Here is a 57457-nt window from a genome sequence, read left to right on the forward strand (position 1 = left end):
TGACGAAAGACGAACTGTCCAATCATTCTTTATATGATTTTATGGCAACCAAATATGGCGTAATGGTTACGAAAGCGAAGGAAATTTTTGAACCAGTATTAATCCGGGGATATGAAAGTCAGTATCTAGATGTTGAAGAGGGATCACCTGCGCTATTGCTGGATCGTATTGCCTATAATTCAGAGGACAAGCCTGTGGAATTCTGCCGCTCGATTATTCGTGGCGACCGCTGCCGGTTTTATACGGAGCTTATTTAGCTCTTGATTGTTTTTTAGATTAACTTGACCCAACAACCCCACAATGGTATGATTTAATTGTTAGAAAATTTAAAAACCCTAACGAGGAGGTTGAATATGGGATCAAACTATACCTATTCAGAAATAAATAAACAGCCCGAAACGTGGAAGAAGACCTATCAGCAAGTGCTTGAAAATAGAGAAGAAATCTCTGCGAAAATCGAAGCACTCCAGCCTGATGAAGTTATATTCACCGGTTGTGGAACGTCTTATTACATTTCGATCTCAGCCGCTTATACGTTTGGAGAATTAACAGGCATTTCTTCCAAACCCATCCCTTCATCAGAAATCTTTCTAGCTCCCAAGGCAGTTTTTCCGAAAAACAAAAAAGTACTCGTGATCGCATTTTCCAGATCAGGAAACACATCAGAAGTGGTGAAAGCGGTTGATTACGTACAGGAACATAATCTTGCCGAATGTATCTCCATTACTGCTTATCCTGAAAGCGATTTAGCGAAGCTGTCGAACTACACGATCGTTTTACCTCATGTGCAGGAAAAAAGCGTGGTGATGACCGGGTCGTTTACGAATCTGTTGTTAACCTCTCAAATCATTGCCGGAATTGTTGCGAACAATGAGGCATTTCTCAAAGAATTAAACCAAATCCCTCAGTCGGCGACAGCCATCTGGAAAGAAACAGAAGAACTAGCCAAGAAGGTCGGCGAGAATCCGGCGTATCAGTCGTTTATCTACTTAGGGCTTGGCGGACATTTCGGATTAGCTTCTGAGGGCATGCTAAAAATGAAGGAAATGACCCAGGTATCTTGTGAAGCCTATAACCCGCTTGAATTCAGGCACGGACCCATCTCTGTGGTGACAGAAGAATACATGATTATTCATTTAGCGAACAACACGATCCGCAAATATGAGCAGGATATTGTGAAGGATATCCAGGACGTGAAAGGGAAGGTGCTGACGATCGGTCATGACTTAGACGGTTATCGTTCCGATGAAAAGCTTAATTTAAAGGCATCCCTTTCCGATCACGCAAGCAGTGTACTAATGCTGCCATTCCTTCAACTATGTGCTTACTACCGAAATAAATTACTGAATTTAGATCCTGATAAACCTAGGAATTTAAACCAGGTCGTTGTTCTAGACGGATAGGAGGTTTGTACGTGAACCCAGTAGGAATCATCGGAAATTTTAACTTAGATATTGTTGTTGGAGGATTAGAAGCAAGACCAGCGTGGGATTCAGAAGTGATGGCAGAAGGATACGAGCGGCGTGTTGCAGGGACGGCGGGCTATATGGCAATGGCCCTGCAGGCGCTCGGCCTTCAGCCAGTGATCCTGTCTTCGATTGGACAAGATAGCGAAGGAGCGTATCTGCTGGAAGAGTTACAGCGGATGGATATTCCAGCAGATGGGATTGTAACCTTAGAAAATCATCAGACTCCCACAAGTTTTGTGATCGTTCACAAAGATGGGTCAAGAGCGATTGTTTCTGTCCTCGGTGCTCACCATGAGTTTGGCAATGAGATGTATAAACAGAAACAACATCTGCTGTCTTCTTGTGAGGAAGTGATGATCTGCGGGAACTACTTGCTGCCTAAGTTCACGGTAGTCGATGCGTTAGAAGCCGCTATTGAACAAAAGAAGCAAGGGAAGAAGATTTATTTTGACCCATCGTGGGATCCTCACGGCTGGAAAGAAGCAACGAAGAAAAATACGCTGGAATTGATCAAGCATGTGGACGTCTGCTTATTGAATGAAACAGAAATCTGTCATTTGACGGCAGAGGACGATTGGAAGAAAGCCATTAAGATCCTCGGCAATTATTGTCATGAAGTAGTTGTAAAGCTTGGTGGTAAAGGAGCAGCGGCTTTGGTTGACGGAGAAGTGCATACCGTTGAAGGCTATCAGGTTCCTGTAGTAGATACCACTGGAGCTGGTGATACCTTTGATATGGGATATTTATTCGCTAACCGGAAAGCGTGGCCCGTCGAAAAGAAACTCGATTTCGCCAATAAAATGGCTTCCATCATTATTTCTCAAGAATCCAGAGAAACATACCCAAATTTAATGGTTCATTTATCCGAAAAAATGTAAGGGCTTAAATGAAATAAACTAAAAAATTTAAGGGATGATTATATGAAGATTAATAAAAAACTCACTCTGCTCCTCTCTCTTTTGTTAGTGGTCAGTGTCTTCCTGAGTGCTTGTAACTCTTCTGATTCCAGTGAAAGTGCTGGTAGTAATGGAGATGAAGATATTTCAGGTACCACCATCACTGCACTCTTGCCCCCATGGACAAAAATCCCCGATAGTATGCTGGATCAATTTAAAGAAGAAACTGGCGTAACCGTCGATCTTCAAACAATGGGATGGGACGACATCCACGATAAGATCGTAACGAGCGCCGCGGCAGGTGTTTCTCCTGCTGATGTAACCGAGTTTGACTGGTCATGGGTGGGACAATTTGGTGCTGCTGGCTGGTTTGAACCGCTGGATCAATATTTCGATAGTGAAACGATTGATGATACTTCGACTATGCCCATCTTTAAATATAAAGATAACTATATCGCGATGCCATATAGTAACGACTTCCGCGTTACGTACTTGAATGAAAGCGTATTCAAGGATGCAGGGGTAACTGAAACCCCGTCCACGCCTGAAGAACTTATGAAAGCTGCAGAGAAAATCAAGAATAACGGCGGTATGGATTACCCTATGGGAATTCCGTTGTCCGCTACAGAAGGATCGGCAACTCCGTGGTATTTAATGACGAAAGCCTTTGGCGGAGAACTGTTTGACGAAGACGGCAATCCTCAATTTACCGACAAAAGCTCTGCAGGTTACCAGGCCATGGAGTATCTTATCAGCGGTATGAAAGAGAATAAAGTCATTGATCCATCAGCCGTAGGCATTAAAGATACCGATGTTATTTCAAATTTCCAGAACGGCAAGATTGCCATTGATTTAGCCGGCTGGGTCGGAAACATGTCGCTGTATGAAGATGACTCGAAATCAAGTGTAGCAGGAAACGTAAAAATGAAACCGACGCCAGGTAAGGATGGAGACTCCCGTACTTTTGGACTTGTGGAAGGGTATGGAATTCCGAAAGCGTCCAAACATAAGAAGGCAGCAGCTGAATTTATTAAATTCCTCGTGCAGCCCGAACAAATGGAAAAAATGTACACCGATTTAGGACTTATGCCGAATCGTCAGAGTGTATTAGAAGACTTGAACGACCAAGGTAAATTAGTCGGTGGGGATACCATTCTAGACGTGCTGCCCACTGTTGAACCGCTATTTAAGCAAGGCACACCGTCCTGGTACCCTAAATTCAGTACAGATGTAGCCACAACGATTAACCAGATTGCAAAAGGCTCTATGACTGTCGATGAAGGAATCAGCCATATTGCCGATAACGTAAAAAGTATCCAGGGAGAATAACAAGTCATATCACTATTGAATCAGGGATTTCTGAATAGTTGAGGGGGTTTATTCCTTAGGAGTAGCCCCTTTTTCTAAGAAAGGGGGAACCCAAATGTCCATGAAGAAAGTCATCTTTCCTTATTTACTCGTCCTTCCGCTCATTGTCATCATGTTCGGGCTGGTATTCTATCCAGCGGTATTAACGCTAGTGGATAGTTTTAAACAGTTAAGCCTGATGGAGCCGGATAATATTAAGTTTGCAGGATTTTCGAACTATATCAATTTATTGACGGATTCCACGGTGTTAAGAACATTGAAGAATACGTCTGCCTACTACTTATTAGCGATCGCCGGAGAAGTCGTCGGCGGGATGTATATCGCGATGGTACTAAAGAAAAAATTTCGAGGCAGAGGATTATTGCTCGCGGCCGTTGTGATCCCCTGGGCCCTTCCGCCCGTAGTAAATGCGGTCATTTGGAAATGGATTTATGATCCCAATACCGGCGTGTTGAACGACCTGCTTCTGAAACTTCATATTATTCATGAAAGCCAGGTTTGGCTGGGGAATCCTCACTTTGCATTATTCTGCGTCACGTTAGTTCATGTGTGGAAGATGATTCCGTTGACCGCTGTGATTCTGCTTGCTTCGCTGCAAACGATTCCGGGTGAGTTATATGAAGCAGCAAAGATAGATGGGGCGTCTCCAATGAGAAGCTTCTGGCATATTACGCTGCCGCTTCTCAAACCGGCACTCGCCATTGCGCTTACACAAGCGACATTTGCCGCGATTAACATCTTTGATGAAATTTTCGTGCTGACTGGATCAGCGCTCGATACCCGTTCCGTGCTCATTCAGAACTATTTAATCGCCTTTAGACAATTGAACTTAGGCATGGGAATGGCACTGTCACTCATTATCACCCTCATTACGTTGGGTATCAGTTTGATCTACATTTTATGGCTGAACGAAAGAAAGGAGAAATAAAGGTGATGAAGAAAATAGGATTCCGATTATCAATCGTTCTGATCTTGATTTGGTCCTTAGCACCTGTTTATTGGGCATTACGTACAAGTCTGCTGCCTGCCGGGGAGCTCACCAGTACGCCAATAAAATATTTTCCGTTTTCGTTGAGCGGTGAAAATTATAGTCAGTTATTAGGGTTCAGCGCTCAGCAGAACATTTGGGCACAGTTTAAAGATGCGATGGTGAACAGCTTAATTTCTGCGCTTGGAGCCACGATTATTGTCATTATCATTTCAATCTTTGCCGGCTATGCCTTTGGAAGGTTGGATTTTAAAGGGAAGAACATTATTTTCGGCATGGTATTAGTGACGATGGCTTTACCTGCTTATGCGGTAATGATCCCGTTATACAAGATTCTCATCAGCATGCATTTAATTGATACGCAGGTTGGAATTACGCTCATTTATACCTCTGCGTTTGCTCCGCTGGCTATTTGGTTAATGCGCAGCTTTTTCATGGCGATACCGAAAGAGCTTGAGGAAGCGGCACTTGTGGACGGAGCGTCAAGGTTACGATCACTCTGGACGATTCTTCCGATGGCATTACCCGGATTAATTGCTGTAGCGATCTTAACGTTTCTCAATTCCTGGAGCCAGTTCGTCATTCCGCTCGTCTTTGCGCCGGAACAGTCCAAGCCTTTGCCGGTGCTGATTACCGAGTTCGTAGGGAAGAATGCTGTGAATTATGGACTTATGACCGCAGCCGGCGTCCTCACGATTATTCCGCCGATATTAATTGTTTTATTTTTAAACAAATATTTAATTTCTGGATTGACGGCAGGATCGGTAAAAGGATAGGAATGAGAAACGGCCAATTTATCAGTGTTAGGAGAATGCAGGATGATTCATGTGGTAGCTCTTAATCCAGCTCTTGATCGGACAGTTATACTCAAAGAATTCAATCATGACGGGGTAAGCCGTGCGAAAGAATCGATGGATTTATTAGGCGGCAAAGGATTTAATGTCGTCCGTTCCCTGATGACAGGAGAGGAACGTCCTCCATTTCAAATTCATTCCTTCTTAGGCGGCTATATCGGGGATATTCTGCGAACGTTCATTGATGAAAAAGGCATGGATGCCAGGATTACGAACATTACCGGAACCACCAGAATTTGTTCGGTTATCGTGGACGAGCAAAGAAATGAAGTCCATTTAATTAATGAATCAGGGCCAGCGATTACCCAGGCAGAGAAAGACGAGTTGTATAGCAGCTTACTCGCTCAAACAAAGCCAGGAGATTATGTCATCTTCTCTGGTTCGCTGCCTAAAGGCGTGGAGCCAGAGTTCTACCAGACCGTCATCCGAACGCTTGAAGAAAAAGGGGCTCACTGCGTCCTCGATAGCAGTGGTCTGCCTTTAGAACATGGAGTACAAGCTAATCCCTGGCTGCTTAAAGTAAATGAACATGAATTCAAAGAGTTAGTCAGTCCAGGGGAGAAGCAGATTCAATCGCTTGAGACGATGGTTGCCGAGTTTGACCAGGCTCAGAACGTGATGATCACTCTCGGGAAGAACGGGGCGCTAGCTAAATTTAATCACCAGCTGTATCAAGTGGAACTGCCCGCCATCGAGGCGCGGAATGCCACTGCTTCAGGAGATATTTTTCTCGGAGCTTTCATAAAAACCATGGACCAAGGAGCAGCCGTGGAAGAGGCATTGCAAACCGCCAATGCTTACTCTCTGTCCAACTGTCTCTCCTGGTACCCTCATATCAACATGGAGGAAGTCGAAACATTCAAACCAAACATAAAGGTCACAAGACTAAGGAGTTCATAAAACTATGGAATTAACAGCAGGAAAAAAACGAGGATTACAGCAAATTTCGGATGAAAATAATATCATTATCGCAACCGCCATGGATCAACGAGGTTCGCTCGGCAAAATGATCCGCAGTTATAATGAAAGCATTTCTTACGCAGAAGGACTGCAGCAGTTCAAGGCCGGAGTCAGTGAAGTACTGGGGAATTCATCTTCTTCACTCTTACTGGATCCCGAATATGGGTGGGAAGCGACTGAAAAGCTCAGTAAAGACATCGGGCTCATTATGGCATATGAGAAGACCGGCTATGATGCTAATGAGAAAGGCCGCCTGCCTAATCTGGTGGATGAATGGTCTGTGCAAGACTTAGTCAACGAAGGGGTCAGCGCCCTGAAACTATTAATCTATTATGATCATAACGAGGAAGAAAAGTTTAATCGAATTAAGAAAACGTTGATCAAACGAGTCGGAGATGAATGCAAGCAGAATGATCTCTTATTTATATTAGAGCCTGTCTCCTACAGCGCTAAAGGACTGGATGCGAAGAGTCCTGAATTTGCGAAAGATAAGCCAGCCATTATTGAGTATTTTATGGAAGAGTTTTCGAAAGAAGCCTACAGCATTGATCTGTTGAAAGTGGAGGTGCCTGTCGCAATTTACCATATCGAAGGCTACGATCACCATGAGAAATATTCCCCTGTCTTTACTAAAGAACAGGCAGCAGAACTGTATTTAAAATGTTCAGAGTTAAGCAAGGTGCCGTTTATTTATTTAAGCGGCGGGGTGACAAACGAGCAGTTCATCGAAACCTTGTATTTTGCAAGAGATTCAAATGCCAAGTTTAGCGGCGTACTCTGCGGCAGAGCGACGTGGAAAGACGGCATTCGCATTTTTGCAGAAGAGGGAGCAGAGTCCTTCCATGATTGGCTGAAGTCAGACGGGATGGACAACTTAAAGAAAGTAACAGAGGCTACGAAAGCGGCAGCTACTTCATGGACGTATTTCACGGACAAAGCATAGGATTTCGCTGAGGCTAAGACAAGCGACAGATAACCCGAACCTTTCATATAGTGGTTCGGGTTATCTGTGGTTTCTTTAAATGAAGGGAACGCTGTCTCCAACTTGATCAGTAGGAAATTGCCAAAAGAGATGTTCCGTCTATTCTTTTCCTATGTCCTTGAACATAAGAAGGTAGAAATTATCTGGAAAAAAATATAAAAAAATGAAACTTTTAGCGTGGTCAATCGTCTCAACAGGTAGCAGGAAAGGATGATGAATATGAAGAATCTAGCTACTATTGGAGGAGTCCTCGGAATTCTAATTTCCATTACCGCGCAGTTATTTGCGGTTATAGACGATTCCTATACCTTTGGAAACATCTGGTTCTTAGGGGTGTTGGCGGGAATTCTCAGTATTATTGGAGCGGCCATGCTCAACAAAAATAAACAAATGGGAAGTATCTTATTAATCGTTTCCAGCTTCATCGGCTACTACGGAATTGGTTTTCTTTACTTACTGCCAGGGTTAATAACGTTATTTATCGGGATGTATGTGCAATTTAGAAGAGAATACAGCCACTAGTCATGCGAAGGTATGCCTGTGATATTGGAAAGAGCACTGACCTTAATGGTTTGTGCTTTTTTTGTGTGGGAAGTTGTAAATAAATTCACTAAGGTGTTAAATTACACTATATTAAAAAGGGAAGGTGAAATCTTGTTTAAGTCCAAACAAGTGATTCTATTTATTACGATGATCCCGGTATGGATTCGAAAGGCGATTCGTCAAATGAAATTTGGAAAAGTACCTTGAATCTTGTTAAGTGAAAATAAAGCAGGAGTTTAGTACAATTTATCGAATATACATACTTGAATACATGTAAGCGTTTTATTAAATTCATAATTATGAGGAGGCCGTTATGGGAAGAGTCGTTCATTTTGAAATTCATGTAGAAGATATGGATCGCGCGATGAAGTTTTATGGTGAGGTGTTTGGTTGGAAGTTTGAGGACTGGAGTGAATTTGCAGGCATGCCTTATCAAGGAGCGGTTACCGGCGATGAAGGTGAAATGGGGATTAACGGAGCCTTGATGCAGCGCCAGGGTCCCCCGCCAGAAGTCAACCAGGCTGTGAATGGCTTTGCTTGTACTTTGGGCGTGGAAGACTTCGATGAGACTGCTTCGATGATTGCGGAGCATGGCGGCAGAGTGGCCATGGAGAAATATGCGCTGCCCGGAATGGCCTGGCAGGGATACTTTATTGATACCGAAGGAAATATTTTCGGTATTCACCAGCCGGATGAAAACGCCAAATAACCGTATTATTTAAGAGAAAGACCGTCGAGAAGCGGGACAACCAAACAGAAATGGAAAAACACCTCCGAGTGATGCGATCATTCGGAGGTGTTTAGTATGGAGTCTAAAGCTATTTGGTTTCTTCTAAGAAGTGATCTGACGCAACTGATTTATATTTCATTAGATAAGGGAGTGGTAAAGAAGTCAAAACAAAATAAATAATAGCGAAGGTTACAATAAAAAGCTGTGAAAGTTCTAACTTTGAATTAGCGAAAGGAATAAAGAGAGCAATTGGAATGATAAAAAGACTATTTATTAGTCGAGAATAGAAATATAGTCTGTGTTTTTGTCCGCATTCTTTGCAAAGGATAGGCTTATAGTTCATCCACAAGGATAAATAAATATGAGTCCAACTAAATGATTGGCCGCAGTTTTGGCATTTCTGAATCAAGTTAACTACACCTCCCGCATAATACATGATGCTTTTATTTGGAAATATTTACATTTAAAGTTTAACATAAGCCGTTTCTTCTGAGAATGTCGGGCTGCTCTTGGTTGATCGTCTTCTAATTCTGTCTTTCCAAAAAAATAAAAACCAACAGAACCCTTTTGAATAAGGAAGTTCTGTTGGTTATTTTCACTCTTGAAGGGGAGAACCTTGTAATCTAAGATCTCTATTCCTGCCACTCCGTATGGAATGTGCCTTCTTTGTCTAAGCGCTGATACGTATGCGCTCCAAAGTAGTCACGCTGCGCCTGCAAGAGATTGGCTGGGAGCTTCTCGGTGCGATAGCTGTCGTAATAAGCGAGCGCACTGGATAACGCTGGAACAGGGATGCCGTGCAGAGCCGCAAGAGAGACAACCTTTCTCAAGGATGTATGATAGTGATTGGCAATGTCTTTAAAGTAGGGATCAAGCAAGAGGTTGTTTAAGTCTTGCTTTTTGTCATACGCTTCTTTGATTTTTTGCAGGAACTGGGCACGGATGATGCAGCCGCCGCGGAAGATCATCGCAATATTGCCATAGTCCAGATTCCATTCGTATTCTTTAGAAGCTGCACCCATTTGAGCAAATCCTTGGGCATAAGAACAGATCTTACTGAAGTACAGTGCCTGGCGAAGCTCTTCCACGACCTCATCTTTCGCAAGCTCACTGCCGGCAGCTTCTGGTCCTTCAAGCACCTGGCTTGCTTCGACACGCTCGTTTTTCAATGCGGAGATAAAGCGGGCATATACCGACTCGGTGATGATTGACTGAGGAACACCAAGGTCAAGCGCACTTTGGCTCGCCCATTTACCGGTTCCTTTTTGACCAGCTGTATCCAGGATATTATCTAACAGCAGGGTACCTTGATTCACATCGTCTTCCTTCTTGAAAATCTCCGCTGTGATTTCAATCAGGTAGCTGTCCAATTCCCCTTGATTCCAAGTAGAGAACACGTCATGGAGTTCTGCACCGTCCATCTTCAGGACATTTTTCAAAATGAAATAAATTTCTGAAATAAGCTGCATGTCACCGTATTCGATGCCGTTGTGTACCATTTTCACGTAGTGGCCGGAACCGTCTGGACCTGTATAAGCAGCACATGGCTCACCATCCACCTGAGCCGCAATAGATTTCAGTAAAGGTTCGATATGATCGTAAGCCGTCTTGGAACCTCCTGCCATAATCGATGGACCATTCAAAGCACCTTCTTCACCGCCGGAAACACCAGTACCAATAAAGTTGATCCCGGAATCCTTCATACGCTCATAGCGCTCGATGGAATCTTTGTAGAACGTATTCCCGCCGTCAATGATGATATCCCCTTTGTCTAAGTGAGGAAGAAGAGCATCAATGGTCGCATCCGTTGGCTTACCGGCTTTCACCATTAATAGAATCGTTCTAGGCTTTTCAAGAGATGCTACGAAGTCTTCAATCTTCTCGCTGCCTTTAAAATTCTTTCCCTTAGCTTCATTTTCCAAAAAGCGTTCGGTTCTTTCATAGGTCCGGTTGAAAACGGATACAAAATAGCCTCTGCTTTCGATGTTCAGGGCAAGGTTCTTACCCATTACGGTTAATCCGACAACGCCAACATTCTTTAAATAAGACATTTCGATTCGACTCCTTTGGTATGTATAAATTTTTGAAAAATTATTTCTTCTTAGTTTGTATTATACATAAAAAAATTTTCTTGTAAATGTAAAGTGAAGGGAATTTTTTTTCAGTGATGAGGGAGAAAGACGCCAAACACACTGAGGCATCAGGGTTTTGCAGAGATCAACCTCTAAAATAGGACAAATTTACTTATTTTTGAAACCTGATCGCGTACTTGTTAGTCCTAAGAGAAGAAAGGGAGGGAAGCGCATGGAAAACATATCCGATACTAATCCTGATGATTTTACTAAGGAAGAGCTGAACTCCTGGTTAGATCAAATCATGGACGCCTACTCTAGGAATGTTTATTTGTTAGCTTATTCCTACATAAAAGATAAAAGCATGGCTGAGGATATCTCACAGGATGTATTTATCAAAGTGTATCATCAGTTAAATCAATTTCGCGGTGAGGCAGCTCTTTCCTCTTGGATATACAGAATTACCGTGAATCGATCCAAGGATGTTCTGCGCCGGATAAAACTTGCCCAATTGAAATATCCATTAAAATATTTCGAAAAGGAGCAAGAGACCGAAAGTACGGAAGCCACCTATGAAAAGCAAAATCAGAAGGAGCAGGTATTGGCTGCGGTTCTTTCTCTGCCGGTGAAATATCGGGAAGTTCTAGTTCTGTTCTATTTTCATGATCAATCCATCGAAACGATTAGTACAGCACTGAAAGAAAATGAGAATACAGTCAAAACTAGGCTTTCACGCGGGAGAGAGAAATTAAAGTCCAATCCAATTCTACGAGAGGGGCTGATGTAGATGGGAGATTTATTCAAAAACACTAAACAATACTATCAAGATGAGTATTTCGATAACGAAACTCATGAGAGAATTAAGCGGAAGGTCAAATCTTCCATCCATCAACACCCAAAGAAGAGCAAAAGAATGCCTTATTTCATCGCCGCTGCTGGGCTGTTTCTTACGCTCGTGATGGGGTCCGCCCTTCTCTCTCCATCCGTATCCAAAGTGATGGCGGAGTTCCCTCTGATTGGATATCTATTCGATTCTAAAGACCCTGCACCGCTTGTTTCCGAAATGGAGAACTATCTGAAGTCTGAGGGTTATCCTATTTATTATATTGATGATAACTTCCAGAAAAAGGAATATGAAATTGCAGTCAAAGGGAGCGATCCCTACTTTCTAGGAATGAAAGACAAGATTCATGAAAAAGCGCTGGATTTTTTGGAAGATAAGGGGCTGGATGCTTATTCAGTCAAAGTAGTTCAAGATGTAAAAAAAGAAGGATCTGTACCGGAGAAAAAAAGTGAAACGCTTATAAAGGAAGAAAAGGCGATTAAGGAAGATCTGGAGAAAAGGGGATATTCCATAGGGTTAGCTTTCTATATTCCTCGTTCTAAGACTTTTACCATAGGATTGAAAGAAGACAAACAGGCTTTTTCAAACAATCATTCTGTAGTCAAAGAAGAAGCTTCTAAGCTGCTTGAAAAGTATCATAGAGATGAATATAAAGTAGAGATTTTCAGGTATGTGGAAGGGTCTTTTATCGAAAATGTGACATCCAGTGGCTGGGCCCGAACAGATCCAGGATTTAGAACTGCAGATGTTTTAAGCAGTTATGTCGAAGAAGCTCTCTCAGAGAGAAACCTACCTTACCAAGGCATCCAAGTACAGTTTCCAGACCATTCTATAACCGGGAGTGCCTGGGGATTTCAAACGAATGCAGAGACGTTAAAATCTGCGCTTCCCAAAAAATTTGATACCGTTGATTTCGGGTCTTATCATGTCAAAGTAAAAATATTAAGTAGAGAAAAAATGGCAAGAGGAGAAAAAGCCCGTCAGCTTAGCCGCACATTGGCGATTGCACTGGCTGGTCAGAAGAAATTGCATGTAAAAACAGTAGGATCGTCGCTTGCACATCACACTTTTTCCATTGGTGTCAGCACGACCTTGAGCCCGAATAGTAAGGATAAAGAGCAGGTGATGGAAGATGTGAAAGCCCAGATTAAGGACTTTTTCTCTTCACGGGAAGGAAAAGATTTTCTGCAAGGTAATGATTATGAAATAGAATTCCATGATAAGAACGGGGATCTTATCTCAAATTAGTTAGTACGAACAATAAGGAGAAGGGGATCCAATTCAATCGATCTGTTGAGTTAAGGGTCCCCTGCCATTCTCTTAGATTTGAGCTATTATTAAAGAGTGGGTTTATAGTGTTTGAATTTGTAAACTTTATAAATAATATTGCTGACAAAAACTAACTCAACCACCATATAAAAGAGGGGCATGATCTTCCCGTCGCTGGATTCAGGAAAATAAAAGATGCTGAACAAGCCAAAGAGGGTGAAGATTAAGGTAATGTCTATTATTCTATTTAACTTTTCATTTTTAAACATACGATCTCCTCCAATGTAAACCGGAATTAAGTGCTGACTTGAGGAGGTTGATTAGTTCCGGTTATTTATTGTATTTCTCTTTATTGATTTCTTCTTTTAAACGGAAGCATTGCTCTACATCGATGTCATACCCATTTGCTATCCCTAAAATATAATAAAGGACATCATATAATTCTTCTTCAATGGTTCCTTTGATTGTTCCTTCCTGTTCCAGTCGTTTATCTTTCCTCAGCACTTCTAAAAGCTCTCCAACTTCTTCAATAAGTTTTTGGAAATAGGCGGTTTTTAGTTCGGGTTGGAAATCTTGAGATTTAATATAATGCTGTAATTCTTTAATCGTTATATTGTTATCCATCTTTATCTCCTTTTACATTCAGCCTAAAGTTAACCTATCACTAGAGAAGTTATCTTAATAGAGGTGTTTTGTTCCTTAAATAGTAATACATCAAGTTATAGATTGTAAAATATTACCTTTTAAAGGCTTTGCAGTAGCAAGCGGGCTCATGCAGAAAGATTCAGGATAAAGAAGTCAGCCAGGATCCTGAAGCTATTCGGCAGCAGGACCCTGGCTGGATATTATACAAATATAAACCATAAAATCGATGTGACAATAATAGCGGCAATACCTTGCAGCAGTGTTCCCATAGTCTGAGCTTTATACGCTTGGGTAATGGACATGCCGCTGAATTCTTTCACCACCCAGAAATAACTGTCATTCACGTGAGAAACGACCATCGCTCCTGCACCAACTGACATGACCACAAGTGAAAGCGGTACGGCTCCGTCTATACCGATTTGCGTAAGCAGTGGAGCAATGAGGGTGGAGGTTATGACAATCGCAGCGGTGGAAGAACCTTGAGCACTTTTCAACGCTGCGGCAATGACGAAGGGGATGAAGATAAACAGCGCCCCTGAAGCTAGGTCATTATTGCCGATGCCTTTGATAATTTCTGCCACACTGGTTGCTTTAATGACGGATCCGAACGCTCCGCCAGCTCCGGTAATTAATAGAATCGGAGCAGCTTCTTTTATACCATGTCCTACCCATTGGGTTAACGTTTCCTCGTCGTATTTAGGAAGGAGCGTAAAGGCGAACAGCACACCGACAAGTAAGGCGACAACTGGCGCACCGAGGAATAAGAAGAAGCTGAAAATGCCGCCTTCCCAACCGGCAAAAGTAATCACCGAGCTGAAGGCGATGAGCAGGATTGGAATGAAAATCGGGGCAAAGGCCTTCGGAGTCGAGGGCATATCACCAAATCCGCTCACGACCTCATTGTAATCATACATCGAGGAATCTTCATCGCTTTCAATATGAATCTTTGGACCGGCTTTGATGGCCCAAATGTATCCAACGATAACGGTGGGGATAGCGACGATAAAACCAAAGAGAATCACTGTACCTAAGTAGTTTTCTGCTCCAATGTTACCTGCAGCCGCAATCGGTCCTGGAGTCGGCGGTACCAGGGTATGAGTAGCAAAGAGACCGGTCGATAAGGCAATCGCCATCGACGCCACCGTTACTTTAGCTTTATTTGCAAGCGCTTTCTTTAATGACGATAAAATGACATAGCCAGAATCACAGAAGACAGGAATGCTGACCAGCGATCCGATCACACTCATCGCCAGCTGCGGCCGTTTCTCTCCAACAATCCGCAGCACGACTTCTGCCATTCTTAAGGCGGCGCCTGACTTTTCCAAAATGACTCCGATAATCGTTCCGAAGACTATGACTAGGCCGATACCTCCCATCAAACCGCCAAAACCACCGTTAATCGCTTCAACGACATCACTTAAAGGCAGACCGGCCACTATGCCAATCCCAAAGGCGCCGATTAATAAGGAAAGAAAGGGATGAAGATTAAATTTCGCTGTTGCCACAATTACAAATAATACTCCTACTACAATAACGAGAATAAGTCCGAATCCGTCCATGCTTTCACTCCTTTACTTATTTTGAACGAGAACACGTGCGAGCTGATGAGACGCCTGATACAAATAGTCTTCTGCGTTTGCGAGGCACTCGGCCAAAGACTTCGGTCCGGGCACGATCGAGAAGCAGCCTGTGAAAAAGCGGTTGAGAGGTGCCATATTGCCGTCTAAACTGCCGGACAATAAATAGACAGGCTTATCGTAACGACTGGCCGTCTCAGCTACATAACCGGGCGCTTTGCCATAGAGCGTTTGTTCATCGCTCTGCCCTTCTCCTGTTACCACAATATCCGCTTCCTGGATGGCCGCGTCTAAATGAATGGCTTCAGCGACGAGCTCTGCCCCAGATCTTAATTCTGCTCCTATAGCGAGAAAGGCAAAGCCGAGTCCACCTGCGGCTCCGGCTCCTGGTGTGTGCATGAGATCTTTTCCACAAGCCGCTTCTACCAAATGACCATAAACGGCTAACTGCTGATCGTAGGCTGCAAGCTGCTCTGGATCTGCCCCTTTTTGCGGACCATATACATAGCTCGCGCCACGTGTTCCGGTCAATGGGTTGTCTACATCGGACGCCACCTGAATCGTGCATTCCTGCAGGCGTGAATCGAGAGTAGTGAAATCAATTCGGCTGATTTGAAACAAATCCTTACCGAACATGCCGACTTCTTCATTCTGTTCATTGAACGCTTTCATCCCGAGTGCCTGCAGCATGCCGAACCCTCCGTCGTTAGTCGAGCTGCCGCCAATCGCCATGATAAAATCACGATGCCCTTGATCGAGGGCATGACGAATAGCTTCCCCGATCCCATAAGTGGTCGTCAAATCCGGGTTGCGTTGGTCCTCAGGAACAAGCGGAAGTCCTGAGATCGCAGCTATCTCAATTACGGTGCAGTCAGCTTCCAAGTGAATGTACTCGCTTTCCCTTCTTTCACCTAGCGGGCCTGTACAAGTAATGGATACTTTCGTATGTGGAGCGGCTTTGGATAGAGCCTCGAGGGTATTTTCTCCGCCGTCGGCCATGGGCATTAACAGCGCTTCAACCTGTGGATCTGCCGATTGAAAGGCGCGTGCCATTGTTTCTGCTACTTGGCCGGAGGATAAACTCCCTTTATAGGAATCCGGTGCGAATAAAACTTTCATATAAGGTCCCCCCTAGAAAAAATAGCTTACCTTTATTGAAACGAATCTTGCAGTAAGAAACAATTGATGAAATGAACAAAAATTCAGAAAATAAAAAGTGGATTCTTGTGCACTTGCACAAGTCACTGGTTGATTAAAATACTTTGCAGCAGGATTGCTTCTCGAAAGGTCCTGGGATCCAAGCCCACCTTCTTCGTAATTTGATCCAGCCGGTAAATCAGCGTATTTCGGTGGATGTGTAAGTGGTCGGCCGTTTGGTTCATTTTCAGGTTGCAAGTGAAATAACTTTCCAGCGTCAGCAAATATGAACGCTCCAGCTGAAACAAGCGGTCGCGGTAAACTTCAGTGATCTCCTTATAAACCTGACAGTTTTTACGATAAAGCATCCTCTCCATTTTCAATGAAGCACTGTCTACAATCTTTCCCTGTGTGCCGGCGATTTCCAGCGCCGCTTGCGCCTGATGAAAGGAACGGCGGATGCCTTCAACTGAATAGCCCGGTTCCCCTGCACCGATTTTTACGTTAAATCGTTCAGGCAGCTCCAGATGAGGAAGATGATGCTGAGGAATGGAAACGACTACTCTATCCTCTTGGTAAGGAAGCACAAATAGGGGGTGAAGGAATTCCAGGTCGTGACGCAGCTTTTCTGCGAGGTGAAAGGGCTCATGAGATTGAAATATTACCACTTGGAAGCTTTGATGAATATCCACCCTCAGCGTATAGGTGGCTTCTCTTTCAAGTTCATCCGCATCCAAATTCTCCTGATTCAACAGCCGCTGCAGCCAATGGCTCCACTGCCGCTCTTGGTAAAAGGCCTGCCTCTGAAGGTAGATTTGTTCTAAAGCAATTTCTACTGACCCTTGCGTCATGAGCGCTGCCTGCATCACTTGCTCAGGATCTCCGGTTAGGCCGACGACCCCTGCCAGTTTTCCCTGATGAAAAACAGGCAGGTTCGCTCCTGGCTTGGCGTTTGAGTAACTGTCAAGATCCTCTGAGGATATGTACTGCGGTTCTTCCGTTGCAATAACATTCTTCGCTCCACCGTGAGGCTGATATATTCGGGATGAATCTGTACTGGCCACAATGGTGCCCTTGGCGTTCATCAAATTAATAGGCACGGTGATGTAGGCGGATAAGCGATGGATAATTTCCTGTCCGAGCTGTTCGGTTAGTTCCATGCAGGTGCTCCTTTCTGGTTATGAGAATCCGGTAACTGGTTGAGGTAGATTATGAGATTCCCTCTCTTATTTTAACCTAAGAGAGGGGGTGATTGTGTAAACTAAATGAGAGACTGCCGTATTCCGCCTTCAGGGTGTGATAACGTTTATGCAAGAGCAAAGTCTGGGTATTCATTATAACCAGTAGAAGATTTAATTTTCGCAGAATGATAGAAAGGAGAGTTTAAATGAAACCTAAAGTATTTATAACGAAGCAGATACCAGAAGAGGTGGAGAGATATATCGCTGAGCATTGTGAGTATTCGATCTGGGAGGAGGAAACTCCGATCCCAGAGGCGCAGTTAAAGGAGAAAATAAAAGACGTGGATGGCCTTATCTGCCCTAAAGCAAATGTTACAGAATCCCTATTAAGTCACGCGCCGAATTTAAAGGTAATCAGTAACATTGCGGTGGGGTACGATTCTTTTGATACAGAGCTCATGGAATCTCACGGCGTCCTTGGAACTCATACACCGTATGTGTTGGATGAGACCGTTGCTGATCTTATCTTCGGGCTGATCCTTTCCGCTGCTAGAAGAATACCGGAAATGGACAAGTTTGTCAGAAGCGGTCAATGGTCTTCGATGGAGGACACCTCGTTATTTGGGAAAGATGTTCACGGAGCCACATTGGGAATCGTTGGTCTTGGCAGAATCGGTGAAAAGGTTGCCAGGCGAGCGAAATTTGGATTCAATATGAATGTCCAGTATTATAATCGCAGTCGTCGTGAAGAGTTAGAGGAGAAATATGGTCTGGAAAAGAAATCAATGGAAGAACTTATGCAATCCTCTGACTTTATTTTAACGATGGTCCCTTTATCGCCGGAAACCACCAAACTTATAGGTGAAAAAGAATTTAGTTTAATGAAACAAGAGGCGGTCTTTATCAATGCTTCCCGTGGGAAAGTAGTAGATGAAAGTGCCTTAATTGAAGCCCTGAAAAGTAATAAAATCAGGGGAGCAGCTTTGGATGTATTCGAGCAGGAACCCGTGGACGCTGCGAATCCGCTCCTCTCCTTGGACAATGTCGTTCTTACTCCTCATCTGGGGTCGGCAACTCAACAAGCGAGAGATGCCATGGCGATGAAAGCTGCCGAAAATTTGGTGGCAGGAGTGACAGGGCAGGCTCCTCCTAATGTGGTAAAAGAATTGCAGCATCTTGTCCCTTAATTTCTTTTGCTGGCCCATATATTTTGTTAGTAAGAGAGAGCGCGCGACCTTTGTGCCGCGCGCTCTTTTGATTTTGTTAAGGGAGTACTCTATTGAGGAACGATCACATTGTCTACTAAGTCGAAGGCGGTAAGTGACATGCCGACCATCGCTCCTGTCGTCGTGAATCCTACTGGGGCATCAGGAGAAACGGTATCGAAATCTCTTCCCCAGGGGGTTGCAACATCAAGTGTGTTACGGATGACTTGGATCTGACCGGTTTCAGGTGCTGTTGTGCCTCCGTCCCGGTAGTCCACGTATACAGCCAAGCGCATGGTGTTGGGATTCGTGATATTATTTTCTTCGATAAGAATCGTGTCTATCCCAGGGAAGTTAAACGGTTCAAATATAATCGAGCTTCCAGCGCGTGTCATATGATTAATGGTATTGCGGCGGACGTATATATTCACATTATTGAAAGAAGCGGTACTGAAAAATACAAATTGGGTGTGACTTTCCATCGTATTGTCATCGATTAGGAACGTTCCGCTGAAGTAAAGATCATTTGGTGTGGCTCCTTGGACGTAAATGGCACCCAAGCTCGTAGCACTGCCTAAAAATGAATTTTCCGTAATCGTAGTTGTCCCAAGGGCGCCGCGAATCTCTAATGCCTTTTCGGTTCCATTATGGTGAATCGTGTTATTAGTTAACGTGAAATCCTCGACATTTACGATTAACGTTCTTTTCCCACCGGTTAAAGTTGAGTTCTGAATGGTGATACCGCTGTAATAGTCACCCACACCTCGAGGAGGAATTCTTACAAGCGTTTCATCTGCAACTCCAAATGTTGTACGAGTGAAACTCAGACCTTCCAACGTAATGTCGTCTGCCTGAAGAGATATCGCAGTTTCAGCAGTGAAAGTGTTAGGGAAAACCACTTCTGTTAGTGCTGCAGAAAATCCGCGGATGGTTAACGTCTTATCTATGATAAGCTCTGCATCCTGTGTATATTGACCTGGAGTGAGGATTAAAGTATCTCCTGAGTTCGCTTCTTCGATAGCTAAGCTGAGTACATCATAGAAGGTTAGCTGGTTTACGTTGAAGATCCTTCCTCCGATAAGGCTGCAAGTGAGACCCGCCGGGAATGGAACGGCATCCGGCGGACAAGCGATACATTCTGCTGAAGTGCTTTGCAGGATGAGACTGCATCCCTCACTTACACAGATCAATGTTTCCCCGCATGGTCCATCTCCACAAGGCAAACAGACGATATCTTCAACTTCAAGGCCTCCACATTCGCCTTCCACGGCAGTCACCGTATACACACACATTGGAACAAAGCAAGAAAAACCATCCGGAAGTGGGACGGCATCCTGCGGACAAACCACACACGAATCCTCCGATAAGCTTAAAGTCAGCGTGCAAACGTCATTTGAACATTCCAGGGTTTCGCTGCACGGTGTCTCACAAGGCAGGCAGATGAGGTCCCCGACAACAATATCCGTACATTCTCCCTCTACTGCTGTTACTTCATATAAACAGGAAAGAACTAATACTTCACAAGCGAATCCTTGAGGAAGAGAAACGGCATCTGGGGGGCAGAATACGCAGGCATCATCTGTTAAAGTTAAAATCACTGTACAAACTCCGTTGGAACATTCCAAAGCTTCGTCGCATGTTTCCTCACAAGGAAGACAGATAAGGTCCCCTACCGCAAGATCACTGCACTCTCCATCGACTGAAGTCACTTCATATAAGCAGGAAAGGACGGGTACTTCACAAGCAAATCCTTGAGGAAGAGTAACAGCATCGGGCGGACAATCCACACAGGCATTGTCCGTTAAGCTTAAGACCAGCGTACAAACGCCGTTTGAGCATTGCAGGATCTCATCACATGGTAACTCACAAGGAAAACAAACCACATCACCTAATGCAAGCCCTGTGCACTCTCCATCCAACTCAGTAATTTCATAAACACAGAAAAGGGGCAGGGGAGGAGGCAGTGTCAGGGTAACGGTGGTATCTATACGAGTTTGGACCCAGTCATAGACGTTATGTGTACGGATGCAAAGGTTTTCTTCCTGCTGGGGAGAAAGATGAGATGGGATTGAACACAGAACAGGGCATTCTTCGTTGAGAAAATCATTTTCCTGATTGAATCGAACTGGACATTGTGGGGGCCGAGTCGGTGTTGGACAAGAACGCTCCACTTGATCCCTTGGATTGCAGAAAGACGCTTCAATGTCTAAAACCACGGATGCTGTGGATTGGACATCTTGACAAAAGTCAATATCCACACTGACTTCGGTCCCTTCTTCACTTGATACAGAGCTGCAAATATGGCAAGAAGCCTGAGTGATCTGTACCAAGATCTCTGTTCCCAAAGGTGCACAAAGGTAATAACTTTCACAAACGGAGAAATCAGCTGACCCTGTAGAGTCATCTTCGAGTGTGATCGTAATGGTTCCGGTAGTGCGGATATTCACACGCTGAAGTATGACCTGTGCTCCATTTGGAAGCATAAACACCCTTTCTTCACGGCCGCCCTGCTGCGGGACTTCCTCGCTGATTAAGTTTGAAATTTCACAGGAGGGATCATCTTCAGTCTGGGCGAGGGCTGGCCGGATTTGGTTTCCATCAAATATCATATCGAACCTCCTTTTTATTCGAATTATTTTATAAGGTTATCGATGTAGTATTTATATGCGGAAGCCAAATAATGGGAGAGGGCAAAATGGGGAATTAGGCAGGCTGGTGGAGGAAGAGAATGAATGCGAAAGATCTAAAGCGAAGAAGAATCACTTAATGAGGAATGGTCAAGGGATTGGGTTTGAGAAGAAGGCTGGAGTGTGGAGGGGGAAAGGGCAGGGATTAATACAGACCAATATTATTTTAGTACGGCCTCCTTTCACTATGAGGGTGTCCAAAATGAAAAGGAAGTTTCAGACACTAACTATTACGTCCTGTAAAAGAGTTTTTCACAGAAAAATAGTAAGAACTGAAACTTTCCTATGATTCCGGCATATGAAGTATAATTTCTTTTCGATCTTTCTTTTGTTGGTCAATGATCCAGTATTCTCGGTCAGGCTCTCGTCCGCCGAAGTTCTTATCCAGTGTGATAATTAACCGGGCACTATTATGGAAGAATACAGGAGAGCTTACATACTTCTGAAAGTTTGTGAGCTGCTCGATGTTTTGTCCATCGCTGTCCATCATAAACAGGTCGTATTGATAGGTTCCATTCTTGGTGGTAGAGGCAACATCAGAAAAAACGATCTTCTCGCCGTTTGGTGAAGGAGTCGCGCCTGCCAATGAAGGTCCGTGATCAGTTTCCGATTCATAGGAGGAGTCGAGATTCACAGGCGTTTGTTCGTCTGTTTCTAGGTTTACGAACTTCAATTGATCGTCATATTTAAAAGGTTCAGATGAGGCATGGTAGAAGATTTTATGTTTATTCACCACATGGAGAGAAGTAAAGCCGAATTCTTCCCGAGGGTCCAGAGTGGTTGTTTTTCCCGTTTTCAGGTTAATACGGTAGAAACCGAATTGGTTTCGGTTTTTATCAGAGATGTAATACATGCTTTCTCCATCAGGTGCAAATGCTGCATCAAGAACGACCTCTTTTTTATCTGTTAAGGAACGGACTTTTCCTTCGCCTTTATACATGAGCTGCTGATAGGTTGTATCCTCTTCTTCCCATTTTTTGAAAAAAGCAAGGGAGTGGCTGTGAGGAGCAAAAATAGGGCGGATATAGGAAAATCCTTCTTCCGGTTTAACGAATAGCTTTGCCTCACCGTCGTCCAGGTTTGCTGTGTAAAGGGAAGCGTCTCCGTTCTGATAGTAAGGAAATACGATGGTTTGATCATCACTGGATAAATCCGTGGAATCACCAAGCCCTGTGTAGCCGCTTGGTCCGGCCGCCATTTTCCCCGTGGCGAACAGAACTAAATACAGGCAGGTCACCCCGAGAATCAACCAGAGATTTTTTCGTTTTTTGAGTTTCATAGATTCACCTGCTTTGAATGAGATCTTTTGTAGTCAAATGGAGGACGACTCCCAGCAATAGAATAATTACTCCAAATATCCCTAGGGAGAAATAGAATAGCAGACCCATAATTAAAGCACATGTACCATATCCTATCATTAGATTTGAAGTAAGGAACGCTGCTTTTTCTTTTTTGCAAAGAAGCAGACCAACCTGCAACGTCAATAAAGCCAAGAGTAAAAACCAGTGGATAAGCGAAATAGGCGCAGACATTTCTTTTCCTCCTCACGTCATAGAGATAGAACAAATGGGACAGCAACAACGAGTGTAACAAATAGCAAACCAGTAAAAATGGCAGTTACGGGCTTATCACGGATTAAATTCATTTGATATTTATAAAAAACCAGCCAGATGAAAACGACGAAGATGGGTATTGCCATAATCCAGCTTGTTCCTGCGAAAATAAGAAATCCATAGAGGAAAAAAAGCGCTGCTCCGCTGATGAGCACACCGTACAGAATGTTAATCACCTGACTAACGATTTTCCACGTTCGATCTTTTTTCCTGTTATTGAAGTCAATTGAATAGTAGTAGGAATGTCGAATTACAAAAATGAGACACAGTAAAATAAGAATGGTGATATAGACAAGGAATAACCACAGCTGAACCGGCTCAAATTGGACAATGATAAAATAATCAAAGCCGTTCAATGCAGCTGTGAGGAATAGAAGGACGTTTACAGACCAATAAAATTTTCCTAAGTAAGAAATATTCATAGCGACTAGGGTGACCATCGTACCAAATGTTAACTGAATGAACAGCCATATGGGGGAAGGTTCATGGAAGAAATCCAATAAGGCAAAGTGCAGGAGAATACCAAGGATAATGGTCGCGATTCCAATCACGTATAAGAGACTTCGCTGGTAAGGATATAAGCTCTCCTGGAGTCCATTTCCAATCATTCCTGCGCCTCCGAACTCGCTGAGTGCCATCTTTTCTGCCTGTTTCCTGGATTCTCCCTTATCTTCATACTCCATTCGCATTTCGTACAAATGGGCAAGCATCTCCTCCTTGATCTCCGCACGTTCTTCCTTGCTGCTTTGCATCTCATTAAGGATTCTTTCAACATGTTTCTCCAGCCGGTTCATGATAAGTCCTCCGCAGTTCTCAGGATGAGATCATTGACGTTTTTCCACTCCTTAAGTTTTTCGTTGAGAATGCCTCTACCTGCATCGGTTATTTGGTAATATTTGCGGCGGCCGCTTAGACTTTCTGACCAATATGAAGTCAGCCAGCCTTTCTTTTCCAACCGCTTAAGTGCAGGGTACAAGGTGCCTTCGCTCATATTGTATAAATTATTACTTTGGGATTTTAAACGTTTAACCATTTCATAGCCGTACATCTCTCGTTTGGAAAGCAATCCAAGCATCAGAATGTCGATACTGCCCTTCATTATTTCACGATCCATTTGAAGCATCCTCTCTATAAATGGATGTTAAGGAATCTTTTTCCAGTAATATTGTATAACGAGGTACATCGTATTGCAAGGATAATATGGAAGGAATTCCCTTCAGGAGTATGGAGAAAAGCAGGTCAGTTGGCTAAAAGAATTCTAAGCCATGCTCTGGATAATCCTCTATGAAGTTTGCCTCTCTTTTTTAAGAAAGATGCTTTAACAAACTCTTCCCGTCGCTGTCCGTCCCGTCAGGAAGAGAATAGGGCAATAGCACACTGATTATCAGGGTTGCAGTAAAACCTATGTAATATCCTTTTATAAAATTGCCGGGGGCATAATGGTTGAATAAAGAAATAACGAGAATTAGTATGACGATATTCGCGAGAATTCCTCCAGCATCAATCAGCAGTCTCACCGCACGGTTGTTTATGGCAAGCGAGTCTTCTTTAAAAGTCATCGATCCATACATGAAAAAATATTGCCTGACTTTCCATTTCCGAAACCGAAGCCAAACGTTTCCATAGCCAATGTCTATGGAGGTGATTTTTCCTCCAAAGAGTTTTACAAAGAATATGTGACCAAGTTCATGTACAATCGAGTTGAAAGGGCAGAAAAACAGCAGTCCTATGGCGTATCCGGCGATTTCGTTCAGCATCGTTCCCCTCCTAATTATAGAAAAGTGAGCGTCCAGTGATCTTTTTGTAGAAGTATGACGAGTTGGGTTAGTCATACCGTTCGTATTATCTCATAGTTTATGGGAAATTTTAACTTTAATAATATTCGCGAACGAAGTGAAACTTAGAGGGAAAATCTCCAAATATCTTACATATCGACTCCACAAAACAGGAGATCGTAGTGATTTTGAAAATTTCAAAGAAAGAATTTGATATTTTTAATAAGACCCGTACTCTGAGCCGCTTAAGAAGAGATATTGACCCTATCATGATATAATTAAATTTCGATAATAAAAATGATAATCAATACAAATAAGGAAGTGCTAATCAAGTGAATGACAGTTTAGACCCCTCTGCTCTCCAGAAACTTGCCCACAGGAAACTAAGCTTCACAGAAATAATCAGAAGAACCATCTTCATAGCGATCGGTATTGCTCTCGAAGCCGTCGCATTAGAAATGTTTCTCGTACCGAACGGCATTATCGATGGCGGGATCGTCGGGATCTCCATTATGCTTCATCACATCACAGGCTTTGCCCTTGGTGCATTCCTCTTCCTATTAAATCTGCCTTTCTGTTATTTAGGCTATAAACAAATGGGGAAGACCTTCTCCGTGACTTCGATTCTTGCGATTACAGGATTAGCGATCTTTACAACCCTGCTTATCCCCGTGCCGAAGTTCACTGAAGATCCATTGCTTGCGGCCGTCTTTGGCGGTATTTTCTTAGGTATTGGCGTGGGACTGGTCGTAAGAAATGGCGGTTCTTCAGATGGCAGTGAAATCCTCGCGATCTTTATTAACAAAATTTCTCCCTTCTCTGTCGGAGAAATCGTTATGTTCGTGAACATCTTTATTCTCGGCAGTGCAGGCTTTGTGTTCGGCTGGAACAACGCGATGTATTCGCTGATTGCGTACTTTATCGCTTTTAAAATGATTGATGTGACCACAGAAGGGCTGGAGTCTTCGAAATTCGCCTGGGTAATTACCGATAAACACCAGGTTGTCGGCGACGCTCTCAACGACCGACTGGGACGAGGCGTGACCTACTTAACCGGAGAAGGTGCCTACTCTGGTGACGATAAGAAAGTGATCCTGATTATTATCACCCGTCTGGAAGAAGCCAAACTGAAAAGCATCATTAATGAAATCGATCCCTCGTCGTTTTTAGCGATTGGAGATATCCACGACGTCAAAGGCGGCGGTTTTAAAAAGAAGAATATTCATTAAAGAAGTACCGTTCTGGTGCTTCTTTTTTTGTTCTGCAAATCTTGCTGATGAAAAGTATGAATAGCTCAAAGGTTTGTGCAGATAGAATTATGATAAGATAGGGGTACGCTTCATACTGTTCGTAGGAGATTTAGGGGGAGTGAACACGATGACCATTGTCAGCTTTCTAATTATTGGCTGGATTTTAACCTGGTTTAAATTTGACCAGACCTTTATTCAGGCTTTTCAGGAGCTTTTTAATAAAACGATTACGAGAGCGAGTTATTATTTCATCTTTTTTTGTTTCGGAGCGGTTGGAGACATTGTCTTATTGGTAACGGGCAGATTTACCGAGTATTTGTTTTAACCATGAGCGGACGAGAAAATCTCACAGGAGCCATATTTCTATTAGACTAAACCAACAGGATATCCTGTTGGTTATTTTTTTGAAGAAACCATTCATTTATAGTAAAGATTTCCTCTGATTCTTTGAACCACTTAATAATAGGCATCCTTTGCCAAGCATATACTACCTTGATCGCTTTTACTTTGTACATAAGGAAGGATGAACCTCTGAAATGCTGACGAAGGACAAGGTATATGCCCTGTTATTTGTGTTCGCTTCTTTGTTTTGTATGGAAATGGTTTTAAAGATTTTAACGGCAGCTAAGGATATTACCCCTGGGAACGTGATGATCTCATTATTGTTTTCCTTTTCCATCGCCTTGGTTATTTACTTGCTGTGCAGTTTATTTGAAAGCAGAACCAATTCTATTTTAATGAGAGTCATCCTTGGATCCACAGCCCTGTTCTTTGCTAGCCAGTTGGTTTATTTCAAGATCTTTAAAACCTATTACAGCCTCTATTCAGCTGGGAATGCGGGACAGGTCCTCGAATTTTGGAAGGATGCTGCGCTTATTACACTTCGCAGTCTGCCGTGGCTGCTAGTATTTTTCATCCCGGTTCTGTTTCTAATAACCTATGGGAAAAAATATCTCTCCTTTGAAAGGCTGCATGCCCAGCAGAGAATTATCTTAGGATGCTGTATTGCACTCGCGCATGCGGCGGCACTTTCGGTCGTCTCTATCAATGGCAAACAAACGTTTTCCGCTTATGATTTGTACTTTAACAGCAATGAACCCGTGCATTCGGCTGTCCAGTTAGGACTGCTCACTACGATGAGAATCGATTTCCAACGCCTGGTTTTTCATTGGTCGCCTGAATTGAACACCCATCTGCCTTCCGCCCATTCCCAAGAAGCAGAAGGGCACAATCAGCCGGCAGCCAAGGCCTACCAGACAATGGACATTGACTTCACAAAGCTCGCTCAGACAGAGAAAGATCCGAACATCAAGCAAATGGATCAATACTTCGCAAATGTGGAGCCGACTTCAAAAAATGCTTATACAGGAAAATATAAAGGTTACAATTTAATTTTTATTACGGCGGAATCGTTTTCGCCTTATGCCGTTCGTGAGGATCTGACGCCGACCTTGTATAAACTTGTCCATGAAGGATATAACTTCAAGAATTTCTACAATCCTTTATGGGGAGTCAGTACCTCTGACGGTGAATATGTGGCAACCACCAGTTTAATTCCGAAAAGCGGGGTATGGAGTTATTATCAGTCAGGGAAGAACGCGATGCCATTTGCGATGGGGAATCAGTTGAAGCAGCTTGGCTATAAAACGGCTGCCTATCACGACCATACCTACACTTACTATCACAGAGAAGTGTCTCATCCGAATATGGGATATGAATACAAAGGTATAGGAAATGGGCTGAATATGAAGAAAACCTGGCCATCATCGGATTTGGAAATGATGCAAGTGACGGTACCAGAGTATATTCAAAAGCAGCCGTTCCACACTTACTACATGACGGTCAGCGGACATATGCAATATAACTTTATGGGCAACCAAATGGCCATGAAAAACAAAAAATATGTCGACCATCTCCCGTACTCAGAACAAGCCAAGGCGTATATCGCTACTCAAATTGAACTGGATCACGCCTTAGAATATTTGCTTGCCAAATTGGAAGATGCGGGAGTAGCGGATAAAACGCTGATTGCTTTAAGTGCTGATCATTATCCTTACGGGTTGGATAAGAAAACGATTGATGAACTCGCCGGCCATAAAGTCGAAGAGAATTTCGAGCTGTACAAAAGCCCGTTTATTCTTTATACCAAAGGCATGAAACCCGTCACTATTGACAAGCCAGCTTCGAGTCTGGACATCATACCGACGCTTTCCAACCTGATGGGTCTTCCCTACGATTCCAGGCTGTTAATGGGCCGAGACATTTTCTCTGAAGAAGATCCGCTGGTAGTATTTCTGAACAAAAGCTTTATCACGAATAAAGGCCGTTACAATTCGGTAACCAACGAGTTCACACCGGCCCCAGGCGTCACTGTGGACCCAGGCTACGCAGACGAAGTATCCGCTGAGGTATCGAACAAATTTAATATCTCAAGAAAAATTTTGGAAACCGATTATTACCGGAAAGTGATTAAATAATACTGCTTCCTGATTCATGAAGATTGTATATCTAACTAAGAAAACCTCTTCCATCTATTTTAGACGGAAGAGGTTTTCGTTATCTAAAGCTATCAAAATATTGATCGGACCAATTCATAATTTTGAGTACTTTTTCTTTTTCTTTCGGAAACGCATCATTTGGATCGTCAAAGCTGGACTCTACCCGTTTGTTCTTCTCAATATCTACGATTCGAGCGTCAAAGCGGCTGTTTTTCGCGACATAGAAGAGGTTGTCATTGAAAAACGAACTGGTCGCAACGTAATACCGCATGCCGAGCAAGTTCGACTTATAATGCATAAGGTCGTGACCGAAATAGATGGTGTCCGGTTCCACACCAAGCAGGTTAAGAAGTGTTGGCATCATATCGATTTGGCCGCCAAGAGTATCGACCTGTTTCGGAAGTTTTTGCTCAAGGCCTGGAGCTCCAACGATGAAAGGAATATTAAATCGGGACAAAAAGCTGTAGCGCTGACCCGTAAATTCTTTCAGAAGCTTCTTATCTACATCCTCTAAAAGTTTGCCGTGAACTCCCGAGTGGTCGCCGTAAAGGGCAATAACGGATTTATCCCACAGACCATCTTCTTTTAATTGTTCAAAGAATTTACCAATGGCCATATCTGTATAGTGGGCAGCCTGCATGTAATTTCCTGTCAGTGTGCCCTGATACTTATCAGGCAGCGTTAATCCTCGTTTATCCTCCGGCATTTTAAACGGAGTATGGCTGGTCAGAGTGATGACATGAGAATAAAACTTTCCATGCTTCTGATTCAGATCTTCTAAAGCTTCCAGCGAATGGTTGAGGAATAGTTCATCTGATTGACCGAAGCCAACGGTATCTTTTTCTCCGTAGTAGTCTTTCGAATAGTGATCATTGAACCCTAAAGCAGGATAGAGAGCATCCCGGTTCCAGTATTCAATATCATCCGCATGCATCGTAACCGTATAATATCCTTTGTCCTTCAGCATCCTCGGCAGAGAAGGAACCTTCATTCCTTCTATTTCTTCCGAAATCGCTTTGTTCCCAAGCGGGTAAATGGATGTATTCATTAGAAATTCCGCATCGGACGTATTTCCAGAACCAATTTGCTGGTACACATTGCCGAAATAAGTGCTGTCTTTAAGCCACTTATTTATATTCGGAGTAATCTCCTGGCCGTTAATCGATTTGCCAATAACGAAATCCTGCAGCGATTCCACCTGAAGAATAATTAAATTCCGATCCTTCGCAGCTCCGAAGAATTGATGATCCTTCATGGGGACAAATTCGTTCCCTTTTAGGTCTTCAATTTTTTCCTGCGTTACATTTTGATTTTTCCCTTCGAAGGCATAAATCGTATTCTTCTCTTCTTCGTCATGGAAATATTGAACGAATTGCGCATTAAAAAAGCCATTTTCTTTGGCGAATAAAGCATTGTCATAAATCATATCATTCTTGCTCATTTGAAAATTAATGAACGAGATGACAAGACCTACACCAAGTAAAGCGAACATAAAAGGCTTGAAATTGAATCGCGCCGGATACGACCATTTTTTCCGGGCGAAAAGCCAGATCACTATAAATAGAAGCAAATCAGCAAAAAGAAGGACATCCATCGGCTTCAGTAACATCATAGCGCTTTCGTTGACGCTTCCCACCTGATTAAGCTGAGAAAGGTCATAATAAGTAGGGATCGTGCCAAAATATCTTTCATATACGAGCATGCTCATAAATAGCAGGGACAGAATGAGATCCAATGCTATGTAAAAGATGATTTTCCCCTTTTTAATAATAAGCTCGGCAGCTGCTATAAAGATGATCAGGAAACTCATCTCAAACCACAGGCTGTGGAGCGGGTTATGATCCGTTAGTAAAATCGAGCGAACAAGGATGATTTTTAGTGTAATCATCAATGTAAAGTATAAAAAGGAACTTCTTAATAGTTTTTTTCCGAATTCTTTCATATTTATCACACCTCATTCACAATTATACTAGTTTGTAAATTTAATGTAAACATAGCGTAATAGTTTGTTAACGAATATCAGTTTGCGCAAGATTCTCCTCATGCAGAAAAAGATAGACTACATCATCTAACAAGATTCCTCATACATTTCAATGGCTTTGCGGTAAGGGAGTTCGCAAGGCATTTTTTCATGGAAGAAATCACAGGAAGGATGCCTTATTTCAACATAATTGGTAGAATTTAATAATCTGCGAAAAAATTAGAAACGTAGGTTGGATTAAAATGTAAATCAAAATGATGTACAACAACTGTTCGTACATTTGTGATGAAAGCGGATTCAGAACGTGAACACCCGGTGCTACAATGAATTTGTGAAGGGGGGCGAACCCGTGTCTCTTGATGATAGAAGTAAGAATATCCTGGATGAGCTAGTCAGTCATCCCAGTGTAACGAGTACAACTTTAGAAAATAAATATGAATTAACCCGCAGACAGCTGGGTTACAGTTTTAACAAAATTAATGACTGGCTGCAGGCGAAAAATCTCCCGGTCATTGAGCGGACTAGAAAAGGTCACTTTATTATTGATCAGGCCGTGTTTACTACGCTGAATGGTGAAGAGGAGAGTGAGCTTGTCGATCCGGCCATCCTGAATGAAGACCAGCGAGTGTATTTAATTACGATGATGCTGTTGAGCAGTCAGGAAGAACTGTCATTAAATCACTTTACGGCAGAATTAGAGGTTAGTAAGAATACGATTCTTAGCGATTTAAAGCAGGTTCAGGCATTCCTCAATGATTATGAGCTGACGATTCGCTATTCGCGAAGAGCCGGTTATGTATTAGAAGGGAAAGAATTTCAAATTCGGAAGCTGCTCATTAACGTGACCTACCAATTAGTGCAAATGAATATTGGTAAAGACAGAGTCAGAAAGCTTGCGAATATCGAACCAGCCGAGATTGAGGAATTTAAGCGTCGGATTGAAAAGGTGGAGAATAAGCTGAGCTTAAAATTTACCGATGAGAAATTAGCTACTATGCCGCTGATTTTAATTTTAATTTTCCGGCGGATTGAACAGGGGCACAAGATTCAATACTTTTCCATTAAATATGAAGAGTTGTCCGGGACGAAAGAGTACCAGGCGGCACAGGCTATTTTCCACAATTATGAAGAGGTTCCGGTTCAGGAGCGGTTGTTCTTTACTCTCCACCTGCTGACGACGAATGTTTATTGGTCCGACTATATTACGGATAATGATTCATCGCCGGAGCTGCTTCCTGTCATTGACAACATGCTGCGCTTGTTTGAAAAGAGTGCCTGTATTTATCTGCAGGATCGTGAGCAGCTGATGGAAAAGCTGCAGCAGCACATTAAGCCTGCCTACTACCGGATTAAGTATCAGTTGACCGATACGATTGATTCGCAGAGTGTGATGAATAAAGAGATGAATGAATTGCATCATCTCGTGAAACGGTCAACCGGTCCGCTTGCCGATTTTATTGGCAAAGAGATTCCGGAAAGTGAAACGACTTATATTACGATGCTGATCGGTGGCTGGATGCGCAGGCAGGGCGAGAGCATTGAACGAAAAGTGAAAGCGATTGTGGTTTGCCCACAAGGCGTCTCGGTCTCAAAGCTGATGTTCAATGAGTTAAGAGAATTGTTTCCCGGCTTCGTGTTTCTCGATTCTTTATCAGTCCGGGAGTTTATGGACTATCGGTTAGATTACGATCTTGTCTTTTCACCGATGTCGCTGGAAACCGAGAAGAAGTTGTTTATCTCGAAGCCCTTCTTGAGTGAAGAGGAGAAATACCGGCTTCGGAAGCAGGTCATGCTTGAACTTCACGGCTATATTCCCAATGACATTAACGTTCATCACTTGATCGACATCATAAAGAATCATGCCGTTATTGAAGATGAGCAGGCATTAACGAACGATCTGCAAAGCTACTTTGAACGGGATGAAGAAGCATCGGTCAAGCAGACGTTGAAAAGTCGTGATCTTCACTTGAATGAATTAATCACACCGGATCATATTAAGATCCGCCAGTCGGTCTCCTCCTGGGAGGAAGCCATCCGCATCAGCGCCATGCCGCTGGTGAAGAACGGGGAGGTGGATCCTGAGTATGTGGATGCCATGATTCACCGCACCGGGGAAGATCCTTACATTATTATCGGACCGAACATTGCCATACCTCATGCCGCCCCGGATGAAGGGGTGAATGAAGTCGGCATGAGTCTGCTTCGGCTGAAGCAGGGGGTCCATTTCACCGACGATTACAAGATCAATCTTGTCTTTGTCATTGCGGCTGTTGATAAACAGCAGCACATCCATGCGCTAATGCAGCTGATGCAGCTAGCCGGTTCAGAAGCCGACCGTAAGCGGATGATTGAGGCAGACACCGTAGAAGAGATCCATAAGATTTTAGATCAATATTCTATTGAAAAAGAAACAGAGATTACTAAGTAGATCGTGAGGTTTTGCAGATGACAGATATTTATTTTGATGAATCCATCATCCTCCTTGATGTGGAGGGCACAACGAAAGAAGAAATATTAACGAGGATGGGACAAAACCTCGTCGAGAAAGAACTCGTGAAAGAAAGCTTCATTCCGGCGATTATTGACCGGGAAACAGAGTTTGCCACAGGTCTTCCAACGGCCGGCTTGTCCGTGGCTATTCCCCACACAGACGTGGAGCATGTAAAACGGAAAACGATTAGTATTGCCGTGCTCAAGAATGAAGTTGATTTCGGCATTATGGGGGATGAGAGTGAAACCACTCCGGTCAAGCTTGTGTTCATGCTTGCAATGGATGAAGCCCATTCCCAGTTATCACTTCTGCAGAAGCTGATGGAAGTCTTCCAAAATGAAGAAACACTCCATTACTTAGTGAAGCAGACCGATAAATCAGCCATCAAACAGCTGCTAGAAGAAAAATTAAACTTTACTCAATTTGAAGGAGGACAATCATCATGAAGAAAAAACAAGTATTAGTCGCATGTGGAGCAGGAATTGCAACGTCAACCGTAGTAAATGGAGCCATTGAAGATATGGCAAAAGAAAACAATCTGCAGGTCGATCTAGTTCAGATTAAGATCGCCGAAGTTGGTGGTTATGTGGATACCGCAGATCTTCTCGTTACAACAGCAATGACGAAGAAAGAATACCCATTCCCGGTCATCAACGCACGATCCTTTTTAACAGGTATCGGCAAAGAAGATACGAAGCAGGAAATTCTGGAAGAACTGAAAAAATAAACCCTAGATAAGGAGAGGATTCATGATGAAAAAGAAACAAGTATTAGTCGCTTGCGGTGCTGGAATTGCAACGTCAACCGTAGTAAATGGAGCCATTGAAGATATGGCAAAAGAAAACAATCTGCAGGTCGATCTGGTTCAGATCAAAATTGCCGAAGTCGGTGGCTATGTGGATACAGCTGACCTGCTTGTGACAACAGCGATGACAAAGAAAGAATATCCATTCCCAGTCATCAATGCTCGTTCCTTCTTAACAGGCATTGGCAAGGAAGACACGAAGCAAGAAATATTAGAAGAATTGAAGAAGTAAGCAGATGAAATCTCGGTTTCTCTGAATCAGGGAAACCGGGAGGATCCTGTACATTACGTAGGGAGGACGAATAGAATGCAAGGTTTTGTTGATGCTATACAAGCTTTCTTAGACTTAGGAGCAACCGTAATTCTGCCTGTTGCTATCTTCTTATTAGGTTTATTATTCGGACAGAAACCGGGCAAAGCGTTTCGTTCAGGTTTAACGATCGGGGTTGCCTTTGTCGGGATCTTCTTAGTCGTAGATTTACTAGTTAATAACTTAGGACCTGCCGCTCAGGGTATGGTGGACCGGTTAGGCGTTGAGCTTAACGTCATTGATGTAGGCTGGCCAGCTTCTTCCTCGATTGCCTGGGCTTCGGTTGTTGCCGCATTTATCATTCCACTTGGTTTAATCGTGAACATCATTATGCTTGTTACGAAAACAACGAAAACGATGAACGTTGATATTTGGAACTTCTGGCACTACACCTTCATGGCAGCGATGATTTATGCCATTTCTGGAAGTATCGTTCAAGCCTTAATTGGAGCTGTTATCTTCCAGGTGATCTGCTTGAAAGTAGCCGACTGGACGGCACCGATGGTCAGCGAATTCTATGAACTGCCGGGTGTTTCGATCGCAACCGGAAGTACCATTTCGTACGCACCAGGAATCTTCCTCGTGCGATTGCTGCAGAAAATTCCTGGCGTCAGAAACTGGAATGCCGACCCGGATACGATTCAGAAACGTTTCGGGGTGTTCGGTGAATCGATCTTTATCGGTTTGTTCTTAGGAGCTGCGATCGGAATTCTTGCCGGATACAGCGTTGGTGACGTCATTGATATCGGGATGTCTATGGCGGCCGTTATGGTTTTAATGCCGCGCATGGTAAAGATTTTGATGGAAGGTCTTATGCCTGTATCAGAATCTGCTCGTGAATGGTTATCCAAACGCTTTGGCGAACGCGAAATCCATATTGGTCTTGATGCCGCTGTTCTGCTTGGTCATCCATCCGTAATTTCTACGGCGCTGATCCTTGTACCTGTAACGGTCGTACTAGCAGTTATTCTTCCAGGTAACTCGTTGCTGCCGTTTGGTGACTTGGCAACGATTCCATTTGTGGTTGCCTTTATTGTTGGAGCGGCACGCGGGAATATTGTGCACTCGGTGATAGTGGGAACCGTCATGATTGCGATCTCCTTATACGTCGCCACCGATGTTGCCCCAATGTTTACACAAATGGCAACCAACGCGAACTTCGATATGCCTGAAGGATCTGCGCAAATCTCAAGTATTGACCAGGGCGGGAACATTATTAACTGGATCATTTATCGTATCTTCAGCTTGTTTAACTAATAGAGGAGGATTTTAAATGAAAGCACTTGTGAAAACGGAACTCGGATTCGGAAATCTGGAAATTCAAGATAAAGAAATACCGCAGCCTGGAGCAGGCGAAGTGAAAATTGAAGTCAAGTATGCGGGCATCTGTGGTTCTGATATTCACACGTATGAAGGCCACTATAAAGTCGGTGTTCCGGTTACGCTCGGTCATGAGTTCTCCGGCGAGGTTGTCGAAGTTGGAGAAGATGTGACTGAATTTAAACCAGGCGACCGTGTCACTTCAGAAACGACGTTCTACATTTGCGGCGAATGCGAATATTGCCAGAATGGCGACTACAATCTCTGTAACTATCGCAAAGGATTAGGCACCCAGCAGGACGGTGGCTTTGCCAAGTATTTAGTGGCGAGAAAAGACAGTGTCCATCATCTTCCGGATAATGTGGACTTCAAATCTGCGGCGATGACTGAACCGCTCGCCTGTACACACCATGCCGTAGCAAAAACGGAAATAAATGAAGGCGATGTCGTCGTCGTGATTGGTCCAGGACCCATCGGATTATTTACCGCTCAGGTCGCTAAAAGCCGAGGAGCAACCGTGATTATAACCGGCCTGACCAATGACCGTGTCCGCTTAAATAAAGCGGAAGAAATCGGCATCGATTATGCGGTTGATACGCAGAAACAGGATTTGAAAGAGCTGGTGAATGGACTTACGGACGGCTATGGCGCGGACATTGTATTTGAATGCTCCGGTGCTGCACCGGCAGCGAAGCAGGGTCTTGATCTATTGCGGAAAAAAGGCCAGTACGGCCAGGTGGGAATTTTTGCCCGGCCGGAAATTGAATTTGATCTGGAAAAGGTGATTCAAAAGGAAATCCGTCTAGTAGGAAGCCGCAGTCAAAAACCGGCTGATTGGGAACCGTCACTGGAATTAATGAATAATGGCCGAGTAAACGCGAAAGCGATGGTGACCCACGAATTTGATATTACCGAATGGGATAAAGCGTATGAGGCGATTAAAAGCGGCGAAGCGATTAAAGTGCTGCTCACACCGATCGATTAATCAGTCATCACGACTGAAAAGTGAACAGATGGATCTCGAGACTTTAATCGTGGAGCGCGTTAATTTTCTATAGAAATGAGGGTGAACGATGGTAGAGACATTGCTAGATTTCATGCTGGGACCGATGAGAGGCATTGGAGATTTCTACTTTGAGCACCAGACGATCTTTAATTCAGTTGTGGTGGGTCTTGCTGCTGTGAAGCTTGTCTTCAGCAGAAAGAAACCGCAACGGGCAGAATCCAGCTAGAAAGGAAGGAGCACGATGAAAGCTCTGAATTTATATAATGAACAGGATATCCGATTTGAGCAGTCACCGGCACCCGTTATTGAAAATGAAGATGATGTGATTATCAAAGTGAAAGCGGTGGGAATCTGCGGATCAGATATTTCCCGTTACAAGAAGCTTGGACCTTACGTCGAAGGCATGACATTCGGTCATGAGTTTGCAGGCGAGGTTACAGAAGTAGGTGCCGCGGTTACGAACATGGCTGTTGGTGACCGGGTGGCCGGCTGTCCAACTTTTTACTGCGGCAAGTGTGTTCCCTGTCAAAAAGGGGAACTCTCCCGCTGTGAGCGCCTGACTGTGATCGGCGCGCGTCATCCAGGAGCTTACGCCGAATACGTCCGGCTGCCTGCGACTCACCTCCTGCCGCTTCCGGACAATGTTGATTATGATACAGCTGCTTTAGTTGAACCTTCTTCCGTTGTAGCGCATGGATTTTACCGGACGAGCATTCGTCCAGGGGCAGAAGTTGCTGTCATGGGCTGCGGCAGCATCGGACTGTTAGCTGTCCAATGGGCGAAGATCTTTGGAGCGAAAAAAGTGTACGCCATCGATATTGATGATTCCAAACTTGAGGTTGCGAAGCAGGTGGGAGCGGACATTTGCATCAATTCACTTCATACACCTGCGCACGTGCAAATCGCAGAACTCACGGACGGTCTCGGGGTTGATCTAGCGGTCGAGTCCGCTGGTTCGCCCGTCACCTCGGCCCAAGTCTTCGCGCTCCCTAGAAAAGGCGGGGAAGTCGTATTCATGGGTATTCCCTATGCTGATATTTCTATTGAACGGTTTTATTTTGAAAAGATAGTTCGCAATGAACTGAGGGTGCTAGGGTCGTGGAATGCGATTTCTCCGCCGTTTCCTGGTGAGGAATGGCATTCTTCGCTCCACTACATGAGCACCGGACAGATTAATGTACAGCCGATGATTTCCCATCACTTGAGTCTGGAAGCCGGTCCGCAGACATTTGATGATTTAATTCATCGGCGCGGGGATTACGTGAAAGTATTGTTTTATCCGGAACAGGAATGGGCCTGAAGAACAAAGAGTTCAGCTACTGCTGAGCTCTTTGTTTGTTCCTATAACTCGGGTACGATGGACGATCTCTAGTTCTTCCCGCTTATTCTCCTCGATTTGTGTTTATTACAAGCAGGCTTGGGAAATTGGTAAAAAATAGCTTGTTAAAGAGGAGGTATACGATGGGAGAGCGTTCAGAGGCGTTGAACTATGCATCTAGAAATATATGGGCGGGCATTTTGTTTGGCATTGGAGTGGCTGCTTTTTTAGATGAAACCATTTTTCACCAGCTGCTGGCTTGGCACCACTTCTATGATCAGTCCACAAAAAGTGTGGGTTTGATTTCAGATGGACTCTTCCATGCGTTCAGTTGGTTTGCCACGATCGGTGGCTTGTTTATTGTGGCCGATTTACGCAGAAGGCATGCCTTTCATTTCAAACGCTGGTGGGGAGGGGAGCTGTTAGGTTCTGGATGCTTCCAGCTTTATGATGGAACCATTCAGCATAAGCTCATGAAGATCCACCAGATTCGCTATGTGGATCATATTCTTCCCTATGATTTAATTTGGAATGGTATAGCGATTATTCTCATCATTGCAGGGATTCTATTAACCTACCAGACTCGTGACAGCAGGAAACACATGGGGGGAACGGCCTAAATGGAGCATGGACTTCAGAGAATAATGGACAACGGTATTTATCAAGGATTGATGGCTCTGCCATTCGTTCTTCTGCTAGCTTTATATTTCACTGCCGGGCTTTGGTCGAATAGAAAATCCCATCTGAGAGAATGGCCGGTTTATCGGTATGTCCTGTTCAGTCTGGGAATCGTGATTTCTGCATCAGCGGTTACCGGTCCGTTAGCAAGCAGGGCGATGGTGGATTTCCAAGCCCATATGACCGGCCATCTCTTTCTAGGGATGCTTGGACCGCTTCTGTTAGCTCTCTCTGCCCCGATGACTCTATTGCTGAGAGCTTTACCTCAACCCTTAGCTATAAAGGTAACCGGCGTGTTGAAAAGTCCTCCTGTACGGACGATCAGTCATCCGGTAACAGCATCAATACTTAATGTCGGCGGACTCTGGGTCCTGTACACAACAGAAATCTATTCCGCCATGCATCATTACCTATGGCTTCACCTTCTCGTTCACTTTCACGTCTTTGCTGCCGGATACCTGTTTACCGTTGCCTTTGTTTATATGGATCCCGTTCCGCACCGTTACAGCTATGTGTACCGGACGGTGGTCTTCATTATTGCGCTAGCGGGTCACGGTGTTCTTTCCAAGTACATTTACTTTCAGCCCCCTCCTGGCGTAATAAAAGGGGAGGCTGAAGCGGGAGGAATGCTTATGTATTACGGGGGAGATGTGATTGATGCCATCATTATTTTCCTGCTTTGCTATCAATGGTATAAAGCGGCACGGCCCCGAAGCAGTATGGCTCTGGACCCTGTTAAATAAGTCTATTTCGAATAAGAGGTTGGGACAAAATCTTTTAGCTATTGTTTAATCCGAACGATGATGAAATCTTCCATCGTTCGGATTTTTTGGCTGTATGGCGGAGGACTTCGAAATTTTTCACAGGTCGTGGATCTTCTTTCCCCCCTTTTATTCCTAAGTCTTGCTGTAAAGTATAAACAAGGAAAATGGAAGTGAAAATATGAACCATTTCCGGAGCGGCCAGTCAGGGTCAACCTCTTCCACTTTTCCCTTCTTTTCATTGTTCTTCTATCGAGTAGAGGTGTCCCTCGCCTCTTTTTTTGCGTAAGGTCCTTTTCATAGATACAATGAGAGAGTGGGAACCTATCCGTGCTTCTTGCTTGTCGATTTAAGATAAGAAGATTTGTTCGAGCACGGCAACGGATTAATTGTATGACAGACGGTGTCTAATCTACAGGAGGGACTGCGAGTGAACAGACCCATTCTTTTCATCCTTTGCTTACTAAGTGTATTATCTCTTATGGCATGTCAGAGCAATAATTTTAAGTTAGATAAAGAGAATGTAACGAGTATTGAAGTCCGGGGCTGGGATACGAGTGAAGAGTTCCAGACCATCAAAGATCAACAAGTGATCGCAGATGTTGTCAATGGACTTAACAAATCGGGAACCGTAGACACTTCCAATAAGGATTTCATGATGCCAGAATATAGACTGCAATTTAAACACGATGAAGAAACGCTTTATGAGATGGGCTATTATACAGATCCTATGAAAATGGGGAGTAAGCCCGGGAATTTTTGGGACAAGAAGAACGGGGAATTCTATGAGTTCGAATATAAGTTGACGGTGAAAGAGCAGCAGGACCAATAGTCAAGTTCTGTTGTTTTTTTGTTTCCTTAGAAGAAGCTTTCCTAATCTATGGATTTCCTTCGTAAGCAAGAGTTCAAACAGCGATCCTTAGTGTTTCAGGGGAATTTCTAATCCCTTGAAAGCACAAGTAAAACAAGAAAGAAGGTGCCTTACAGTGGAGAAAATCGGAAGAAATGAACCATGTCCTTGCGGCAGTGGAAAAAAATATAAAAAGTGCTGCGGAAAGTCGAATGTTATACAGTTCCCTGCTAAGCAGATTGACGATGAACTGATCAATTTGCTGCATCAATTTCAAGAGGTGATGATGGACCAGTATTCCTATCTGCTTCCTTATCAAGCTCCTGAAACGGATGAAGAACAAATGATTTATTTGGTTGGCCTGATTTACAAGGGAGTCTTTGACGTTCAGGAAAATGGCGAATCTCCGTTCGAATACTTTTTAAAGAAAAAACGGAAAACCATCGTTCGTCCTGCGACGAAGCAGGCGTTCGAAGACTGGGTCAATGCGGTCCCAAGTTTTTTCAAATTGGAAAAGATGGAATCGGAAACTACACTGCTCGTAAAGGACCAATTAGACGGACAACTTTATCAAGTGAAAAGAGAAAGCATTCCTTTAGACACGGACGAGCTGGAAGATACTCCGTACTATATGGGCTTTCTAATGAACTGGGGAAATATGCATAATTTCTTCCCATTGGCCCTTCCTGGCGGGAAGAAATGGGGGGAGTCCTACTTGAAGAAGCTGAAGGAACGAGCGGCTGAAAGTGATGAATCTTCCATCACTGCGTATTTCCATAACCAATTTCTAACGGAAGTGAATACCTGGTTCTTTGATGTACCGGACCGAGCAGAAGAAATGTATTCAGCAGAACCAGCAGAGTTAGAAGTACTTGCACTTTTGGATCAGCACGTCGAGCCTTCTGTTAAGTCTGCAGAAGGTTATCAAAGCGCGAGAAATTTTTGGCTGAGGTTCTGTGAGGAGACGAATCCACAAATCCGCAAGCCAGAGGTTCTATCCGCTTCTCTTGAATATTTTATCCGGTTCACCCCTTTCTTTGAATTGCTCGATGAAGGAGTCACTCAAAAAGAGATCGCTCAAAAGTATGGGGTAAGTCCAGCAAGCATTGCCAGGAGATTTGATGAATTTGAAGGGTTTTTATTCGATTTATTTGATGAAGAAAAGGTAGAAATGCCTGTACCACAATAAACTGCGGATAGTTAAACAAAAAGTAAATCTTGAATCTATGTAAGCAAAGACCGGTTAACGAATCTGGTCTTTGCTTATTTATCATTGCTGAGCATTATAATGATAGTAAGGATAGTAGGCATAAGGAGAGTAAGCTCGGGTTTGTGAGTCAGCAGGCTGGTTTTTTGAGCAGTTATTAGGAGGTCCGATATAGGTGGAAGGCTGGACAGGAGCTGTGGTCTTCTTCCACTGATTTTCATCCATACAGTACGTGTGGGCCATCACGTTGTCAGGCGTAAAAGCAAGAATATCTGACCCCAATATTACTTCCGGTGTAGGGGCATCAAATATGGCCAGCAAGTGGGTTTGATCTTGGGTGGCGGTTTCATAGTGCCACCAGCCTTGTGGGATATTGGCAACTTGGCCAGGCTTAATCGCATAGTTAAGTATTTCCTTATTGAAGGGGTTGAATATGGACACGATAGCGGCTCCGGATATGCAGTACACCAATTCGGAAGCATTTTGATGATAATGAGGCTCTACGACATTACCTTTGCTCATGAAAATGTCTAACAACGAGGAGTTTTCCAGCGTATTCATCTGCTGGACGCCTAAAATGTTGATGAAGTTCTGGTTATCTTTTTTAAACAAGGGACTCGTATTCATATCAAACGCAAATTGAGCTTTAGGTGAGCTGTAATCCATATATTTGGTCAACTTGATTCTCATCTCTTTTCCGTGTTATCTATTTTTTTAATAGTCGATGGTGCGATGATTAATTTTAACCGAAATCCCTTTCTGTGCCTCTTCATCCTCAAACGAGGACTCCACCCTTGGTTCTGCACCTGCCCTCATTGCATGCTGAGATTGCGGGGGGCCGATGACCACGGATTCTTTAATGGGTGCCAGTGCCTCGGCAATCAATTCCGGATTGGCTCCATAAGCCATTTTAAAGACTTCCGGAGGGGTTAACCTTAGAGTGTCTGAGCCTTCAGCCGTTTCAAATTGATCATTATTGAAGAAGAGATGGAGATGTAATTTATCTGAAGCAGGTCTGATCCAGTGCCACCAGGCCATGGGTATGAAAACCACTTGACCAGCTTTGGCACTATAGTTATGAAGTTGTTTCGTATCTGGATCTACGATAGAAACAATGGCTTCACCGGAAACCACGACATCCAGCTCCCATGCATTAGGGTGCCAGTGCGGTTCCCGAATATGTCCCTTAGTTAGAAACAAGTCGACAAAAGCCCCGCCGATCATGGCAGGAAGCTGGGTAGAAGTAACTTCATACGCAATATTTTCAGGGTTGCGTTGAAAGAAAATGTTCTCTCTCGTATTAAAAAATAAATTTGGCGTGCCGCTGGTTTTTTTAATATTGGTGTTATTCGGGACGAATCCAGATTGAGACATAGGCATTCCTCCTGCGGATATCGCTTGCAGACATGGGCGATGGCGTTGGTATTGTATATGGAAGTGGAGGGATTTTTGTGAATGACTGATTGGCGGGAATGAATGTCCAGACTCTATTTTTGACCTGTAGTCAAAGCAAAAGGGTGAACCAAAGTATTTTTTATTTGCCAGAAAACCCGAACCATTGATTTTACCTTGGTTCGGGTTTTCTATGGTTTTACAGATTTTGCTGATTCCATCTGTTTTTCTTAAGAGCTCTACTGTTCAACGGTTCGGCTGTGACTTTCCTTTTGAATGCCAAAAGAAAAAGAAACCTTGCGGGAGTCCGATAATGTCGCTGTTACTCTAACGACTTGTGCCTTTAAAGAATTAGGAAGAGTAACATGCCCTCCGTCTACCTTCATTTCCTGTACCGTTCCTTTGTTTAAGAAAAAAACTTGCATATCGAAGGGTTCTTCCACAGGTGATAGGTCGACTTGAATCTGAGGAGCAGCCTTCACAGGGAATACATGAGCGCTGACAGGATCCTGATGGATTAAGTATGGAGTATCTGGAATCGCACATCCATTGCTGTCATCGTTATCCCAGCATGTGGTCGGATGTTTAATCGTTGTGTTATGTTCCCCGACTGTCAGATGTACCACTGGCTGCTCTTTTTTCTTAATGGATTCAAATTCCATGTAATTGAGGACATTTGGAATGAACAATCCAATAGCCACAGTAAGAGGAAGTAAAATAAGTAGGATTTTCACCGGCTTTCCGATCGGCCGCTTCTGAAGCCAGATATCTGCTGCAAAGACAAATATGCCGACCAACGAAGTATTAAACCCCATGGAAACGGATTGAAAGAACAATAATCCTGCGGAAAAAGCAGTGACCGTGTGAATGAGAAAGTGAATCAATGAAGAAGATTTTGTAATTCTATAAGTAATGTAGTGACTAAGAAGGTTAACTGGGACTGCAATGATCAGGATAAAAGGAAGAACATACATACCATATACGGAGACCATGCCTATGTATTCAATGAAAAATTATCGTTTATTTTCATTCCCAGAACAAAAGGGAAGAGTAAAATCGTCATGAAATATGAAATCAAATAGACGAAAAATTTATGTTTTGCGTTTATTTTGGTATTCAAATTTTCCCTCCTTTGTTAATTGCCCTATTCAGATTATCATAGATGAAAATTCCAGTAAATTTCGGTATCGTAATGTCGAACTCTAATATTCGTAGTAAAATTTTAAGGGAGAACTATACTTAATGAATAGTCGATTGCATTACTTTTGCAAAAAAATGGGAGGGACAACGATGGTCGTCTTTCTATACATGGGGATTAGTATAGGCATTGCCTTTTGCCTTGGGATTATTCCAGAAGGACTTGGAGATACTCTGCTGTTAGGTGCCATTTTAGGTGTATTACTAGCTATATTTCATCAATTAACTAAAATCAATCATCGTTTATCGAAGGAAAATACAGGTACACGACCTTCTTCATTACGAAGAAAAATTCCCATACGCAAGTGACCGGCATCTATATTTAGAAAGAACTTTGATTCAATAATCATAAGCATCATACACCAGAGACATAAGATTCAACTTGTAAATTTATTGCACAAAGTGTTACGATGTTAGTTACTTACAGACGAAAGGAATGATGGGTGGCCGATGAAGTACTAATCCGTTTTTTTATATTTGAAATTCTATATTTCAGATAGCAAAAAATTTAGGATTAGTCTGCCCATTTTTCTATATACTGTTTAGCCGTATGGCTGAAGAGCTTATTAGAATACAGAAAAAATGTGATTTGACTAATCCTTCCAAAACTATTTGGGAGGATTTTTTTATTCTCCCTGAAATTGAAGGGATGATGGTTTATGTTAGAACTTATACAGCTGCAAAAGATAAAGATTGAGATTCACCAGCAGACTATCTTGGAAGATATCGATGCGAATGTGCACCAGGGAGATATTATTGGCATTATAGGCAAGAATGGAGCAGGTAAATCAACCCTGCTGCAAGTATTAAACGAGGATCTTCACCCGTCAGAAGGACAAATCAAACATCTGCAGGATCACTTAAGAATCACGATGGTGGAACAGGAAACAGAGTCTTACCATTTTGACGAGGTCAGTTCATTAGAGGCGTCGTTACTAAAGAATTGGCAAGTACCCAGCCGGAAGTACTCCGAGTTAAGCGGCGGGGAAAAGCTGAAAGCACGACTGGCAAGAGGGCTTGCTCAGGATACCGATCTGCTGTTGCTGGATGAGCCGACTAACCATCTGGATGAATCGAGTCTGCGCTTTCTAATTAAACAGCTCCAAAGCTTTAAAGGCACGATTATATTAGTCTCTCACGACCGTTATTTCCTGGATGAAGTGGTCACTAAGATCTGGTCGCTGGAAAACAAAACGCTTCTGAGTCATAGTGGCAGCTATACGAGCTACATTGAATTTCGTGAAGCTAAGCGGCTTGCCCAGCAGCGTGAATACGAAAAGCAGCAGAAGATGAAAGAGCGGGTGGAGGATCAAATGAATCAGTTAACCTCCTGGTCAAAGTCTGCCCATGCCCAATCGACTAAACAGGATGGGGCAAAGGAATATTACCGAAAAAAAGCTAAACGAATGGATACCCAGGTAAAGTCCAAGCAAAAACGTTTGGAAAAAGAACTGGAAAAAATAAACGCGGATGCCCCTGCACCTGAACACGAGGTGAATTTTTCCTTAAAAGCGAACGCTAAAAAAGGAAAACGATTCCTTGAAGTAAAGGATGTAGAAAAGTCCTTTCAAGGCGGGACATTATTTAAAAGCACTGGTTTCACGATTCAGCATGGGGAAAATGTTGCGATTACAGGGGCGAACGGCAGTGGCAAGACGACCTTTTTGAAAATGATTAAAGGGATAGAACCCGTTTCAAAAGGAGAGATATGGGTCTCACCTTCTGCAAATATCGGTTATTTAACGCAGGAAGTCTTTGACCTGCCTCTTGGCCAGACACCAGAACAGTTATTTGATAAGGACTCTTTTCAGGAAAGAGGGCACGTGCGTAATCTGCTGAAGCATCTAGGTTTCACAAGTGAACAGTGGACAGAGCCTATCGCAAGCATGAGCATGGGGGAACGAGTCAAATGTAAGCTGATGAAATATATTTTAGAAGAAAAAGACGTGCTCCTCTTAGATGAACCGACGAACCATCTGGATTTGCCGTCAAGAGAACAGCTGGAAACAACGTTAACCCAATACCAGGGCACGCTTTTAATCGTTTCCCATGACCGTTATTTGTTGGATAAGATAGCCACTACAAAGCTGATGATTTCCAACCAGACATTGAAAAAGCAATGGAAGGAGGAAGAATCATTTAAGAAGCCGGATGAACAGGAGGAATTGCGGCTCACCCTGGAAACCGAACGGCAGGAAGTATTAGGCAGGCTGAGCTTAATCACTCCCGGCAGTAAAGGGTATGAAGAGCTTGATCATAAATTTAAAGAGCTTACTCAATCAATAAATGAGATTAAAAATGGGTGATGACAGAGAATGGAAGAGTTTATGGGGATTACAGTTAACGAAGGTAGATGAAGCCTTGATACACAGAAAGAGCCTGAGACAATAGAAAATACCTGCCTTTAAAGACGATCAAACAAGGGAAGTGCAGGGGTAAGAAAGACCGCTCCGGAAATACACTCCGCTTTTCGCGGGCGGCAGGTTTGCCTCCTCGTGCTGCGCACTCCGGGGTCAAACCTATGCCTTCCTCCCGCAGAAGTCTCCATGTATTTCCTACGCTAGAATGGTTTTTATTTTTTATTTCCTTTTTCCTGTTCATCAGAGAAACCTGACCAAAGAAACGGAAACAAACCATACGTTCTGTGTAACCGTCAATAAATCCCGCGTCATGCTGGGCAGAACAAAACCCGTAAGATGAAGGCGTGTTAGCCTCTTTATCTTACGGGTTTAATAATGGCTAACAGACTATATCATCAAGTAATTATATGTTATTGGAAATTTTAAAAAGTGTCAGAATCCCAATTTTCTAATGAAAAAATTATTCTGTCTTAGATCTTTGTCATTGGAAAGAGCGGAAATAAGAAAGGGAACAAGGAGATGAAGTGAAGAAATCGAATAAGTAAATAGAACACCTGATTCAAATGAAGACTTCAGGACATTCTTGATTTCAGACGAAATCTCATCAAATCTTAAGGAGTTGTTTTAAATGGAAGTGAAAATAGAACCGTTAAAAGGGTTCACAACGCAAATCGGGCATCTCGTATCGCAAATGAATTATGCGAGAAGAACCGCCTTAAAAGCTGTAGAAGGACTAACTGCTACAGAATTAGATTACCTGCCAAGTAAGGATGGAAATAGCATAGGAGCACTCTTATTACATATGGCTGCTGTAGAAAAAGGATTTCAAATCGAAACTTTTGAAGGACGCAGCCCAAATGAAGAGGAGATGAAGGAATGGGGAGCGGCTTACAGCCTGGGAGAACAGGGAAGAAAGAAGATAAATGGTCAGCCGTTAGATTATTATTTAACTAAACTTGAAGAAATCAGGCACAGAACACTTAAAGAATTCGAAAGAAAGACAGATGATTGGTTATACGAAAATACACCATGGGCCCATCATTCGTCCAATCATTATTTCATTTGGTTTCACGTATTTGAAGATGAAATCAATCACCGAGGACAGATAAGGGTGATTAGAAAAATGCTCACAAATGAATAGACCAGTACCGCTTATGTTACTGGGGTAACATGGTGGAAGAACTAGGGAGTGGAGCGGAAGGGGGGAATTTGAAAGGTGAAAATGAAGACAATCAACCATTCAATGATGCCATGGACCACATGCAGAAGCATGAAGGTACGCCAGCACCCGGCGAAGGGAAATTGCCCTTGGGAATAAGGATCTATGGGTACGTGATAGTTGGAGGCATAGTATTGATGATCCTTCTGGGTTTAATCGGAAACTTTATGTTTAACTAAAAAAGGAGGTGGAGATGTGGATAAAGAGGAATGGTTAACAGGGGGAAACGTCAATAACGTCTTTCGTTCCGGGCATACCGTCCGGCGAGAACAACACCCCAATAGTCACCGAATTCATCGCTTGCTGAAGCACTTGGAAAACAAAAAGTTTTCCTATGCGCCTAAATATTATGGCATCGATGAAAAAGGGAGGGAGATCTTATCCTACATTGAAGGTGAAGCCGGAAATTATCCATTGCAACCGTATATGTGGTCAGATGATGCGTTGACTGGTATAGCAAAAATGCTGCGTCACTACCATAATGCTGTAAGTGACTTTACCTTTGATGAGGACTGGCAGCCTTTAGATCTCACCCCTGAACCTAAAGAAGTAATCTGCCACAATGATTTTGCGATCTACAACATCATATTTAAAGATAATAAACCCGCAGGAATTATAGATTTTGATGTGGCTGCCCCAGGACCCAGGGGGTGGGACGCCGCTTATACGCTGTATACCAGCTGTCCTTTAAGCAGGTTTTATGTAACTCCAACAGGTGATAAAGTTTATTATCGATCCAATCATCACGCAGACAGAATCAAACGCAGGGTTCAACTTTTTAAAAGTGCTTACGGTGAACCGTTTGATGATTCCTTAGAAATTGTCGTCCTTCGATTAGAAGGACTGTGTAAAACGATGAGAAGGAAAGCAGATGAAGGAGTTCCCGCTTTTCAGAAGATGATCAAAGAAGGACACCTGGAACACTATCAACAAGATATTCAGTTTGTTAGGGAGCATAAAGATGAATGGATTTGAGGGACAAGGAGCCGAATTGACAAGATCAGTTCCTTCGTCCATACTATTGTTAAAATAATTTTACCGAGTAAATGGAGTTGACAGCAATGAAAGATATAAAGCTATTGACGACTCACAAACAGTTAAAGGCTTTAGCCGATCCTTTTCGCTCAGAATTACTGCTTCGCTTAATGGAGAAACCAAAGACCGGGCAGCAATTATCAGAGTTGTTCAACCTTTCCAGAGCGCGAATTCACTACCACTTAAAAGAATTAGAAAAAAATGAACTGATCGCCATCGTCCACAAGGAAGAAAAGAATGGGATCATGCAAAAGTTTTATCAAGCAGTTGCTGGTGGATTCGTACCTGATCAATCTTTACTTCCTTATTCGGATATGACAGAAACAGTCAGAGTGATGATGATCAGTATGCTGGACCAGTCGAAACGAAGAATCCTAGCCGCTCCGGAAGATTCTTTAAAGGAGGAGTCTGGCTCTAAGGACCCTGCCGAGTGGAAATATCGATCCAGCGCTTATGAAATTCACGCGAAAGAAGAAGACTTCTTAGTCTGGCAGCAGAAGTTTTCCGATTTAATGGAAGAGCTTGCTGCCCTGCAAAGACCCGATCCATCACCAGACGCTAAGCTATATTATTTTCACATGCTTGGATTACAAGTGGAGGAACCGCTGATTCAAAAGAAAAAAGGAGAATCTTAAGTCATTCTCTTTTTTTTGGTTTAACAGTAAATTTTTTTTAACCGTGTAGAAAAATTTATTTAAGGAGAGGTTGTATGAACAATACCAAACGCTTGGAAAGTGAAGTTGTCCTGCCTTTAACAAAATCCAGATCGTTTATTTTATTATTGATGACTACAGTGGTTTCCAGCTTAAGTCTCTCTATGTTTATGTTTATCCAGTCCTGGTATGTGGTGGAAAGTCTTGATAAGGAAGCGTTACTTGGGATTGTCTTAGTTTGTCTAACGTCTATGCGGATGATTTCCATGGTCATTGGCGGGGTGGTTGCGGACAGGGGCAGGCAAACGAGGATTATGGGCTTTGCAGATTTATCGTTAGCCTTTTTGATGTTGCTGCTTTCCGTCCTTTTTCATTACTTATCTGAAGTTCCTATCTGGATACTGGCCGTAAATGCAGGGTTGTTTGGAGCTAGCGGAGGAATGTTCGAACCTTCCAGAGACGCTCTTCTACCGAAAGTGGTATCAGTCGCTCAGCTTACGAGGGCAAATTCTCTTCTTCAAGGGGCCATCAAAATTGCTATGTTCTCTGGACCTTTCCTTGCAGGAATTTTAATTCACATAGCGAGTTACAGCTTGGTTCTCGTTCTGATAGGTCTTTGCTTATGTATTTCTGGGTGCAGTGTTTTCCTTATAAAAGTGAGGGAAGATAACCTGAACAACGAGGGGAAAGGCCGGGACACTTTTAAAGTTCAATTGGCAGAAGGATTCTCTTACACTTGGAAATCTCCGTTATTAAGGGCATTGTTTATCATTACAATTATAGTGAACTTCTTCATATCGGGACCTTTAATGATGGGACTGCCGATATTTGTTGAGGGGGTGCTCCAAGGAACTTCGGTAGACTTTAGTTATGTGCAGGGGAGTTTTACATTGGGAATGATCCTGGGTTCTGTACTTCTGGGACTTTTGAACATACAGCGAAAGCGAGGGTCTTATGCCTTATATTTCATAGCTCTGCAGGGAGCAGGCATGTTTATTTTTAGTCAAGTTCATTCGATCTTAACAGCAGTGGTGATCATCGTTTTTATCGGCATGCTGACTACGGGAGTCAACATCCCGCTGATCTCCCTCGTCCAATCCTCTGCAAATCAAGCGAAGGTCGGTAGGGTGATGAGTTTGATTCGTACAGGTTCCCTAGGATTAATTCCCCTTTCGTACGCTGTGACTTCTATGCTTTTAGGTATGGGGATTAAGATTCAGCATTTGATGGCGTGGAGTTCTCTGCCTCTTTTGGTCAGCGTAGGGGTGCTGTACTTTTTATATCCAATCTTGAGGACAGCGGACTAAAGGGAATGTTAAGAGCAGGGTACGATCATTTATTTGCGCTTTTTTAGATATAATTGCATAAAATCCGATTTATTTGCGGTTTCTTCATTATATTTGCTGAAAAGCTGATATATTTGCGACTTATCCATTTTATTTGCGTACCGTTATATTATTCAAATGAACCCGCAGTCTTAATTAGCTCTTCCTTTGAAATGCTTTTGCCAGAGTCTTTATGAGCTGCAGTTAGTTTATAAACGATGCCATCCTGCTTCCAAGTTAAATACTTTATCGTTTCTCCAGATTGTTCGGTTTTCTTTTCAGCATATTTTCCTTCAAGATTTCCTATATCCACTTTTTTCATTTCCATGTTCATATGAATAGCCTTGCCATTAAAGGTCATTAATTCTATAGATTTTCCTTCTCCAGAGAATATAAAGTTATAAACGGCCTCGGTATCTCCAGTTGTAGGAGTAGGTTCAAAGTTGGTATTTTCAGCTTGAAATGGTAATTGAGCAGGCAGGTTTGGCTGATAAGCTTCATTCTTTAATTCATTTTGAAGACTTGTACTATCGTAAGCGTTTAAATCGCTAGCTTTTCCTAAAGAACATCCACTTAATAACAGGAAGGTTACAAGAATAAATGATAATATTGACTTCATATACTGTCTCCCTTTTTACTATTTACCAACGAAATGGTATCCAATAGTTATAAGCTTAGCAATTAGTAACAATTTCGTCTAATAAGTCGGCATTTTGTTACGATGGTGATATCTAGTTCGTAACCTTTCCGTGGGAGAAGGTCAGGAGGGATCATAAAAGTGAAAAGAGTGATCAAGTTGTTTGGAGAAGGTGTCTTGATTGTAAGCATGATCTTGTTGGCCATTGATTTGATAAGCGGCCAGTGGAGCGCTCATACAAATTACTGGGTTCTGGGTACAGTGATATATTGGTTCACCGTCGGATATATTTATTTCTTTGAAGAGAATAAACGAGTTTGGGGTGCCATCTTCATGGTGATAACTGGAGGCGGGATAGTGGCTGCGCTGTTTGCAGCATGGACATGAAAAGTTGGGAAACGTATTAAATCATAGCGTCTGTAGAATCATCAACAAATTTCATACATAGAGAGGACGAATACCATGAACATTCATTTCACAAGATTGCTCACTCCAACCCCGAGCATTGTTAAGGCAATGAACCGGTGGGAGAATGACTCAACTTTAATTCCGCTCGTGCGCCCAAATCAAGATCAAACAGGACTAGATCGACGGACCGAACTCAATCAGCAGGATCTGATTAAACGCCTTCAAGACCATCACATCTATTTAATTTATCTGGATAAACAGTTAGTCGGTGAAATGAATTTCATGGTGGACCCGCCTCATTTGTACAAATATGAACCTGGAACGGCATGGATTGGGATCACCATTGGAGAGCAGGAAGGAAGAGGAAAGGGCATTGGCTACAAAGCCATTTCCTATTTGGAGGAGCAGATCAAGAACGAAGGACTGAAACGCATTGAGCTCGGAGTATTTGAATTTAATAAACAGGCCATCAGTCTTTATAAAAGGATGGGTTATTCAGAGATTGTTTCCATAAGAGATTTCACATTTTGGCAGGGGCGAATGTGGTCGGATATCCGTATGGAGAAATATGTGAACGGTTAATTAAATGGCATGAATAGAAGCTTTGTTCATACAATATTTCTGAGGTGAAAAAATGCCAAGAGTACCCTATCGAAATTCAGACGTAGCCTTGATGGCTAGGATGATGCGGGCAGAAGCTGAAGGTGAAGGAAAACAAGGCATGCTGTATGTAGGAAATGTAATCGTTAACCGTGCCAAAGCAGCCTGCCTGGATTTTGCAGATGTAAGAACCATTAGACAGGTCATTTACCAGGTTCAGGGCGGAAATTATTCTTTTGAGGCTGTACAAAAAGGAAATCTATTTTATAACCCGGCGCGATCTGTAGAAAAGCGATTGGCAAGAAAGAACTTAAATTATTGGAGCCAGCTGCCGGCTAAGTATTCGCTTTGGTATTTTAATCCGTATGGTCCATGTCCCGACACCTGGTATGGCCAGCCCTTTGCCGGCCAGTTTAAGAATCATTGTTACTATGAGCCAGCGGCAGGAACATGTGCGAGTGTCTACACCGGTGCTTAACCTTGCTTCGTTTATCTTCCGCAGTTGGATATGCCATTTTCTCTCTTAATAAAAAGGGGGACGTTGAAAGTTGAGGTTCCCTTTTTATTAAGGAAGTTAAGGAGTCATCCACCTCCCTGCATTTGCAACAGCCCCTCAATCATTCATCAATAAATCAGACAGGCGGACTTCCGTCTTTTTTTAATGGAAAAATTTATTGCGAGGAAGTGGAAAATCAGATTCCAAGCAATTAAGAAGCGAGGGAGTTCTTTTCAAGGATCGCTTGAAAGACCGAACTGCGAATGTTATGTTATATATGATCACTTATTCATATAAAAAATCCAATGTGTTTGCTTAAAATAAATAAGGGTATAAATTAAATATGAACACATGATCATATAGGAGGATTTGGAAATGGCACACCAACATGAACATGACCATGATCATCATGATCACGATCATAGTGATTTATTTCATTCACATGCACCCGCAGGGAAAATGAAACAGGCGTTTTTCCTTGCTATGATTATCTTGGCAGCAGAATTAGTCTTCGGGATTCTTTCTCATAGTCTTGCTCTGCTTGCAGACGCCTGGCATATGGCTACCGATGTACTGGCGATTGGACTGGCCTGGTTTGCCTTGCACATTTCTAAGAAGTCAGCGGACAAAACAATGACCTTTGGATATGAGCGGGCAGGAATTCTAGCTGCTGCGCTCAATGGTCTCACCTTAATCGGCATTACGATCTGGATACTCTATTCAGCAATCGAACGGATCATTAATCCCGTAGATGTTGGAGGCTGGGGGATGTTTGCCGGCGCTGGGATTGGACTGGTCGTTAACTTAATTATTATTTTTGTGCTTAATGGTGACGAAGATAATTTAAATGTAAAAGCAGCACTGCTGCACGTCATTGGTGACGTTGGAGCATCGGCCGGAGTCATTATCGCGGGAATTATTATTCACTTTACAGGATGGTATATCATTGACCCGATCATCAGCTTGATTATTGCCGTAATTATCGCATTCAGTGCTTGGAATATTTGCAAGCAGTCTTTCCGTATTTTAATGGAATCCAAACCGAAAAATGTGGAAATTGATCAAGTTATTCAGACGATGAAAAAGCAGGATGCCGTCGCGGATCTTCATGATCTGCATGTGTGGAGTATTACCAGCGGCAAGAATGCCCTAGCCTGTCACCTCGTTCTAAAAGAAGATGTTCCGTTTTCCGAGCATCAGCAAATCTTACGGACGATTGAACATGATCTAGCTCATATTGGCATTGGTCATGTGACCATCCAAATCGAGGATCACAACCATCCGCACGAAGAAGATACGTTTTGTGCAATGAAAGATGATGGAGATGCTCATGCTCACTAATACTAAAATGGACCCTTCGGCATTGTCCGCTGGGTTCTTTTTTTTTTTCAGTAAATTAGGGAGTTTTGGTAAAATGAGGATAGGAACTTTCTGGTAATTTCCCCTTTCTAAGGAGATGGTTCGATGATGGATCTATTGGCAGAAATGAAGAGAGGAAATAACAAGCAAAAAGCTGCTTATCTCATGCTTGCTGAATTAGAAATCTTCTCTCAAATGAGAAGCTATCATCCAGTACTTTGTGGAACAATTCCTCTGGGGATTGATGTCGAGAATTCGGATCTAGACATCATCATGGAAGTAACAGACCTGAAGGAGTTTGAGCAGCAGCTTCGAAGGCATTACGGGGATCAAGCGGGCTTTACGATGAAGAACAAAATGATCCGAGGGCGCGAAGTTGTCAAAGCTAATTTTATTTTTCAAAACTTTGAAGTTGAGATCTTTGGACAGCATCAGCCTGTTCACAAGCAGAATGCCTATTTACATATGATAATTGAATTCGAACTATTAAAGGAAACACCTGCCCTTAAAAATAAGGTTAAAGATCTAAAAAAACGAGGGTATAACACTGAGTCAGCGTTTTGTGAATTATTGGGTCTACCAGGAGATCCTTTTGTAAATCTGATAGCGTTTGGAAGAAGAAAAGGAATTATATGATACTGAAGATAACGAAGAAATAGAGCATTCAGACTATACCATCCATAACTTTCAACAAATGTACGCTATTCTATGAACGGGGAGAATTTAGATGAAACACATTTTTGCTTTCGAAAATAAATCAGATTATGAACAATTCGATGGAATCATCGTAAATTTCCGAAAGAAGCTCAGCAATTACCAAAAAATATTAGAAGAACAATACGCCCTTAAAGAAGCGCCGAAAGCTATCGTATGGACTTCAGAAGAATTGGCGACGAATATCTTTTCAAATCTGCCCATCCCTGCGTTTACAAATGAAAATATTATCTATTTTTCACCGGATTTATCAGCTTGGAGAAGACTTTTTATTCAGCAGCTAGAGGGCAGAAAGGCACCTGAGATTCGGAGATATTACGAGCATTTATCTGAAAACCAATTGGTCACGATTCTAGGTCACGAATTAACCCACCATTCAGATTTATTCGTAGATGAATTTGATGAGGAAAGAGTGGATAGCATTTGGTTTGAAGAAGGAATGTGTGATTACTTAGCAAGAAAATACATATTAAGTGAAACAGAATTTATGGAAATAGTGAATGCTGAGGCTCAAATGATTGTTTTGTTTAAAGATAAGTACGGTCATCATTCCTTAGACGAGTTTGGTGGTGAAAGTTACCAGGGCAGTCTGACCAGTATTATGTATAATTATTGGAGAAGTTTTCAAGCAGTGAAATATTTAGTGGAAGATAAGGCAGATCATGATATAGATCACATTTTTAAGGAGTACCAATCATGGAATCACAATGGGAGGAAGGTGCCTCTAACCGACTACTTTAATCTGCCGGATCATTTTAGTTAAAGGATGAGGTTGGATTGGAGAAATAGAAGTTGATCCTTCTTTGAATTAACAAGGGAAATAAAAAAGAGAGAGGGAAAAGAGCCCTCTCTCCATGTAATAAAAAGATATAGGATAGTACTTGATCTTACTTAACGGTTGATTTTTTACGGTAAACCATTGCACCGCCGCCAAGTGCTAGAATGATAAAGGCCATCCATGCCCAGGCAGTGTTACTGGCTGTTCCGCCCATGCCGGTATCAGGCATTTCAGAAGGCATTGTCTCTGCACTGAATTTATCTGGCATTTGAGTTGCAATCGCTCCTGATAGAGCTGTACCGATCGTAGACATGCGTTTCAGTCCTTGATCATAAGTTTGATAAGCATTTTGATAATCTTCATTCATATAAGCCGTTACGACATCAATAACATCTTGTTCATGAGCCATTAGAACTTTAGTCGCTGTGTCAGCAGGAAGGTTATTTTCTGTGGCAGCAGCTAAGAAAGAACCCAGCTCTTTCGGGAAGTCTTGAAGAAGAGATTGTTTCACTTGGTTCACTTTATCCATATCTTCATTCATCATGGCAGTTCCTAGTCCAGCGCTATCCTCATATTGAGAAGAAAGGATTTTAGCAAACTGGTCGGCACCTTCTTGTCCATAGATGGATTTTACAGCAGCTGTCATTTCATCTGCATTTTGTTCTAGTTTTTCATTTACAACATCAGCATCGTCTGAACCTTGAAGGTTTTTCAAGCTATTTAACGTTTGGTAGGTAAAGTGAATCCCTAGCAATTCGTTAAATGTCACGCGCAGATCAGAAGCTGGTGTTACGGCTTTAGTGTTATTAAACTTCTCAGGCATTTGTTTTACGATAGCTTGAGATAAGGCTGTACCAATGGTGTACATACGTTTGTAACCCTCGTCCAAAGCATCATAAGCTTTTTTATAATCACCATTAATATAAGCGGTAAATACATTCATCACGTCTTGTTCGTGAGCGGTAAGTACTTTTTCAGCAGTTGCAGCTGGAAGATTTCCACCAGTAGCTGTATCTAAGAAAGCACCTAATTCTTTAGGAAAGTCTTGCTGCAAGGCTTGCTTGACTTGCATTTTCTGATCGGAATCATCATTTTTGAAGGCTGTCCCAAGATTGGCACTGTCTTCATATTGAGAAGAGAAGATCTTCGCAAATTGATCGGCACCTTCTTGTCCGTAAATAGATTTGAAAGCGGCTTTCATTTCTCCCGCATTCTTTTCAAGCATTTCCTGAGCGACATCCGCATCAGCAGCTCCCTGGTACTGTTTTAAAGTAGTAAGGACCTGGTATTCAAAGTGTGTGGCTAATAATTGACCTAAATTCGCTCTTAGGTCAGCGGCAGGACTCTGTACAGGTGTGGAGTCTTTTTCTCCATCAGCGGCAAACGCTAAAGAAGGAATCAATAACATAACTGCCATAAGAACTGCAAAAATTCGTTTGATCTTCATGTGTTTCTCATCTCCTTTTCAGATAGTGAACCCCCGAGTAATTATTGGTGATTCACTAAGCAATCGATTTCATTTACGGATTGGATCACTTTATTTGATAGAAATTTTAAAAAAGATGCAAAAATCGACTTTTTTACCATTGAAAAATGATTATGAGAATTATTTAATCGCCGGGATGGAGGATGGATATGGATATCAAAACAAACAGGTTAATGATCAGGAGATTTGAATACAAGGATTGGGAAGCGGTCTATGAATATACAAGAGATCGCAACGTTATGAAGTATATCCCAGAGGGGGCATTATCTGAAGAAAAAGCAAAAGAGCTGGTAAATAACAATATTGGTCCCGAAGCAGAAAAGTTCCCTGTTCTCCTGAAAAATGAAAATCAACTTATTGGGCACATAGTTTTTCATAAGTATTTTGGAAGTCATACCTATGAAATCGGCTGGGTATTCCACCCTGGTTATCAGCAAAATGGGTATGCCACTGAAGCAGCTAAAGCAATTATGGAATGCGGGTTTAGTGAAATGGGGTTACACAGAATAATCGCTACCTGCCAGCCTG

The 57457-nt window shown here is 42.8% G+C and carries 60 protein-coding genes (2 of these 60 only partly in view); 42 read left to right on the top strand and 18 right to left on the bottom strand.

Annotated features, from left to right (window positions below; translation table 11 throughout):
* The 10 genes from Q7A53_RS10660 to Q7A53_RS10705 form a co-directional block, all read left to right on the top strand.
* Positions 1-257, top strand: partial view of a GntR family transcriptional regulator gene (locus tag Q7A53_RS10660; protein ID WP_411789148.1) — the final stretch only. 481 nt of this gene lie to the left of the window's left edge; only the last 257 of its 738 coding nucleotides appear in the window; its start codon lies beyond the left edge, outside the window; its stop codon occupies positions 255-257.
* A 96-nt stretch (positions 258-353) separates the two neighbouring features.
* Entirely contained in the window at positions 354-1403 is a 1050-nt protein-coding gene (locus Q7A53_RS10665; protein WP_411789149.1) for an SIS domain-containing protein, read from the top strand.
* A gap of 11 nt (positions 1404-1414) precedes the next feature.
* Positions 1415-2347, top strand: coding sequence for a carbohydrate kinase family protein (locus Q7A53_RS10670; RefSeq protein ID WP_411789150.1), 933 nt, complete (start codon positions 1415-1417; stop codon positions 2345-2347).
* Positions 2348-2389: 42 nt separating this feature from the next.
* Positions 2390-3694, top strand: a complete 1305-nt coding sequence (locus Q7A53_RS10675) for an ABC transporter substrate-binding protein (protein ID WP_411789151.1) — start codon at positions 2390-2392, stop codon at positions 3692-3694.
* 94 nt (positions 3695-3788) lie between these two features.
* Positions 3789-4661, top strand: a complete 873-nt coding sequence (locus Q7A53_RS10680) for a carbohydrate ABC transporter permease (protein ID WP_411789152.1) — start codon at positions 3789-3791, stop codon at positions 4659-4661.
* A 5-nt stretch (positions 4662-4666) separates the two neighbouring features.
* The gene (locus tag Q7A53_RS10685; RefSeq protein WP_411789258.1) at positions 4667-5497 is read left to right on the top strand and encodes a carbohydrate ABC transporter permease; all 831 of its coding nucleotides are present in this window, start codon (positions 4667-4669) and stop codon (positions 5495-5497) included.
* Positions 5498-5539: 42 nt separating this feature from the next.
* A complete protein-coding gene (locus Q7A53_RS10690) occupies positions 5540-6475 on the top strand; it encodes a 1-phosphofructokinase family hexose kinase (RefSeq protein ID WP_411789153.1) in 936 nt (311 codons plus the stop codon).
* Between the two features lie 4 nt (positions 6476-6479).
* Positions 6480-7478 carry a tagatose 1,6-diphosphate aldolase gene (locus Q7A53_RS10695; RefSeq protein WP_411789154.1) on the top strand — a complete coding sequence of 333 codons (999 nt, stop codon included), beginning with the start codon at positions 6480-6482 and terminating at the stop codon, positions 7476-7478.
* 258 nt (positions 7479-7736) lie between these two features.
* A complete protein-coding gene (locus Q7A53_RS10700; RefSeq protein WP_411789155.1) occupies positions 7737-8039 on the top strand; it encodes a hypothetical protein in 303 nt (100 codons plus the stop codon).
* 334 nt (positions 8040-8373) lie between these two features.
* Complete coding sequence (locus Q7A53_RS10705) at positions 8374-8769, top strand: VOC family protein (RefSeq protein WP_411789156.1); 396 nt, start codon at positions 8374-8376, stop codon at positions 8767-8769.
* 109 nt (positions 8770-8878) lie between these two features.
* Here the strand turns inward: Q7A53_RS10705 and Q7A53_RS10710 are convergent, their stop codons facing one another.
* A complete protein-coding gene (locus tag Q7A53_RS10710; RefSeq protein WP_411789157.1) occupies positions 8879-9226 on the bottom strand; it encodes a TIGR04104 family putative zinc finger protein in 348 nt (115 codons plus the stop codon).
* Positions 9227-9422: 196 nt separating this feature from the next.
* Positions 9423-10841 (bottom strand): NADP-dependent phosphogluconate dehydrogenase, encoded by a 1419-nt coding sequence (gene gndA, locus Q7A53_RS10715; protein WP_411789158.1) that lies wholly within the window; start codon positions 10839-10841, stop codon positions 9423-9425.
* A 253-nt stretch (positions 10842-11094) separates the two neighbouring features.
* Between gndA and Q7A53_RS10720 the strand changes: the two genes are divergently transcribed.
* Both Q7A53_RS10720 and Q7A53_RS10725 read left to right on the top strand, forming a co-directional pair.
* The gene (locus Q7A53_RS10720; protein ID WP_411789159.1) at positions 11095-11649 is read left to right on the top strand and encodes a sigma-70 family RNA polymerase sigma factor; all 555 of its coding nucleotides are present in this window, start codon (positions 11095-11097) and stop codon (positions 11647-11649) included.
* On the top strand, positions 11650-12954 hold the full coding sequence (locus Q7A53_RS10725) for a hypothetical protein (RefSeq protein ID WP_411789160.1): 1305 nt from the start codon (positions 11650-11652) through the stop codon (positions 12952-12954).
* Between the two features lie 351 nt (positions 12955-13305).
* Here the strand turns inward: Q7A53_RS10725 and Q7A53_RS10730 are convergent, their stop codons facing one another.
* The 4 genes from Q7A53_RS10730 to Q7A53_RS10745 all read right to left on the bottom strand — a co-directional run bounded on the left by Q7A53_RS10730 (position 13306) and on the right by Q7A53_RS10745 (position 17494).
* Positions 13306-13599, bottom strand: coding sequence for a MazG nucleotide pyrophosphohydrolase domain-containing protein (locus Q7A53_RS10730; protein ID WP_411789161.1), 294 nt, complete (start codon positions 13597-13599; stop codon positions 13306-13308).
* 221 nt (positions 13600-13820) lie between these two features.
* Complete coding sequence (locus Q7A53_RS10735; protein ID WP_411789162.1) at positions 13821-15179, bottom strand: GntP family permease; 1359 nt, start codon at positions 15177-15179, stop codon at positions 13821-13823.
* A 12-nt stretch (positions 15180-15191) separates the two neighbouring features.
* The gene (locus tag Q7A53_RS10740) at positions 15192-16316 is read right to left on the bottom strand and encodes a glycerate kinase (RefSeq protein WP_411789163.1); all 1125 of its coding nucleotides are present in this window, start codon (positions 16314-16316) and stop codon (positions 15192-15194) included.
* A gap of 122 nt (positions 16317-16438) precedes the next feature.
* Complete coding sequence (locus Q7A53_RS10745) at positions 16439-17494, bottom strand: CdaR family transcriptional regulator (RefSeq protein WP_411789164.1); 1056 nt, start codon at positions 17492-17494, stop codon at positions 16439-16441.
* Positions 17495-17721: 227 nt separating this feature from the next.
* On the opposite strand from Q7A53_RS10745, the gene Q7A53_RS10750 reads away from it, so the two are divergent.
* A complete protein-coding gene (locus tag Q7A53_RS10750; RefSeq protein ID WP_411789165.1) occupies positions 17722-18702 on the top strand; it encodes a 2-hydroxyacid dehydrogenase in 981 nt (326 codons plus the stop codon).
* Positions 18703-18791: 89 nt separating this feature from the next.
* Here the strand turns inward: Q7A53_RS10750 and Q7A53_RS10755 are convergent, their stop codons facing one another.
* The 6 genes from Q7A53_RS10755 to Q7A53_RS10780 form a co-directional block, all read right to left on the bottom strand.
* On the bottom strand, positions 18792-21329 hold the full coding sequence (locus Q7A53_RS10755) for a BMQ_0737 family morphogenetic spore coat protein (protein WP_411789166.1): 2538 nt from the start codon (positions 21327-21329) through the stop codon (positions 18792-18794).
* A 361-nt stretch (positions 21330-21690) separates the two neighbouring features.
* On the bottom strand, positions 21691-22686 hold the full coding sequence (locus tag Q7A53_RS10760; protein WP_411789167.1) for a TolB family protein: 996 nt from the start codon (positions 22684-22686) through the stop codon (positions 21691-21693).
* 4 nt (positions 22687-22690) lie between these two features.
* Entirely contained in the window at positions 22691-22939 is a 249-nt protein-coding gene (locus Q7A53_RS10765; protein ID WP_411789168.1) for a hypothetical protein, read from the bottom strand.
* Between the two features lie 17 nt (positions 22940-22956).
* Complete coding sequence (locus tag Q7A53_RS10770) at positions 22957-23814, bottom strand: permease prefix domain 1-containing protein (RefSeq protein WP_411789169.1); 858 nt, start codon at positions 23812-23814, stop codon at positions 22957-22959.
* The gene (locus Q7A53_RS10775) at positions 23811-24134 is read right to left on the bottom strand and encodes a PadR family transcriptional regulator (RefSeq protein WP_411789170.1); all 324 of its coding nucleotides are present in this window, start codon (positions 24132-24134) and stop codon (positions 23811-23813) included. Before Q7A53_RS10775 ends, Q7A53_RS10770 begins: the two co-directional genes overlap by 4 nt.
* Before the next feature lie 190 nt (positions 24135-24324).
* Positions 24325-24777 (bottom strand): site-2 protease family protein, encoded by a 453-nt coding sequence (locus Q7A53_RS10780; RefSeq protein ID WP_411789171.1) that lies wholly within the window; start codon positions 24775-24777, stop codon positions 24325-24327.
* A 350-nt stretch (positions 24778-25127) separates the two neighbouring features.
* Here Q7A53_RS10780 and Q7A53_RS10785 point away from each other — a divergent pair, with 350 nt between their 5' ends.
* The 3 genes from Q7A53_RS10785 to Q7A53_RS10795 all read left to right on the top strand — a co-directional run bounded on the left by Q7A53_RS10785 (position 25128) and on the right by Q7A53_RS10795 (position 28522).
* Entirely contained in the window at positions 25128-26024 is an 897-nt protein-coding gene (locus Q7A53_RS10785) for a YitT family protein (protein ID WP_411789172.1), read from the top strand.
* Between the two features lie 148 nt (positions 26025-26172).
* Positions 26173-26370, top strand: a complete 198-nt coding sequence (locus tag Q7A53_RS10790; protein WP_411789173.1) for a hypothetical protein — start codon at positions 26173-26175, stop codon at positions 26368-26370.
* Positions 26371-26581: 211 nt separating this feature from the next.
* Positions 26582-28522 (top strand): LTA synthase family protein, encoded by a 1941-nt coding sequence (locus Q7A53_RS10795; RefSeq protein WP_411789174.1) that lies wholly within the window; start codon positions 26582-26584, stop codon positions 28520-28522.
* A 79-nt stretch (positions 28523-28601) separates the two neighbouring features.
* Here the strand turns inward: Q7A53_RS10795 and Q7A53_RS10800 are convergent, their stop codons facing one another.
* Positions 28602-30485 carry an LTA synthase family protein gene (locus Q7A53_RS10800; RefSeq protein WP_411789175.1) on the bottom strand — a complete coding sequence of 628 codons (1884 nt, stop codon included), beginning with the start codon at positions 30483-30485 and terminating at the stop codon, positions 28602-28604.
* A 388-nt stretch (positions 30486-30873) separates the two neighbouring features.
* Here Q7A53_RS10800 and Q7A53_RS10805 point away from each other — a divergent pair, with 388 nt between their 5' ends.
* The 12 genes from Q7A53_RS10805 (at position 30874) to Q7A53_RS10860 (ending at position 41252) form a co-directional block, all read left to right on the top strand.
* Positions 30874-32952, top strand: coding sequence for a BglG family transcription antiterminator (locus tag Q7A53_RS10805; RefSeq protein WP_411789176.1), 2079 nt, complete (start codon positions 30874-30876; stop codon positions 32950-32952).
* Positions 32953-32969: 17 nt separating this feature from the next.
* The gene (locus Q7A53_RS10810; RefSeq protein ID WP_411789177.1) at positions 32970-33461 is read left to right on the top strand and encodes a PTS sugar transporter subunit IIA; all 492 of its coding nucleotides are present in this window, start codon (positions 32970-32972) and stop codon (positions 33459-33461) included.
* The gene (locus Q7A53_RS10815; RefSeq protein WP_411789178.1) at positions 33458-33742 is read left to right on the top strand and encodes a PTS sugar transporter subunit IIB; all 285 of its coding nucleotides are present in this window, start codon (positions 33458-33460) and stop codon (positions 33740-33742) included. Before Q7A53_RS10810 ends, Q7A53_RS10815 begins: the two co-directional genes overlap by 4 nt.
* 25 nt (positions 33743-33767) lie before the next feature.
* The gene (locus tag Q7A53_RS10820) at positions 33768-34052 is read left to right on the top strand and encodes a PTS sugar transporter subunit IIB (RefSeq protein ID WP_411789178.1); all 285 of its coding nucleotides are present in this window, start codon (positions 33768-33770) and stop codon (positions 34050-34052) included.
* Positions 34053-34127: 75 nt separating this feature from the next.
* The gene (locus Q7A53_RS10825; protein WP_411789179.1) at positions 34128-35387 is read left to right on the top strand and encodes a galactitol-specific PTS transporter subunit IIC; all 1260 of its coding nucleotides are present in this window, start codon (positions 34128-34130) and stop codon (positions 35385-35387) included.
* A 16-nt stretch (positions 35388-35403) separates the two neighbouring features.
* Positions 35404-36435 (top strand): zinc-binding dehydrogenase, encoded by a 1032-nt coding sequence (locus tag Q7A53_RS10830; protein ID WP_411789180.1) that lies wholly within the window; start codon positions 35404-35406, stop codon positions 36433-36435.
* An 88-nt stretch (positions 36436-36523) separates the two neighbouring features.
* Positions 36524-36682, top strand: a complete 159-nt coding sequence (locus Q7A53_RS10835; protein ID WP_411789181.1) for a hypothetical protein — start codon at positions 36524-36526, stop codon at positions 36680-36682.
* A 15-nt stretch (positions 36683-36697) separates the two neighbouring features.
* A complete protein-coding gene (locus Q7A53_RS10840) occupies positions 36698-37756 on the top strand; it encodes a galactitol-1-phosphate 5-dehydrogenase (protein ID WP_411789182.1) in 1059 nt (352 codons plus the stop codon).
* A gap of 161 nt (positions 37757-37917) precedes the next feature.
* Positions 37918-38394: a DUF2243 domain-containing protein gene (locus tag Q7A53_RS10845; RefSeq protein ID WP_411789183.1), complete on the top strand. Its 477-nt coding sequence runs from the start codon at positions 37918-37920 to the stop codon at positions 38392-38394.
* Positions 38395-39195 (top strand): cytochrome c oxidase assembly protein, encoded by an 801-nt coding sequence (locus Q7A53_RS10850; protein WP_411789184.1) that lies wholly within the window; start codon positions 38395-38397, stop codon positions 39193-39195. It abuts the gene before it with no gap.
* 448 nt (positions 39196-39643) lie between these two features.
* Positions 39644-40045 carry a hypothetical protein gene (locus Q7A53_RS10855; protein WP_411789185.1) on the top strand — a complete coding sequence of 134 codons (402 nt, stop codon included), beginning with the start codon at positions 39644-39646 and terminating at the stop codon, positions 40043-40045.
* Between the two features lie 154 nt (positions 40046-40199).
* Complete coding sequence (locus Q7A53_RS10860) at positions 40200-41252, top strand: SEC-C metal-binding domain-containing protein (RefSeq protein WP_411789186.1); 1053 nt, start codon at positions 40200-40202, stop codon at positions 41250-41252.
* A gap of 81 nt (positions 41253-41333) precedes the next feature.
* On the opposite strand, the gene Q7A53_RS10865 is transcribed toward Q7A53_RS10860, so the two are convergent.
* From Q7A53_RS10865 to Q7A53_RS10875, 3 genes are all read right to left on the bottom strand, one after another.
* The gene (locus Q7A53_RS10865; RefSeq protein WP_411789187.1) at positions 41334-41948 is read right to left on the bottom strand and encodes a cupin domain-containing protein; all 615 of its coding nucleotides are present in this window, start codon (positions 41946-41948) and stop codon (positions 41334-41336) included.
* Positions 41949-41984: 36 nt separating this feature from the next.
* Positions 41985-42644 carry a cupin domain-containing protein gene (locus Q7A53_RS10870; RefSeq protein WP_411789188.1) on the bottom strand — a complete coding sequence of 220 codons (660 nt, stop codon included), beginning with the start codon at positions 42642-42644 and terminating at the stop codon, positions 41985-41987.
* A 257-nt stretch (positions 42645-42901) separates the two neighbouring features.
* Positions 42902-43654 carry a hypothetical protein gene (locus Q7A53_RS10875; protein ID WP_411789189.1) on the bottom strand — a complete coding sequence of 251 codons (753 nt, stop codon included), beginning with the start codon at positions 43652-43654 and terminating at the stop codon, positions 42902-42904.
* A gap of 250 nt (positions 43655-43904) precedes the next feature.
* On the opposite strand from Q7A53_RS10875, the gene Q7A53_RS10880 reads away from it, so the two are divergent.
* The 7 genes from Q7A53_RS10880 (at position 43905) to Q7A53_RS10910 (ending at position 50433) form a co-directional block, all read left to right on the top strand.
* On the top strand, positions 43905-44168 hold the full coding sequence (locus tag Q7A53_RS10880) for a hypothetical protein (RefSeq protein WP_411789190.1): 264 nt from the start codon (positions 43905-43907) through the stop codon (positions 44166-44168).
* A gap of 350 nt (positions 44169-44518) precedes the next feature.
* Positions 44519-46165 carry a ribosomal protection-like ABC-F family protein gene (abc-f, locus tag Q7A53_RS10885; RefSeq protein WP_411789191.1) on the top strand — a complete coding sequence of 549 codons (1647 nt, stop codon included), beginning with the start codon at positions 44519-44521 and terminating at the stop codon, positions 46163-46165.
* A 682-nt stretch (positions 46166-46847) separates the two neighbouring features.
* A complete protein-coding gene (locus Q7A53_RS10890; RefSeq protein WP_411789192.1) occupies positions 46848-47360 on the top strand; it encodes a DinB family protein in 513 nt (170 codons plus the stop codon).
* 32 nt (positions 47361-47392) lie between these two features.
* A complete protein-coding gene (locus Q7A53_RS10895) occupies positions 47393-47617 on the top strand; it encodes a hypothetical protein (protein ID WP_411789193.1) in 225 nt (74 codons plus the stop codon).
* 16 nt (positions 47618-47633) lie between these two features.
* Complete coding sequence (locus tag Q7A53_RS10900; RefSeq protein WP_411789194.1) at positions 47634-48413, top strand: aminoglycoside phosphotransferase family protein; 780 nt, start codon at positions 47634-47636, stop codon at positions 48411-48413.
* 86 nt (positions 48414-48499) lie between these two features.
* Positions 48500-49108: an ArsR/SmtB family transcription factor gene (locus Q7A53_RS10905; protein ID WP_411789195.1), complete on the top strand. Its 609-nt coding sequence runs from the start codon at positions 48500-48502 to the stop codon at positions 49106-49108.
* A gap of 74 nt (positions 49109-49182) precedes the next feature.
* Positions 49183-50433, top strand: coding sequence for an MFS transporter (locus Q7A53_RS10910; protein ID WP_411789196.1), 1251 nt, complete (start codon positions 49183-49185; stop codon positions 50431-50433).
* A gap of 148 nt (positions 50434-50581) precedes the next feature.
* Here Q7A53_RS10910 and Q7A53_RS10915 read toward each other — a convergent pair whose 3' ends face one another.
* A complete protein-coding gene (locus Q7A53_RS10915; protein ID WP_411789197.1) occupies positions 50582-51070 on the bottom strand; it encodes a DUF4367 domain-containing protein in 489 nt (162 codons plus the stop codon).
* A gap of 159 nt (positions 51071-51229) precedes the next feature.
* Here Q7A53_RS10915 and Q7A53_RS10920 point away from each other — a divergent pair, with 159 nt between their 5' ends.
* The 6 genes from Q7A53_RS10920 to Q7A53_RS10945 all read left to right on the top strand — a co-directional run bounded on the left by Q7A53_RS10920 (position 51230) and on the right by Q7A53_RS10945 (position 55428).
* The gene (locus Q7A53_RS10920) at positions 51230-51475 is read left to right on the top strand and encodes a hypothetical protein (RefSeq protein ID WP_411789198.1); all 246 of its coding nucleotides are present in this window, start codon (positions 51230-51232) and stop codon (positions 51473-51475) included.
* A gap of 75 nt (positions 51476-51550) precedes the next feature.
* A complete protein-coding gene (locus Q7A53_RS10925) occupies positions 51551-52078 on the top strand; it encodes a GNAT family N-acetyltransferase (RefSeq protein ID WP_411789199.1) in 528 nt (175 codons plus the stop codon).
* A gap of 52 nt (positions 52079-52130) precedes the next feature.
* Positions 52131-52574, top strand: a complete 444-nt coding sequence (locus Q7A53_RS10930) for a cell wall hydrolase (RefSeq protein WP_411789200.1) — start codon at positions 52131-52133, stop codon at positions 52572-52574.
* 393 nt (positions 52575-52967) lie between these two features.
* Complete coding sequence (locus Q7A53_RS10935; protein ID WP_411789201.1) at positions 52968-53933, top strand: cation diffusion facilitator family transporter; 966 nt, start codon at positions 52968-52970, stop codon at positions 53931-53933.
* 123 nt (positions 53934-54056) lie between these two features.
* Complete coding sequence (locus Q7A53_RS10940) at positions 54057-54587, top strand: DUF4269 domain-containing protein (RefSeq protein WP_411789202.1); 531 nt, start codon at positions 54057-54059, stop codon at positions 54585-54587.
* A 91-nt stretch (positions 54588-54678) separates the two neighbouring features.
* Positions 54679-55428: a hypothetical protein gene (locus tag Q7A53_RS10945; protein WP_411789203.1), complete on the top strand. Its 750-nt coding sequence runs from the start codon at positions 54679-54681 to the stop codon at positions 55426-55428.
* A 124-nt stretch (positions 55429-55552) separates the two neighbouring features.
* On the opposite strand, the gene Q7A53_RS10950 is transcribed toward Q7A53_RS10945, so the two are convergent.
* The gene (locus Q7A53_RS10950) at positions 55553-56890 is read right to left on the bottom strand and encodes a hypothetical protein (protein WP_411789204.1); all 1338 of its coding nucleotides are present in this window, start codon (positions 56888-56890) and stop codon (positions 55553-55555) included.
* Positions 56891-57078: 188 nt separating this feature from the next.
* Here Q7A53_RS10950 and Q7A53_RS10955 point away from each other — a divergent pair, with 188 nt between their 5' ends.
* Positions 57079-57457, top strand: the 5' portion of a protein-coding gene (locus tag Q7A53_RS10955) for a GNAT family N-acetyltransferase (protein WP_411789205.1). 134 nt of this gene lie beyond the right edge of the window; 379 of the gene's 513 nt are visible here — the first part of the coding sequence; the start codon lies at positions 57079-57081; the stop codon falls past the right edge of the window.

It is taken from the genome of Halobacillus rhizosphaerae (genome assembly GCF_046719735.1).
GTDB lineage: Bacteria > Bacillota > Bacilli > Bacillales > Halobacillaceae > Halobacillus_B > Halobacillus_B rhizosphaerae.

Excerpts from the sequence above, each read along its gene's own strand:
- Q7A53_RS10665 (WP_411789149.1), top strand. The coding sequence starts at position 354 with ATGGGATCAAACTATACCTATTCAGAAATAAATAAACAGCCCGAAACG.
- Q7A53_RS10675 (WP_411789151.1), top strand. The coding sequence starts at position 2,390 with ATGAAGATTAATAAAAAACTCACTCTGCTCCTCTCTCTTTTGTTAGTG.
- Q7A53_RS10680 (WP_411789152.1), top strand. The coding sequence starts at position 3,789 with ATGTCCATGAAGAAAGTCATCTTTCCTTATTTACTCGTCCTTCCGCTC.
- Q7A53_RS10685 (WP_411789258.1), top strand. The coding sequence starts at position 4,667 with ATGAAGAAAATAGGATTCCGATTATCAATCGTTCTGATCTTGATTTGG.
- Q7A53_RS10690 (WP_411789153.1), top strand. The coding sequence starts at position 5,540 with ATGATTCATGTGGTAGCTCTTAATCCAGCTCTTGATCGGACAGTTATA.
- Q7A53_RS10695 (WP_411789154.1), top strand. The coding sequence starts at position 6,480 with ATGGAATTAACAGCAGGAAAAAAACGAGGATTACAGCAAATTTCGGAT.
- Q7A53_RS10700 (WP_411789155.1), top strand. The coding sequence starts at position 7,737 with ATGAAGAATCTAGCTACTATTGGAGGAGTCCTCGGAATTCTAATTTCC.
- Q7A53_RS10705 (WP_411789156.1), top strand. The coding sequence starts at position 8,374 with ATGGGAAGAGTCGTTCATTTTGAAATTCATGTAGAAGATATGGATCGC.
- Q7A53_RS10710 (WP_411789157.1), bottom strand. The coding sequence starts at position 9,226 with ATGTATTATGCGGGAGGTGTAGTTAACTTGATTCAGAAATGCCAAAAC.
- gndA (WP_411789158.1), bottom strand. The coding sequence starts at position 10,841 with ATGTCTTATTTAAAGAATGTTGGCGTTGTCGGATTAACCGTAATGGGT.
- Q7A53_RS10720 (WP_411789159.1), top strand. The coding sequence starts at position 11,095 with ATGGAAAACATATCCGATACTAATCCTGATGATTTTACTAAGGAAGAG.
- Q7A53_RS10725 (WP_411789160.1), top strand. The coding sequence starts at position 11,650 with ATGGGAGATTTATTCAAAAACACTAAACAATACTATCAAGATGAGTAT.
- Q7A53_RS10730 (WP_411789161.1), bottom strand. The coding sequence starts at position 13,599 with ATGGATAACAATATAACGATTAAAGAATTACAGCATTATATTAAATCT.
- Q7A53_RS10735 (WP_411789162.1), bottom strand. The coding sequence starts at position 15,179 with ATGGACGGATTCGGACTTATTCTCGTTATTGTAGTAGGAGTATTATTT.
- Q7A53_RS10740 (WP_411789163.1), bottom strand. The coding sequence starts at position 16,316 with ATGAAAGTTTTATTCGCACCGGATTCCTATAAAGGGAGTTTATCCTCC.
- Q7A53_RS10745 (WP_411789164.1), bottom strand. The coding sequence starts at position 17,494 with ATGGAACTAACCGAACAGCTCGGACAGGAAATTATCCATCGCTTATCC.
- Q7A53_RS10750 (WP_411789165.1), top strand. The coding sequence starts at position 17,722 with ATGAAACCTAAAGTATTTATAACGAAGCAGATACCAGAAGAGGTGGAG.
- Q7A53_RS10755 (WP_411789166.1), bottom strand. The coding sequence starts at position 21,329 with ATGATATTTGATGGAAACCAAATCCGGCCAGCCCTCGCCCAGACTGAA.
- Q7A53_RS10760 (WP_411789167.1), bottom strand. The coding sequence starts at position 22,686 with ATGAAACTCAAAAAACGAAAAAATCTCTGGTTGATTCTCGGGGTGACC.
- Q7A53_RS10765 (WP_411789168.1), bottom strand. The coding sequence starts at position 22,939 with ATGTCTGCGCCTATTTCGCTTATCCACTGGTTTTTACTCTTGGCTTTA.
- Q7A53_RS10770 (WP_411789169.1), bottom strand. The coding sequence starts at position 23,814 with ATGAACCGGCTGGAGAAACATGTTGAAAGAATCCTTAATGAGATGCAA.
- Q7A53_RS10775 (WP_411789170.1), bottom strand. The coding sequence starts at position 24,134 with ATGGATCGTGAAATAATGAAGGGCAGTATCGACATTCTGATGCTTGGA.
- Q7A53_RS10780 (WP_411789171.1), bottom strand. The coding sequence starts at position 24,777 with ATGCTGAACGAAATCGCCGGATACGCCATAGGACTGCTGTTTTTCTGC.
- Q7A53_RS10790 (WP_411789173.1), top strand. The coding sequence starts at position 26,173 with ATGACCATTGTCAGCTTTCTAATTATTGGCTGGATTTTAACCTGGTTT.
- Q7A53_RS10795 (WP_411789174.1), top strand. The coding sequence starts at position 26,582 with ATGCTGACGAAGGACAAGGTATATGCCCTGTTATTTGTGTTCGCTTCT.
- Q7A53_RS10800 (WP_411789175.1), bottom strand. The coding sequence starts at position 30,485 with ATGAAAGAATTCGGAAAAAAACTATTAAGAAGTTCCTTTTTATACTTT.
- Q7A53_RS10810 (WP_411789177.1), top strand. The coding sequence starts at position 32,970 with ATGACAGATATTTATTTTGATGAATCCATCATCCTCCTTGATGTGGAG.
- Q7A53_RS10815 (WP_411789178.1), top strand. The coding sequence starts at position 33,458 with ATGAAGAAAAAACAAGTATTAGTCGCATGTGGAGCAGGAATTGCAACG.
- Q7A53_RS10820 (WP_411789178.1), top strand. The coding sequence starts at position 33,768 with ATGAAAAAGAAACAAGTATTAGTCGCTTGCGGTGCTGGAATTGCAACG.
- Q7A53_RS10825 (WP_411789179.1), top strand. The coding sequence starts at position 34,128 with ATGCAAGGTTTTGTTGATGCTATACAAGCTTTCTTAGACTTAGGAGCA.
- Q7A53_RS10830 (WP_411789180.1), top strand. The coding sequence starts at position 35,404 with ATGAAAGCACTTGTGAAAACGGAACTCGGATTCGGAAATCTGGAAATT.
- Q7A53_RS10835 (WP_411789181.1), top strand. The coding sequence starts at position 36,524 with ATGGTAGAGACATTGCTAGATTTCATGCTGGGACCGATGAGAGGCATT.
- Q7A53_RS10840 (WP_411789182.1), top strand. The coding sequence starts at position 36,698 with ATGAAAGCTCTGAATTTATATAATGAACAGGATATCCGATTTGAGCAG.
- Q7A53_RS10845 (WP_411789183.1), top strand. The coding sequence starts at position 37,918 with ATGGGAGAGCGTTCAGAGGCGTTGAACTATGCATCTAGAAATATATGG.
- Q7A53_RS10850 (WP_411789184.1), top strand. The coding sequence starts at position 38,395 with ATGGAGCATGGACTTCAGAGAATAATGGACAACGGTATTTATCAAGGA.
- Q7A53_RS10870 (WP_411789188.1), bottom strand. The coding sequence starts at position 42,644 with ATGTCTCAATCTGGATTCGTCCCGAATAACACCAATATTAAAAAAACC.
- Q7A53_RS10875 (WP_411789189.1), bottom strand. The coding sequence starts at position 43,654 with ATGGTCTCCGTATATGGTATGTATGTTCTTCCTTTTATCCTGATCATT.
- Q7A53_RS10880 (WP_411789190.1), top strand. The coding sequence starts at position 43,905 with ATGAATAGTCGATTGCATTACTTTTGCAAAAAAATGGGAGGGACAACG.
- abc-f (WP_411789191.1), top strand. The coding sequence starts at position 44,519 with ATGTTAGAACTTATACAGCTGCAAAAGATAAAGATTGAGATTCACCAG.
- Q7A53_RS10890 (WP_411789192.1), top strand. The coding sequence starts at position 46,848 with ATGGAAGTGAAAATAGAACCGTTAAAAGGGTTCACAACGCAAATCGGG.
- Q7A53_RS10905 (WP_411789195.1), top strand. The coding sequence starts at position 48,500 with ATGAAAGATATAAAGCTATTGACGACTCACAAACAGTTAAAGGCTTTA.
- Q7A53_RS10910 (WP_411789196.1), top strand. The coding sequence starts at position 49,183 with ATGAACAATACCAAACGCTTGGAAAGTGAAGTTGTCCTGCCTTTAACA.
- Q7A53_RS10915 (WP_411789197.1), bottom strand. The coding sequence starts at position 51,070 with ATGAAGTCAATATTATCATTTATTCTTGTAACCTTCCTGTTATTAAGT.
- Q7A53_RS10925 (WP_411789199.1), top strand. The coding sequence starts at position 51,551 with ATGAACATTCATTTCACAAGATTGCTCACTCCAACCCCGAGCATTGTT.
- Q7A53_RS10930 (WP_411789200.1), top strand. The coding sequence starts at position 52,131 with ATGCCAAGAGTACCCTATCGAAATTCAGACGTAGCCTTGATGGCTAGG.
- Q7A53_RS10935 (WP_411789201.1), top strand. The coding sequence starts at position 52,968 with ATGGCACACCAACATGAACATGACCATGATCATCATGATCACGATCAT.
- Q7A53_RS10940 (WP_411789202.1), top strand. The coding sequence starts at position 54,057 with ATGATGGATCTATTGGCAGAAATGAAGAGAGGAAATAACAAGCAAAAA.
- Q7A53_RS10945 (WP_411789203.1), top strand. The coding sequence starts at position 54,679 with ATGAAACACATTTTTGCTTTCGAAAATAAATCAGATTATGAACAATTC.
- Q7A53_RS10950 (WP_411789204.1), bottom strand. The coding sequence starts at position 56,890 with ATGAAGATCAAACGAATTTTTGCAGTTCTTATGGCAGTTATGTTATTG.